Raw genomic sequence first — 55026 nt, 5'->3', positions numbered from 1 at the left:
ACGCCGTAGAGACGCACTTTCCGCAGTCGTCCTCGGTCCTGGCCGGCCATCGTCACAGCTCCTCACCCCCGCTGGTGTAGACCCGGAGATAGACGACGGCGAACGCCATCAGGAGGAGAAAGCCGATGACGCTGTAGGCGGCACCCATCCCGAGATTGCCGTTTTCGAGCCCGGTCTGGTAGATCCACGTCACGAGGGTGTGGGTCGTGTCGATCGGCCCACCGCCGGTCATCGTCCAGATCACGTCGAACGAGACGAACGTCCAGATCGTCGAGAGCAACGTGGCGATCAGGATCACGCCTTTGAGCTGGGGCAGCGTGATGTGGCGGAACTGGTGCCACCGCTCGGCCCCGTCGACCGCGGCGGCCTCGTAGAGGTCCTCCGGGATCGACTGGAGGCCGGCGAGCAGGATGATCGCCATGAACGGCGTCCCGATCCAGACGTCCGCGGCGACCGTCCCGATCCACGCGATTTCCGGGCTTCCGAGGATGCCGATCCCTTCCTCGATCACGCCCAGTTTGATCAGGATGGCGTTGAAGTAGCCGTACTGTGGATGTTCGATCCACGTGAACACCACCGCCGAAATCGCGTAGGGGATCCCCCACGGGACGAGGAAGGCAGTCCGGAAGAACTTCCGGCCGGCGATATCGCCGTTGAGATGGACGGCAATGAGGAGGCCGAGCAGCGTCTTGGCCGCGACTCCGACGACCACCCACCGGCCGGTCTGCCAGAGTAGCTGATAGAAGACATCGCTGTTGAGAATCTCGACGTAGTTCTGGAGACCGACGAACGTCTCGATGCTGGTCTCGGAGGGAGCGCGGAACAGCGACAGCCGGAACGTCTCCAGGATCGGATAGCCGATGACCGCCAGCAAGAACACGATCGTCGGCGCGATCAGCAGATACGCGCGACTGTTCTGCTGGAGGTGATCGAGCCCCCGTTCGAGACGCGAATCCGACGTAGGTTCGGTGTAGTCTTCGGCGAATCCCATGTGATCGTCCTCACCCGGTCAGTTCTTCGAGATCGCTCTGGGCGTCGTCGAGCGCCTTCTGCGGCGATTTCTGGTCGCCCAGCGCCTCCTGAATCGCCTGGACCACCCGGCTGTTGAACTCGTTGAAGTTCGTGAGCTTCGGCCGGGCACGTGCGTACTGTCCCGCCTCGATGTACGGAGCCCAGTTCTTCGAGTCTTGGAAGTAATCGCGCTCGCCGACCGCCTCGATCGTGGGCATGAACCCCTTGTTTTTCGCGTACTGGAAATGACGATCCTCGTCGAAGTAAAACCGGAGGAGGTCCTTCGCAGCGTCCTCGACCTCCGTCTGGGCGAACACCGATACGGCGTCGATGGTGTTCAGGCTGAAGCGGCCTGTTGGCCCCTTCGGCACCTGAACGATGCCGTAGCCGAAGTCCGTATCGCTATCGTCGATGTTGATCCCCGTGTAGACGTGAGCGATCACCATCCCGAGATCGCCACCCTCGAACAGCTGACGGATGTCCTGACGGGTCGAGGACAGCGGCGAGGACTGGGTCACGCCGTGCTCGAGATGCAGATCCGAGAAGAACGTCAGCGCCTCGACGCCCGCGTCGGAGTTGACCACGGGTTTCCCATCATCGTCGACGAGGTCGGCACCGTGCGACCAGTGGTAGTGGTAGTACTGGGAGCCGGTCTCGATCGCGTCGGCACCCGCGAGGCCGAGCGCCGGCGTGTCGGTCTTCTCGGTGACCGTCTGGGCCGCCGCAAGCATGTCGTCCCACGTGTCGAGCGAGGGGTTCTCTGGATCGAGACCTGCCGACTCGAAGACGTCCTTGTTGTAGTAGAAACACTTGTTCGAGGCGGCCCACGGGGCCCCGTAGTACGATCCCTCGTACTTACAGCCCTCCGCCATTCCCTCGTAGAACTTCCCGCCGAAGTCGCCACCCATCATGTCGTCGAGCGGGACCAACGCCTCCTTGCCTACGAGCTGTGGGATCCACCGAGCCGGCCAGCGACCGACGTCCGGTGCCTTGTCGCCGTCGACGCGGTTGTTGACCGTCTGCTGGGCGTTATCCCACGTCACGCTCGTGAACTCGAGCGAGACGTCGTTTTCCTCCTCGAATTTCTTGTTGTTCTCCGTGAAGAACTGCTTGATGTTCTCGCCGACACCCATCGTGAGGAACTGGAGCGAGTTGCTGCCATCGCCTCCACCACTACCGTTCCCGTCACTACCGTTGCCACCGCCACCGATGTCACCGAGGCAGCCAGTGATGACCACCGCACCGCCGGCGCCGAGAGCGCCAAGCATCTCCCGCCGGTCGATGCTACGTTCGGCTCTACCCGCTGTTCTATCAGACATCACGGCTGTGAAACTCACCCACGCATATAAAACTTGGTTATACTGTAGCCCGCGTAACGTTTGTCGGCGGGAGAACGGACCATCTGTCCGGCCGATCGTCAGTAGCGTGCACTACCGAGTCGTTTCGTTTCGACTCGATGATAGTGCCGGGCCGTCGACGAACAGTACTATCGCGACCCGTCGGCGGTACAGTTAAGATTCTGCCGGGTGGCGCTCTCGGTATCGACCAATGACCGACATCGAAGGCGTGCTTTCGAACGAGACGGCCGTCGTCACCGGCGCATCGTCGGGGATCGGCCGAGCGATCGCCGAGCGGTTGGCCGAGGCCGGCGCAAACCTCGTCCTCTGTTCGCGCTCGAACACGGAAATTCAGGCGGTCGCCAACGCGATCACCGACGCCGACACGCCCGGCCGCGCACACGGCGTCGTCTGTGATGTCACCGATTCCGGGGACGTGGACTCGCTCATCGAGGCGGCCGTGGAACGGTTCGGCGGCATCGATGTCCTCGTGCCGAACGCCGGCGGGATGATCGACGACGATGCTCTCCATCGCATCGACGAGGACGTCTTCGAGGCGAACCTGGATGTGAATCTCACAGGTCAGTTCCGGACGGTCAAGGCGGCGCTGCCGGTCATGGTCGACGGCGGCGGTGGCTCGATCGTGTTCATGGGCACCGCGAACGCGCTCACCGGTATCGGCTTGACTGGCTACACGGCGGCCAAGGGCGGGATCCTCTCGCTCTGTCGGCTGATCGCCGCCCAGTACGGTCGACACGGCATCCGGGCGAACGTCGTTTCTCCCGGTACGATCGAGACCGAGGCTCGTGCTGACGAGATGGACGTGGGCGATCGGGACGACGAGCGGAGTGCGCGCGAGGAGTGGCTCGACCAGTACCCGCTCGGCCGGTTCGGACGGCCCGACGAAGTTGCTGACGCGACCCTGTTTCTCGCATCGGAACGATCGTCGTTCGTCACCGGGTCGAACCTCGTGGTCGACGGCGGTCTCACCGCCGGTCTCGATCAATCGTTCCACGAGCGCGTCTACGATGCGGACGAGGCACCGACACGGGAGTAGCCCGGCTCCGGTGTAGTGGACGATCGATCTCCGGCGACACCACACCGAGCATCTATGTACGCCCCGGTGGTCGGTCGAGTATGGAGTTCGCGATCTGGGCGTACCCGTGGAGCCTCGTGGACGAGGGTGTCGAACGGGCTGCGAGGCGATTGGAACGCATCGGGATCGACGAGATCACGCTCGCGACGAACTACCACGCAGTCCAGACGTACCACCCCCGCCAGCCGGGCCGCAGCACGTTCTTCGCGCAGGCGAGTGCGTACTTCCAGCCGGACGGGGAGTACGGCCGGCTCGAACCCGTACCGAACGAGCAGATGAGTGAGGACGATTGGCTGGCCGAGATCGTCGACGGGATCGCCGACACCTCGCTCGCACTCAACTCGTGGACCGTCGGCTGTCACAACTCACGGCTCGGGATGGCAAACCGCGACCTTGCGATCGAAAACCCGTACGGGGATCGACTCGTCTTCGGGCTCTGTCCGTCGAAGCTGGCGGTGCAGCGGTATCTCACGACGCTCGTTGCGGACCTCGACACACGAGCCCCGTTCGAACGGATCGAGCTCGAACAGTTCGATTACTTCTATGGAACCGGGTTCGGCTGGCACCACCAGAAGATCCACGTCGACCTCGGAGATCTCGGCGAGTTCCTGTTCGGACTCTGTTTCTGTGATGCGTGTCGAGCGAACGCGGCCGACGCCGGTGTCGACGTCGAGCGAGCGCGGGAGCAGTGTGTCGAGACCCTCGACGCCATTGCAGCAGGGAAGCGCTCATCGGACATCGACGTCGCCGCCTGGCTCATGCACCACCAGGCAGTCCGGTCGTACGTGGCGGTTCGCTGCGAAACCCTTGCAGACGTGTTCGCCGATCTTCGCCAGGAAGCCAACGCGGATCTCGGGTACTACCTCCCGAACCTCGCACCGGAGAACGCGTGGAAGTACGGGGCCGATCCCGACCGACTCGCGGCCGATCTCGATCACCACGTAGCCCTCGCATACGGATCGGATCGAGCAGAGATCACCGATTGCGTTCGTACAGCCCGATCACTCACTGACACGCCGGTTCACGCCGGCGTCCTCGCGGGCCATCCAGCGATCGAGAACCGAGCGGCGCTCGTCGACGTCGTGGACGGCCTCGCCGACGCCGGCGTCGAGCGTGTCTCCTTTTATAACGACGGGCTGCTCCCGGAACACAGCCTCGACTGGATCGACGCGGCGACCGAGTCGTATCGGTAGCCGCTACGGGATCGGCGAACGTCGAAGCGGTCCGCTACGGATAGACTCTCTTGAACAGAAAAGGTTGTATTTAGCCCAGCTCCTGCTCGTGCTTGGCTGTGTCGCGACTGAGCTCTGTCACTCGCGGACGGCGATGGGATCGACCGTGGAACGACGATAGATGGACTTTCGGGGAGGAGGTAGACAGAATAATTCGTATTCATCATCGAGACACAACAAGCCGGTCAAATCAACTGTGGTGTCTGAACGGGGTCAAGCGACGTAGGAAAACTCCGTCACAGTTTCTAGCAGATTTCGGGCAGAGTTTTGTACAACGACTTCTGAGTATCAGTCGTTTTGTACTACGACGAAGGATCCGGTGCCGGTTCCTCGCCCTGGCGGCCGTTGCTCAGCCGCTGGCGGTGGACGATTCCGACGTTGTTCGCGGTCCGTTCAGTGAACTGTCGGAACGCGTCGCCAGTCTCGCCGTCGTCGAGCACGATCGGTGCGCCATCGTCGCCACCTTCCCTGACGCGTGGATCGAGCGGGAGTTCGCCGAGGAACGGCATCTCGACCTCGTCGGCGAACGCCTCGCCGCCACCCTCCCCGAAGAGCGCGTGCTCGGAGCCGCAGTCGGGACACCGAAAGCCGCTCATGTTCTCGACGATCCCCAACACGGGCGTCTCGTGTTTGCCGAACATCTCCAGGCCCTTCTTGGCGTCGTCGACGGCGACCTCCTGGGGTGTGGTCACGATCACTGCGCCCGCGATCGGCACGGTCTGGAGGAGGGTGAGCTGGGTGTCGCCCGTTCCCGGCGGAAGGTCGATCACCATGTAATCGAGCGATCCCCACTCGACGTCCTCGAACAGTTGGGTGATGAGCTTGTGGACCATCGGACCGCGCCAGATCACGGGATCGTCCTCACCAGTCAGAAAGTCCATGCTCATCAGCTTCATGCCGTACTTCTCCGGCGGGATGATTTGCTCTTCGGCGGTGGCCTGGGGCCGCTCGTCGGCGTCGACCATCCGCGGGACGTTCGGGCCGTACACGTCGGCATCGAACAGTCCCACGCGCGCGCCCAGTTGCGAGAGGCCGGCGGCGAGATTCACGGCGACAGTGGATTTCCCAACTCCGCCCTTGCCCGAGGCGACCGCGATGACGTTCTTGACGTCGGGAAGGACATCTCCCTCGGCCGGCCGGTCGACGTTCGCGGTGAGTTCACACTCGATCCCCTCCTCGCTCAGCACCTCGCGCACCTCGGCCGCGATCGCGGTCTCGTTCGGGGAGTAGGGCGCGCCGAGCGCGAGCGAGACGTGGGCGACTCCTTCCCGCATTTCGATGTCGTTGACCAGGCCGAGCGAAACGATATTGTCACCGAGATCGGGGTCCTCGACGCCGCGAAGCAGCGATCGCACGTCGTCCTCGTTCATGGCCAGGGTAGCTCCGCCCGAGCGATAAGGGTTGGGAACCCGCCGATCGATCGAAGACGGCGGCTCGACGGTGCGTGGTGGATGGCTGGCCGCTGGTGGAGCGTCGGTGGATGGTTGGGCACCCGCCGCAGCGCCGGTTCCCGATCCCGACCCGGGTTTCGTTGGGGTTAAATACCCGCGTCGAATTAGTCCGAAACACGTACTGCAGGGGGTCGGCCCCGAGTTCGAGAGAGCGAGACTAACAGCGTGGGTCGTGGTAGCCAAGCCTGGCCCAAGGCGCAGGGTTGCTAACTCTGTGGCGCACAGCCTCCTGGGTTCGAATCCCAGCCACGACGCTCCGAACCACAGCATATGAGCGCAGAAGACCCAGACACACCGGCCGAGGACGAAGAGGAGGAGGACATCCGCTACTTCGTCCGAATCGGCCAGACCGACCTCGACGGGACGAAAAGCGTCGAGCGGGCGCTGACCGGCATGAACGGTGTCGGACGGCGGGCCGCTCGCATCATCGCGGCGGAGGCGGAGGTCGACCGATCGGCGACGCTCGGTCGACTCGACGACGACGCAGTCGATTCGATCATCGAGCACGTCGAAGGGTTCGCCGAGGACGTGCCGGCGTGGCTCACCAACCGCCCGGCCGATTACTTCACCGGCGAGACCACCCACGAGGTCGGCAACGACCTCTCGCTGACTCGTCAGCAGGACATCAACCGCATGCAGATGATCAGTTCGTACAAGGGCGTCCGCCACGAGCGCGGCCAGAAGGTCCGTGGCCAGCGCACCAAGTCCACCGGCCGCTCGGAAGGGACGATCGGCGTGAACGTCGAAGCCATCCAGGAAGAGATGGAAGAGGAAGCGGAGGGCGAATAGATGGCACTCGGATCCAACACCAAGGCCTACGAGACGCCGAATCATCCGTACCAGGGCGAGCGCATTTCTGAGGAGTCGAACCTCGTCGGGCGCTACGGCCTGAAGAACAAAGAGGAGCTGTGGAGAGCGCAGTCCGAACTTCGCGGGTTCCGCCGCGAGGCGCGACGACTACTCGGCGACGCTCAGGGCGATGTCGACGCTGCCGAACGCGAGGGCGAACCGTTCCTCGCGCGGCTCCGACGGCTCGGCATTCTCGACGAAACCGACGGGCTCGACGACGTGTTGAGCCTCGAAGTCACGGACGTGCTCGAACGCCGGCTCCAGACCATCGTCTACCGCACAGGCCTCGCGAACACGGTCCAGCAGGCCCGTCAGTTCGTTTCTCATGGACACATCGTCGTCGACGGCGCGCGGGTAACGACGCCCTCGCGGAAAGTCGACGTGAGCGAGGAGGATCTCGTGGGATTCGACGAGACGAGTCCGATCGCGGACGAACTGCATCCCGAACGAGCGGAGGAACAAGAATGAGCGCCGAAGACGAGGAACGGTGGGCGGTCGCACACGTCCACGCCTCCTTCAACAACACGATCATCACGATCACCGACCAGACCGGGGCGGAGACCCTCGCCAAATCGAGCGGCGGGACCGCCGTGAAGCAGAACCGCGACGAGGCGTCGCCGTATGCTGCGATGCAGATGGCCGAAGGCGTCGCCGAAGAGGTGCTCGCCCAGGGGATCGAGGGCGTCCACGTCAAGGTCCGCGGCCCCGGCGGGAACCTCCAGCAGAGTCCGGGACCGGGCGCACAGGCGACCATCCGGGCGCTCGCGCGCGCCGGACTGGAGATCGGCCGGATCGAGGACGTGACGCCGATCCCGCACGACGGCACGCGTGCCCCCAAATCGAGCGGGTTCTAACCAGTGAGCGCCGCGTACGACGTCGCGTTCATCGACCGCGACGACCGCGACGCTCGCTTCCTCGTCAGAGGGATCACGCCAGCGTTCGCCAACGGCATCCGGCGGGCGATGGTGGCCGACGTTCCCACCCTGTCGATCGACACCGTGCGCGTGGTCGAGAACTCGTCGGTGATGTTCGACGAGCAGATCGGCCATCGGCTCGGAATGATACCCTTGAACGCGCCGCCGAACGAGTTCGAGTCGGGCGAGGGCGTCACGCTGGGGATCGACGTTTCGGGCCCCGACACAGCGTACTCGGGCGATCTCGTCAGTAGCGATTCGGTCGTCGAGCCCGCCGAGGACAACGTCCCGATCATCGATCTCAAAGAGGACCAGCGCCTCGAAGCCGAGGCCGAGGCCGTGCTCGACACCGGGAAGACCCACGCCAAACATCAGGGCGGCGTGGCGGTCGGCTACCGCCACCTTCAGAAGGTGGAGGTCGTCGGTGACCGCGAGGAGTTCGCCGACGAGGAGCCGAACATCCTGCGAGGCGTCATCGAGGAGGACGACGAGCTCGTCCTCACCGAAGAGTTCGACAACGACCTCACGAACCGGTATCCCGGCAAGGAGGTCAGCGTCGAGGACGTGCCGAACGCGTTCGTCTTCCACGTCGAGACCGATGGCTCGCTGACCGTCGAGGAGCTGGTGACGGCGGCAGTCGACTCGCTGGAAACGCGCGCGAACGAACTCAAAGAAGCGGTCCAGTTGTAATGTATCGCCCCACAAACCACGGACGGTCGCGTGCCCGCCGCCGAGTCACGGCAGTAGGCATGCACCGGCACGACTCCATCGCGCGGACGCGTCGGCACGACGAGCGGACGCCACGCGTGCGACCCCTGAGTGACGTGCCGTCGATCGAAACTGGTTTGTGGGGACGGAAACGAGTGCAGTTCGCGTGCAGGGATAGCCAAGTCAGGTCAACGGCGCAGCGTTCAGGGCGCTGTCTCGTAGGAGTTCGCAGGTTCGAATCCTGCTCCCTGCATGCTCTTTTGGGAGACAAGTTATGAGCAAGACCAATCCGAGGCTCACGAGTCTCATCACTGAACTGAAGTCGACGGCCCGCGAGTCGGACAGTCCCGTCTGGCGGGCGGTCGCCGACCGTCTGGAGAAGCCCCGGCGCACCCACGCCGAGGTCAACCTCGGTCGGATCGAACGCTACGCCAAGGAGGAGGAAACCGTCGTCGTGCCAGGCAAGGTCCTGGGCAGCGGCGTGCTCGAAAAGCCCGTCACCGTGGCGGCAGTCGACTTCTCCGGTACGGCCGAAACGAAGATCGACCAGGTCGGGGAGTCGCTCGCACTCGGAGAGTGCATCGAGCAGAACCCCGAGGGGTCGGACGTCCGGGTGATCCGATGAACGCCGCGGAGTTCGACCCCGATATCGTGGTCGACGCCCGGGACTGCATCCTGGGGCGGGTCGCGAGCCAGGTCGCCGAACGCGCCCTCGATGGCGAGCGCGTCGCCGTGGTCAACGCCGAAGAAGCAGTCATCACGGGCGGGACCGACGACGTGATGGGCGTCTTCGAGGACCGCGCCGAGCTCGGCTCGGACAGCGGGCCGTACTACCCGAAGCGCCCCGACCGGATCATGAAGCGCTCGATCCGCGGGATGATCCCGTACAAGCGCCCGCGCGGGCGCGAGGCGTTCGAGCGCCTTCGTGTCTACGTCGGTGATCCCTTCGAGGACGATGCGGACGTTCTGGAGGGAACATCACTGAATCGGCTGTCGAACACCAAGTTCGTCCAACTGGGCGACGTGAGCGAGAACCTCGGAGCCAACGTCACATGGTAACGAACACCTCAGGCAAGAAGAAGACCGCGATCGCGCGGGCCACCGTCTCGGAAGGCGAGGGCCGCGTCCGCGTGAACGCGAAACCAGTCGAACTGATCGAACCGGAACTAGCGCGGCTGAAGATGGTCGAGCCGTTCCGTATCGCCGAAGAGCGCCGCGAGAGCGTCGATATTTCGGTCGACGTGAGCGGCGGCGGCACGGTCGGTCAGGCCGACGCGGTGCGGACCGCGATCGCGCGCGGACTCGTCGAGCACGCGAACGACGCCGAACTCCGCGACGCGTACATGGAGTTCGATCGGTCGCTGCTCGTGAACGACGTCCGCCAGTCCGAATCGAAGAAATGGGGCGGCCCGGGTGCACGGGCGCGCTACCAGAAGTCCTACCGTTAACATGATCGGGACACCAGTTTCGGGAGGACGACGGCCATGATGGTTCCCGTGCGGTGTTTCACCTGCGGGAAGGTCGTCGGTGAGCACTGGGAGCCGTTCGAGGCTCGGGTCGAGGACGGCGAGGACCCGGCCGAGGTGCTCGACGACCTCGGCGTGGACCGGCACTGCTGTCGCCGAATGCTGGTGTCACACTCCGACCTCGTCGACATCGTGGCCCCCTATCAGTGATGGCGCAGCGCTACAATCGGTACGAGAAGGCACGGATCATCGGCGCACGGGCGCTCCAGATCGCGTACGGCGCGCCCGTGTTGGTCGGGACCGATAGTACAGAGCCGATCCTGATCGCGGCCGAAGAGTACGACGCCGGCGTGCTGCCCTTCACCGTCAATCGGGGGAAACAGTGACGCTGATCACCGAGGTCCGGCTCCGACGAGTGCTCGACTCGCGCGGGAATCCGACCGTGGAGGCCGAAGTCACCACCGAATCGGGCGGGTTCGGTCGGGCGGCCGCACCGAGCGGCGCGAGCACCGGCGCGCACGAGGCGACATCGCTGCCCGCGAGCGAGGCGATCGCGAGCGCTCGCGAACACGCCGTCCCGCGGATCGAGGGCCAGGTGTACGCCGGCGATCAGCGCTCGGTCGACGCCGCGCTGCGTGCAGCCGACGGCACCGACGACTTCGGTGAGATCGGCGCAAACAGTGCAGTCGCGATCTCGATGGCTACTGCAACCGCCGCGGCCGACGCACTCGGTGCGCCGCTGTACCAGCATTTGGGTGGGGCGTTCCGCGGGAACGAGTTCCCGACGCCGCTCGGCAACGTGATCGGCGGCGGCGAGCACGCGAATGAGGCGACCCACATCCAGGAGTTCCTCGCCGCACCGGTGGGCGCACCCAGCGTCGCGGACGCGGTGTTCGCGAACGCACAGGTCCACGCCGCAGTCGGCGAGATCCTCGCCGAGCGTGACGTCCCCGCAGCGAAAGGGGACGAGGGCGCGTGGGCACCCGCGATCGACGACAGCGAGGCGTTCGAAATCGTCGCGGAGGCCACAAAGCAGGTCGCCGACGAGGTCGGCTTCGACATCGGGTTCGGCCTCGACGTGGCGGCGACCGAACTCTACGACGCCGACGAGGGGGTCTACCGCTACGGCGACACCGAGCGGACGCCCGACGAACAGATCGAGTACGTCGCGGGTCTCGTCGACGAGTACGACCTCGTCTACGTCGAGGACCCGCTCGACGAGGAGGATTTCGAGGGATTCGCCGAACTGACTGACCAAGTCGGAACGGAGACGCTGATCTGTGGCGACGATCTGTTCGTGACGAACGTCGAGCGGCTCGATCGTGGGATCGAGGCGGGCGCGGCGAACGCGCTGCTCGTGAAGCCGAATCAGATCGGGACGCTCTCGGACGCGTTCGACGCGACCGAGCGCGCCGTCGAGAACGGGCTCGCACCCGTGATCTCGCACCGATCGGGCGAGACCGAGGACACCACGATCGCACACCTCGCCGTCGCGACCGCCGCACCGTTCGTCAAGACGGGCGCGGTCGGCGGCGAGCGCACAGCCAAGCTGAACGAACTCATCAGAACCGAGGAAACCGCATGAGCAACAACGAAGAGGGTCTCGACGCGGCCGAACGCGACATCGAGGAGGAGCCGACCGGCGAAGCCGGCGCGGAACCCGCAGAAGACCCCGCAACCGACGTCAGAGACGAATCGATCGAGGGCACGACCGACGCCGACGAGGCGGCCGCGGACGAGGCCGAAGAGGATGACGGCCCGGCGTTCGACGAGGACGTCATGTCCGGCGACGAGGCCGACCTCCTCATCCCCGTCGAGGACTACCTCGGCGCGGGCGTCCACATCGGCACCCAGCAGAAGACCGACGAGATGGAGCGGTTCATCCACCGCGTCCGGACCGACGGGCTGTACGTGCTCGACGTGGGCCAGACCGACCAGCGAATCCGAACCGCTGCCGACTTCCTCGCGAACTACGACCCCGAGGGAATCCTCGTGGCCTCCTCGCGCCAGTACGGCCGATTCCCGGCAGAGAAGCTCGCCGACGCCATCGGGGCGCGCGCCCGGACGGGCCGATTCATCCCCGGGACGCTCACCAACCCCGACTACGACGGGTACATCGAACCCGACGTGCTCGTGGTGACTGACCCGATCGGCGACGCCCAGGCCGTCACGGAGGCCATCACAGTGGGCATTCCAGTGGTCGCGATGTGTGACTCGAACAACTCCACGAGCAACGTGGATCTCGCGATCCCGACGAACAACAAGGGCCGCCGGGCGCTGTCGGTGGTCTACTGGCTGCTCGCGAACGAGACGCTCGACCGCCGCGGTGCTGACACGATGTACGAGCTCGACGACTTCGAAGAGGGCATCTGAGCCTACGTTCGTTTTTCAGCGCTCCACTCCACCAGCGACGGCGTTCGAGACGGATTCGTGTCGCCAGACATCGTCTCTGACCGTAGCGCCGATCGGCGAGCGTCGAGGCCCGATTCTCACTCGACGGCCGGGTACGGAACGACATCGACCGGCTCGTCGGGTTCGAGTGCGGTTTCGGTGAGAACGAACCCGTCGGCGAGCGTCGCTCGCGTGCTCGCCGCGACGAGCCCTGGCGCGAATCGATCCTCGTAGAGCGGGAGCGACGAGTCGACGTGACCGAGCGCCGTTGCGCGCCCGTCCTCCATGACAACCGGTACCGCGTACTCGCGGTCGGCGTCGGGCATTGCGACGTGGTGTTCGGGGGTAGTCGTGACTGTCGAAAGATCGGTTTTCCCGGTGAACAGCGGTCGCGCGACCAGCACGGCAGCGGTGTGAGCCGCGATCGGTTTTCCGGGGAGTGCGACGACGGGAGTACCATCGACCACGGCGGCCATCACAGGGCGACCAGGTCGGAGACGAACGCCCTCGAATAACGGGTCATGATCCGCGAGGGTGCTCGAAACGTGGTCTGCTGTCCCGACGCTCGTCCCGCCAGACGTGAGGACGACATCGTGGTCCGCGGCCGCGCTCTCGATCGTTTCTCGAACGGCAGCGGGATCGTCGGGCACGGTTCGTGGCTCTGCAGGAACGTGCCCCCACGATCGGACGAGGTTGGCGAGGAACTCGGAGTCGCGGTCGGGCTGTCGACCCTCGTGGATCTCGGTCCCGGTCGCGACGATCCCCACCGCAAACCGCTCGCGGACCGGAACGGTGTCGATACCGACGTCGCGGCAAAGCGCCGCGTGTCGCGGCGCGAGTCGATCGCCCGCGGCGAACAGCCGCTCGTCGGCCGTGGCGGTGGTTCCCCGACGATGAACGTTCGTTCCGGCGGCGAGTTCCCAGTCCGCGAGTCGTCCCTCCGCGACGGTCGCGTTCTCGCGTTTCAGCACTGCGTCGGTCCGTGGCGGCAGCGGTGCGCCGGTGGCGATCCGTACCGCAGTTCCAGGGCCGATGTCGGGTGGCTCGTCCTCGGGAGCGATCTCGTCGACGACATCGAGCGGTGGCTCGTCGGCGGCCGCAGCGGCGTAGCCGTCCATCGTGGCGTAGTCGTGCGGCGGGACGTCGCGGGGCGCGTGGACGTCCTCAGCGAGCACTCGCCCGGCGATCGCATCCAGTTCGACGTGCGCCGTAGCGATGTCGGCGAGCGCTGTCGATCGCGCCTCGACGACCCGTTCGACCGCCACCGAGCGGGAGACCAGCTCGCGGTTCGGCATACCGTCCCGTGGCCCGATCACGTCATATCCCTTCCGCCGGTGTCGGACGATCGGGTGATGGTATCCGGACGATCGTGCGCGCGCGACGCGAAACCATGGTAATCTTTTTCATTACATAGCGACACGCTAGGGTGAAGGTGTCTCGCACGCCTTTCGGGAGCAACTCGACACATGGAATTCAGTGGAACGTTCGAACTCGAGGACACGACCACCGAGGAGGTGTGGCTCGCGCTCTCGGATCCGGTGATGATCGAGAGCGCGCTTCCCGGATGTGAGTTTCTCGTCCGGGTCGACGAGGACGACGTCGGTTTCGACGCGCTCCGCGAGGAGCACGCCGACCGAGACGTCGAACCGACCTCGGACCCGGAGGTGATCGCCGAACGGGCGTTCGAGGAGGGAGGACGCTACGCCGCCGTCATGCAGATCAGCATCGGGCCGGTGAATCCGACGTTCGAGACGACCGTGACGATCGATCACCGCGAGCAGCCCGAGATGGAAGCGTCCGGCGAGGGCTCGGCCGGTGATAGCTCGTTCGAGATGACCTCGGGAATGGAGCTCTCGGAGACCGACGACGGCGTCGGCGTCGACTGGAAGACCGAGGCCGACGTGTTCGGCCGGATCGCTTCGATGGGCCAACGGGTCATCAATCCCGCGGCGAACCAGGTCGTGAAGCGGTTCTTTTCGTCGATCCAGGACGAGATCCGTGAGCGCGAAATCGCCGAAGGCGGCGAGGTCGAAGCCGCAGAGTCGGCCGAGGAGTCTGGTGACGATCGCGGCATCGTCGACCGAATTCTCGGTCGGTCGGAGGGCAGGTAACACACATGACAGAACACGACATCGAGGTGACGGTCAACGGCACAGCACACGAACTCACGGTCGACTCCCGGACGCTGCTGGTCCACGCCCTGCGCGACGAGTTGGGGTATACCGGGACGAACGTCGGGTGTGAAAGCTCGACCTGCGGGGCCTGTACCGTGCATCTGGACGGCGATGCGGTGAAGTCCTGTACGCTGCTCGCCGTGCAGGCCGACGGGGCCGAAATCGGGACCGTCGAGGGACTCGCCGAAGACGGCACGTACGCCCCGATTCAGGAGGGGTTCCAGAAAGAACACGGTCTCCAATGTGGGTACTGCACACCAGGGATGATGCTCTCGGCGAACGATCTCTTGGAGCGCAACCCCGATCCCGACGAGGAGGAGATCAGGGAAGCGATCGAGGGCAATCTCTGTCGGTGTACCGGCTATCAGAACATCGTGAACGCGGTCGAGTTCGCCGCCGACGAGATGAGTGCGGCGGCAGCGACCGACGGCGGCGAGGACGTGACCGAGACGACCGCCGCGGACGGTGGAGGTGACGACTGACCATGGGAATCGAAACCATCGAATCCGACGAACTCGACGTGGAATCGGTGCTCGGCTCGGCGGTCGAGCGCCGCGAGGACCCCTCGCTCATCACGGGCGAGGCCGAGTACACCGACGACATCCAGCGGCCGAACATGGCCCACATGAGTGTTCTCCGGAGCCAGTACGGCCATGCGACGATCGGCGATGTCGATACCAGCGACGCCGAAGAAATGGACGGCGTGATCGGCGTTTACACCGCCGACGACCTCGACGTCCCCGGCGAGATCCCCGTCGGCTGGCTGCTCGACAGTCTGGAGACGCCGGTCCATCCACTTCTCGCGGGCGAAACGGCGCGGTATCAGGGTGACGGGATCGCCGTGGTCGTCGCCGAGGAGCGCTACATCGCGAGCGACGCAGTCGACGCAATCGACGTCGACTACGACCGCAAGGATGCAGTCATCGACCCGAAAGAGGCTGTCGAGGACGGCGCACCAGTAGTCCACGACGATCTCGACGACAACACCGCGTTCGACTGGGAGATCGGCGACGCCGACGAGACGGATGCAGCGTTCGACGAGGCGGCCCACACCGCCGAGGTCGATCTGACGAATCAGCGGCTGATCCCGAACGCGATGGAGCCGCGAGCGACGGTCGCGGAGTACAAGCCGGGCACCGAGGAGCTGGAGGTTCACATGACCTCCCAGAACCCCCACCTCCACCGCCAGCTCATGTCGGGGGTGCTCGACGTGCCCGAACACAAGATCCACATCGTCGCGCCCGACGTGGGCGGCGGGTTCGGCTCGAAGATCCACCACTACCCTGACGAGGCGCTCGCGTCGTGGTGTGCGATGGAAACTGGAAGACCGGTGAAGTGGACCGCCACCCGTACTGAAACGTACCTCACCGACGCTCACGGCCGCGATCACATCACCCACGGCGAGCTCGCGATGGACGAGGAGGGGACGATCACTGGGATGCGCGTGAAGACCCACGCGGGAATGGGCGCGTACCTCTCGACGTTCGCGCCCGCCGTGCCGACCTATCTCTACGGCACCCTGCTCTCGGGGCAGTACGACATCCCGGCGATCCACTGCAACGTGGTCGGCGCGTTCACCAACGGCGCACCCGTCGACGCCTATCGCGGGGCCGGTCGTCCCGAAGCGCTGTACGTCGTCGAGCGGCTGATCACCCTCGGTGCGCGCGAGATGGGGATGGACCCCGCGGCGTTCAGACGACAGAACTTCGTTCCCGACGACGACTTCCCCCACCAGACGCCGGTGGCGGTGGAGTACGACAGCGGAAACTACGAGCCCGCACTCGACAAGGCGCTGGAGGCGGTCGGCTACGACGACCTCCGAGAGCGTCAGGAAGAGCTCCGCGAGGAGGGGCGGTATCTCGGGATCGGACTTTCGAGCTACATCGAGGCATGTGGTCTCGCACCCTCGGAACTCGCCGGCCAGCTCGGTGCGCAGGCCGGCCTCTGGGAGTCCGGACTCGTTCGGGTTCACCCCACCGGGAAGGTCACGGCGTTCTGTGGCACCTCGGGCCACGGTCAGGGCCACGAAACGACCTACGCCCAGATCGTCTCGGACGAGCTCGGGATCCCCTACGACGACATCGAGATCGTGGAGGGCGACACCGACGAAATCCCACAGGGGATGGGGACCTACGGCTCGCGCTCGGCAGCCGTCGGCGGCAGCGCGCTCGCGACGAGCTCGCAGAAGGTGGTCGAGAAGGCGAAGAAGATCGCCGCCCACCAACTGGAGGCGAGCGAGGAGGACGTCGAGTTCGACAACGGTGATTTCTCGGTCGCTGGCGCGCCCGAGCGCTCGATGCACATCCAGGACGTGGCCGCCCAGTCCTACCTCGCCCACGACATGCCCGACGGGATCGAGCCGGGGCTGGAGGAGACCTCCTTCTACGATCCCGACAACTTCGTGTTCCCGTTCGGGACCCACATCGCAGTCGTGGAGGTCGATCCCGACTCGGGCGAGATCGAGTTCGAGAACTACGTGGCCGTCGACGACGTCGGCCCACAGATCAACCCGAAGATCGTCGAGGGGCAGGTCCACGGCGGCGTCGCCCAGGGGATCGGCCAGGCGCTCTACGAAGGGGCCGAGTACGACGACAACGCACAGTTGGTGACGGGATCGATGCAGGACTACACGGTGCCGAAGGCCGAGCACATCCCGACAATGGAAACCGATTCGACGGTGACGCCAAGCCCGCACAACCCACTCGGCGTGAAAGGCGTCGGCGAGGCGGGGACCATCGCGGCCCCCCAGGCCGTCGTCAACGCGGTGACGGACGCGCTCCAACCGTTCGGCATCGACCACATCGACATGCCGCTCACGAGCGAGACGGTCTGGCAGGCAGTGAACGACGGCGCTGCGGCCGACGAGGGCGGGGCTGGTGGCGAGGCGGTTGCAGACGGTGGCGAGCAGAGCGAGTCATCCGGGGGTGAGGACTGATGTACCCCGACGAGTTCGACTACTACGAGGCCGGAAGCGTCGGAGAGGCGCTCGACCTGCTCGACGAGCATTCGGGGGCGGAGACGGAGCTGCTCGCCGGCGGTCACAGCCTGCTCCCGGCGATGAAAACCGGTCTGTCGAGCCCCGACGTCCTGATCGACATCAGCGGCATCGACGCGATGAACGGCATCGAAGTCGACGGGGACACGCTCTCGATCGGCGCGATGACCCGATACAGCGATCTCGTCGAGTCCGACGCAGTCGCCGAGCACGCGCCGGCGCTGGCGGAGGCAGTCCGCCAAGTCGGCGATGTGCAGGTTCGCAATCGGGGAACGATCGGCGGCAACCTCGCCCACGCCGACCCGGCGGCGGACCTGCCGGGCGCGGCGCTCGCCTCGGATGCGACCCTCGTGATCGAGGGCTCGGATGGGGAGCGCTCGATCTCGGCCGATGACTTCTTCTTCGGAATGTACGCCACCGATGTCGGCCCCGACGAACTCCTCACACGAGTGGAGATCCCGTCGGCCGACGGCAGAGTCGGCGCGTACGCGAAGAAGCCGAGTCCCTCGTCGGGCTACGCGATGGTCGGCGTCGCCGCGTTGATAGAGGCCGACGGCGGGACCGTCGAATCCGTCAGGGTCGGCGCGAACGGCGTGATGGACCACGGGGTTCGACTCGGCCCCGTCGAGGACGCCCTTGCAGGCGGGTCGCTCGACGCCGATACGATCGCGACCGCCGCAAGCCACGCTGGCGACGATCTCGACGAAGACATGATGATGTCGGATCTCCAGGCGTCGAACGAGTTCCGCGCCCAACTGCTGGAGGTGTACACCGAGCGGGCGCTGACCGCAGCGATGGATCGCACCGGCGGATCCGCGGCGGCCGACTGACGCCCGCGTTCAGTTCAGTCCGTCGCTTCTCGTCGCCTGCTGGCGACGAACCGATTATACGTCTCGATCCCTTGTGATAGGTGAGAACGCGTGTCACTACCGACAACCGACACGAGTCGACGTGGAGCCGCCCCCTCCCACCCGAGTCGGTTTCGGGAGTCGAAGCTGCGAACGGACCGTCGTCAGCGATCCACGATGCCGAACCGGGTGATCGGATGACCGACGATCGCACCGCCGCGTTCGCCGACGCGACCGAGGCGGATGTCCGGGCAGCGTTCGACGCGGAGAGCTACGTCGCGGGCGACGAGATCAGTACGACCGTTTCGCTCGCGCTCCGGCTCGGCAAGCCACTGCTCGTCGAGGGCGAGCCGGGCGCGGGGAAGACCGAACTCGCGAAGGTGCTGGCCGGCGGGTTCGACGCCGACCTGATTCGCCTCCAGTGTTACGAAGGGCTGACGGCCGAGAGCGCGCTCTACGAGTGGAACTACACCAAACAGCTGCTCGCGGTGCAGGCCGCCGGCGGTCCCGGAGCGGGAGCGCCGGGTACTGGCGACGGGACCGAGAACGACCCGGAACGGGCGGACGACTCGGTGTTCGCCGAGGAATACCTCCTCGAACGGCCGCTGTTGCGCGCGCTTCGCGGCGACGAGCCACGAGTGCTCCTGATCGACGAGGTCGATCGGGCCGACGAGGCGTTCGAGGCACTCTTGCTCGAAGTGCTCTCGGACTTCCAGGTGAGCGTTCCCGAACTCGGCACCGTGCGGGCGGAAACGCCGCCGATCGTGGTTATCACCTCGAACCGGACCCGTGGCCTCTCGGACGCGCTCAAGCGTCGGTGTCTGTACCTCCACGTCGCGCCGCCATCCATGGAGAAAGAGCGGGCGATCCTCGAACGCAAAGTGCCGGAACTCGACGGGAGAGTGGCCGTCGAACTGTGCGGGATGGCGGGTCGGCTCCGCGAGGAACCGCTGCTCAAGCCGCCCGGTGCGGCAGAAACCATCGACTGGGCCAGAGCGGTCGCTGCGCTCCGTCACGATGGTGCCGATGGATCGATCGACCGCGACGAGATCAGAAACACGCTCGGCTGTCTCCTGAAGGAAGTGGAGGACATCAAGCGCGTCGACGACGACCTGCTCGCAACGCTGCTCGACGCCGCCGAGACGGCCCGTGCGGAGGCCGACTGATGGCCGACGAACCGCGGGCCGACGAGTTCGACATCCCGGATGACGGTCCCACGATCGACGGGGTCGGCCTCTTCGAAACGAACGGTGCCGACGTTCCGGATTTCGTCGCCGCGCGCGATCACGTTCGCGACGAACTCGTCCGGTTCGTGCGCGCACTCCGACGAGCAGGTGCGGACGTGCCCGCGAACGCCGCGACGACCGCCGCCCGGGCGCTGGTCGTCGTCGGATTCGACGACCGCGAGCGTGCGCAGACGGCGCTCCGGGCGTGCCTCGTCACCGATCACGCCGATCGGACGACGTTCGACGACCTGTTCGGCGAGTTCTGGCGACGGCTGACCGCGGGCCTCGATTCGAGCGGGCCGGCAGAGCGAGCCGACGACGGCCCCGACGGTGGGTTCACCCCGCCCGACGCCGAACCTGCCTCGGAAGATCCCGAACGCGCTGGCGAGGAGAGCGACGACGAGACCGAGGAAGGTGACCGTGATCGAGAACGGTGGGACCACGGTGCGGTCGTGGGGCGCGGCGAGAACGCGGCCGACAAGGAAGAGACGACGACCGCGCACTACAGCCCGACCGGCCGGCGAACTGTGGTTTCCGTTCCCGGTGTCGCGGATGGGGGACTCGGCGGTGCGTTCCAGGGGTTGACGGACGCGCTCGCCGAGCTGGCGGGCCGGCAGTGGGGGCGTGGCGACGACACGCCCGATGTCCGGCGCGCGCTCCGGGCCAGCGTCGGGACCGGCGGAACGGTCGTCGACATCCCCGAACGCGAGCGCCGCCGGACTGCGGTCCGGGCGTGTCTCCTCGTCGACGTGAGCCGATCGGTGCTCGACGTGCTCGATCGATCGTTTCTGATCGAGTTCCTCCGACGAGCCACGGCAGAGTGGCGCGACGTGCGCATTTTCTTCTTTGACGAGGGCATTCGCGAAGTCACCGAGTCGTTCGACGCTCGAAGTTCGAAAGCGGCGCTCGACGCGCTCGATCGCGCCGAGACCGAGTGGGGCGGTGGGACCAGGATCGGCGCGTCGCTCGTACAGCTCCGCACGGATTCCCCCGAGGCCGTCTCGCGCGAGTCGGCGGTGTTCGTGCTCAGCGACGGGCTCGAAATGGGTGACGTCCCGACCCTCGAACGCGAGGCGGCGCAGCTCTCGCGGCGCGCCGGTGCGGTGTTCTGGCTGAACCCGCTCGCGGCCTCCGTCGAGTACGAGCCGACCGCCCGTGGAATGGCCGCTGCACTACCGTACGTCGACGGGCTGTTCGCCTTCAGCGGTCCCGACGACCTCGGCGAGATCGCGCGCCAGCTCGATCGCCGGGGCCAGCATGGCCGGATCGGCTACGAGTACGACCCCCGGCGCACCGAATCGAACCACCACTCGACGACACACTACTCGACGACACATCCCACATCATGACCGACACGAACTGGAGCGTTCCCGAGACCGAAGTCCTCTCCGCCGTCGGCGACGCGCTCGCCGCCGGCCGCGAGGCCGTCCTCGCGACGGTCATCGACGTCGAGGGCAGCGCCTACCGACGGCCCGGTGCGAAGATGGTGATCGAGGACGGCGAGAGCGCGGGCTCGGTCACCGCCGGCTGCCTCGAAGACGAGGTTCGCTCGATCGCCGCCGAGGTCCGCGCTGCGGGCGAGCCACGTGTCGAGACGTTCGATCTCACCGGCGACGACGGGACGTGGGGCCTCGGCATGGGCTGTAACGGAATCATCACGATCCTCCTCGAATCGATCGACGAGAGCCACCGGCCGGTCGTCGAGCGGGCCGCTGACGGCGGCGACGTCGGCGTCGTCACGGTCGTCGATGGCGACCGCCCGCGCGGCGAGCGCGGGTACTACACCCCCGAGGACGGATTTGCGGGCGACCTTCCCGAGTGGCTCCGTGCGGAACTCTCCGAACCGACCGCAGCGCTGCTCGATCGGGGCGAGGCCGACACGCTGCAGATCGATTGCGACGAAGGATCGGCCGAGGTGTTCGTCGACGGGATCGAGGCTCCGCCACACCTCGTGGTGTTCGGATCCGGCCCCGACGTCGGCCCGGTGGTCGATCTCGCGAAACGGGCGGAGTTTCGGGTGACGGTGGTGGGGTTCCGCGGTGCGCAGGCGACTGCCGATCAGTTCCCCGCCGCCGACGCCGTGCTCGCGAGTTCGCCGGCGAGCGTCGAGAGCGTGGTCGCGTTCGATCCCGACACCTACACGGTCGTGATGACGCACAACTTCGTCGACGACCGGATCGTGCTCGAAGCACTGCTCGACACGCCGGTTCCCTACATCGGGCTCATGGGTCCCGAAGAGCGCTTCGAAGAGCTACTCGACGCGTTCGCCGAGGATGGTGCTACGCTTCCGGAGGACGCTTTCGATCGGATCTACACCCCGATTGGCCTCGATCTCGGCGGCGACTCACCGTACCGGATCGCCTACAGCATCGTTGGCGAACTCCTCGCGGTCGCGAACGACCGGACGCCCCAGCATCTCTCCGAGCACGAGGGGCCGATCCACGACCGCATCACGGCCGATCCGGAGACGGCGGACCGAACCGCTCCCGAGTGACCGGTCGGACGATCGTTCGACCAACCCATAGACGATCACGCTTCGGTGGAGTCGCAAATACTGTTAGGCCCCCCACCAGAGGGAGTGCATGGCTGTCTCCAGCGCCCCCGGGAAGGTCTATCTCTTCGGCGAGCACGCGGTGGTCTACGGCGAACCCGCGGTGCCGTGCGCGGTCGAGCGCCGAGCCACGGTCGACGTCACCGCGCGCTCGGACGGGCGACTCCGGGTCGATGCCGCCGACCTCACGCTCGACGGGTTCACTGTCGAGTACGGCGGCGACGGCGCACCCGATGTCGACGTTCCCGAATCGCTCGTCGAAGCGGCGACGGGCTACGTCGACGGCGCGGTCGAACAGGCCCGTGAAGCGGCCGACGCACCCGAGATCGGCTTCGACGTCGCCATCGAGAGTGCGATCCCGCTCGGAGCGGGATTGGGCTCGTCCGCGGCGGTGGCCGTCGCCGGGATCGACGCCGCGACCCGTGAGCTCGGCGTCGAACTCCCTCCCAAGGAGCTCGCCGAGCGGGCCTATCGGGTCGAACACGCGGTCCAGGACGGCGAGGCCTCGCGCGCGGACACGTTCTGCTCGGCGATGGGCGGCGCGGTACGAGTGGAGGGCGAGGACTGTCGGCGGCTCGACGCGCCCGCGCTCCCGTTCGTGATCGGGTACGACGGCGGCGCGGGGGACACCGGCGCACTCGTCGCGGGCGTGCGCGAACTCCGCGAGGAGTACGACTTCGCTGCCGACACCGTGAGCGCGATCGGCGACCTCGTCCGCCAGGGCGAGCGCGCGCTCGATGCAAACGATCTCGACGAGGTCGGCCGACTGATGGACATGAACCACGGTCTGCTGAACGCGCTCGGGGTTTCGGCGCGCTCGCTCGACGCAATGGTGTGGGCCGCCCGCGAGGCGGGTGCGCGCGGCGCGAAGCTCACCGGCGCTGGCGGGGGTGGCTGTGTGGTCGCACTCGACGAGACCGAGGCCACCCGGACCGCGCTCCACTACACCCCAGGCTGTGAGGAGGCGTTCCGAGCGGAGCTCGATACTGAGGGCGTGCGCCGGGAGGACGGATGACCGATTCGACGCGACGGCCGCCCCAGCCGATGCGGGCGGTCCGAACGGTCCCGGCCCGCGTTTCATCGCGAGTCGAGGGAGAGGATGGGAGCTTCGAGCGCGTATCGGCCCGGAGGGCCGACCGCGCGCATGCGGGCCTGGGGCCCCCACGAGCAAAGCGAGCGGGGGCTCGTCGGACGAGCGTAGCGAGTCCGACGGTGGAATCGCAAAGGGCGAGCGGGCTCCGGGAAGCACGACGACACAAGCACCGGAGCGAGGGAGCGAAGCGACCGAGTGAGGAGCGCAGCGAGAGCGAGGCGCGACCGCAGGGAGCGCCTCGGAAAAGCGAGCGGCGTAGCCGCGAGCAGCCGCGCAACTGGAGCGCGCGAGGGATTTGCCACACCGTCGTCACGTCGAACATCAGAGCAATCACAGCCGGAGTTCACACGCCATGACGACCGTCCTCAAACTCGGCGGAAGCGTCATCACCGACAAGGCACAGCCCGAAACACTCGACGAGGCAAACCTCGCTCGTGCCGTCGATGCAGTGGCAGATCACGACGAGCCCCTCGTTCTCGTCCACGGCGGCGGGAGCTTCGGTCATCACCACGCGAGCCAGCACGGCCTCAGCGACACGACCGGCAGCCACGACCCGGAAGCGGCGCTCGCGGTCCACGGCGCAATGGGGGAGTTGAACGACGCCGTCGTGAGCGCGCTCAACGAGTGCGACGTTCCCGCGCTGCCGATTCATCCGCTTTCGGCCGGCGCGCGCGACGACGCGGGGGAGTTCGCGTTCGCAACTGACAGCGTCAAGACGCTGCTCGCCGAGGGGTTCGTGCCCGTGGTCCAGGCCGACGTGATCGCCCATGCGGGCCGCGGCGTGACGATCATGAGCGGCGACGAGCTCGTGGCCGTGCTCGCGGAGCACGTCGAGGCCGACCGAGTCGGGCTGTGCTCGGGGGTTCCCGGCGTGCTCGATAGCGACGGCGACGTGATCGACCGGATCGCGTCGTTCGACGCGGTCGCCGAGGCGCTGGGTGGCAGCGATGCAACCGACGTGACGGGTGGCATGAGTGCGAAAGTCCGGACGCTGCTCGGTATGGAGACGCCGGCGTGGGTGTTCGGGATCGACGGCTTGAAAGGGTTCTTGGACGGCGAATCGCCAGGAACGAAGATCCGAACGGACGGATGATTCGTCGGTGAGCACCGTCGCTACGACTGCGACGAATCGGCGGTCGGATCCATCGTATCGAGGCCCGCAGCATCGGCCACCGAGACCAACTCGGCGTCGGCACAGACGAACGAGAGGCTCTCGATATCGTCGTACACGCTCAATGCAGCGGACAGTTGCAGACTGTCCAGCGTGCGGAGGTCGTCTTCGAGAACGAGGGCGAACGAATGGTCGAACAGCGCCTCGTCCATCGGGATGATCCGGAAGTCGGCGAGGGCCTCGTGGAAAAACGTCGAGAGGAGACCCTCGACAGCGTTCTCGGGGATCTCGTTCCTGTTTTGCTTCCGGCGGAACGCGGAGACCGTTTCGATCACCGATAGCGACGTGATGACGACGGTGATCTCCTCGTCCTCGATGAGTGTGTCGACGACCGGCGTTCCGGGTTCGTCGGCGTAGCGCTTGACGAGGCGGATGTATCGAAGAACGCGTGCTCCACGACAGTTATACCCGTTCGTCGCGGTTCCGACGGACGGTCTCCGCGAGCGACTCGTCGGTTGCCGTGCGGCGACGGAGTGTCTTCAGGTCTTCCGGCCGTTCGTGCTCCGCAACGAACGATTCCATCCGTTCTCTGAGGGCTGCGGTCCGTGACTTCTTCGACAGCTGTCGCCCCAGGAGCTCGAACTCGTCGACAGCATCGCTCATACGCTTCGTTCTCGCTCCGATCGCAAACCGCTTTCGCCACGATGTGTAGCGCACTCGGACGGTTTGGCTCTCGACCCCGCGCTGCGATCGAGTGTCGCCGGAGTGTGTCACGTGGCAACGATAGCATCAAGCGCCTGTAGTCGAGCCACGGGGTTTATACCATCACCGGCCCGTAGCTACCCGCATCCGAGAGACCGCCCCGGGTGCGGTCGGGGCGGCCGGGCGGGTCACGCGACCTCGCCAGCCGGCATTCGAGACTGTTCGCGGGGCGGCTCGGGAGTGATAACTATGGAAATCGATATTGCAACGATCGGCGGCTACGAGGAAGTCGGCCGACAGATGACGGCCGTGCGGGCGGGCGACGACATCGTGGTGTTCGACATGGGCCTCAACCTCTCGAAGGTCCTGATCCACGACAACGTCGAAACCGAACGGATGCATAGTTTGGATCTGATCGACATGGGCGCGATCCCCGACGACCGGGTGATGAGCGATCTGGATGGCGAAGTCCAGGCGATCGTCCCCACCCACGGCCACCTCGATCACATCGGGGCTATCTCGAAGCTCGCCCACCGCTACGACGCGCCGGTGGTCGCGACACCGTTCACGATCGAGCTCGTCAAACAGCAGATCGAGAGCGAGGAGAAGTTCGGGGTCGGCAACGACCTCGTGAAGATGGACCCCGGCGAGTCGATGGAGATCGGCAACGGGCTCGATCTGGAGTTCGTGAACGTCACGCACTCGATCATCGACGCGATCAACCCCGTGCTCCACACGCCCGAGGGTTCGATCATCTACGGCCTCGACAAGCGCATGGACCACACGCCGGTGATCGGCGATCCGATCGACATGGACCGCTTCGGCGAGATCGCTCGCGAGGGCGAGGGCGTGCTGTGTTACATCGAGGACTGCACGAACGCCGGTCGGAAAGGTCGGACGCCGAGCGAGCAGCACGCGCGCAATCACGTCAGGGACGTGATCTACAGCATGGAGGACTACGACGGCGGGATCGTCGCCACCACCTTCTCCAGCCAGATCGCGCGCGTGACGAGCCTCGTGGAGTTCGCGAAGGACATCGGCCGGCAACCCGTCCTACTCGGCCGGTCGATGGAGAAGTACTCTGGTACTGCGGAACGCCTCGACTTCGTCGACTTCCCCGACGACCTCGGGATGTTCGGTCACCGCCAGTCGGTCGATCGAACGTTCAAGCGGATCATGAACGAGGGCAAGGAGAACTTCCTGCCGATCGTGACGGGCCATCAGGGCGAGCCGCGCGCAATGTTGACCCGGATGGGCCGGGGCGAGACGCCCTACCAGCTCGACGAGGGCGACAAGGTCATCTTCAGCGCACGGGTCATCCCCGAGCCCACCAACGAGGGCCAGCGCTACCAGTCCGAGCAACTCCTCGGAATGCAGGGCGCACGGATCTACGACGACGTCCACGTGTCGGGCCACCTGTCCCAGGAGGGCCACTACGAGATGCTCCAGACGCTTCAGCCCCACCACGTGATCCCGGCGCACAACGATCTCGAACATCTCGCGCGCTACATCGACCTCGCCGAGGAGCAGGGCTACGAACTGGGGCGTGACATCCACGCCTCGCGCAACGGCAACGTCATCTCGCTGGTCGAATGAGCAACGAGGCGGCGGTGCTCGACGCGGTCGCAGCCCGGCGTGAGCTGATCGACGATGCGCTCGTCGAGCGCCTGCCGATCCAGGAGCCTGAACGCCTCTATCACGCCTCGCGTCACCTCATCGACGCCGGCGGCAAGCGCCTCCGTCCCGCCGTTACCCTGCTCGTCGCCGAGGCACTCACGGGTATCGAACCGTCGAACGCGAACTACCAGGCGGTTCCGACCTTGGATGAGGCCAACGCCGAGAGCGTTGGCGCTGAGACGGGCGTCGGCACCGGCGATGGCGCGGACAGCACGACCATCGACGTGATGGCTGCGGCGACCAGCATCGAGACGATCCAGTCGTTCACCCTGATCCACGACGACATCATGGATGCGGACGACCTCCGGCGGGGCGTTCCGTCGGTCCACCGGGCGTACGACGACGAAACAGCGATCCTCGCCGGTGACACGCTCTACGCCAAGGCGTTCGAGTTCATGCTCGAGGCGGGCGCTCCCCCCGAACGCACCGTCGAGGCGCTCTCGGAGCTCGCTCGCACCTGCACGCTGATCTGCGAGGGGCAGTCGCTCGATGTCGCCTTCGAGAGTCGGACGGACGTGACGACCGACGAGTACATCCACATGGTCGAGCAGAAGACGGCAGTGCTGTACGCGGCGGCCGCGCGGGCTCCCGCCGTCCTGCTCGGAGCCGACGACGCGACCGCCGACGCGCTCTATCAGTACGGCCTCGACGTCGGCCGTGCGTTCCAGATCCGCGACGACGTGCTGGATCTCACGGTGCCGAGCGAACAGTTGGGCAAACAGCGTGGCAGCGATCTCGTGGAGGGAAAGCGGACCGCAGTCACGCTCCACGCGCGCGAGCAGGGTGTCGACGTCGAGAGGTTGATCGACGCCGACGACCCCGAGGCGGTGGACGAGGCGGCGATCGACGCGGCCGTGGCACGCCTCGAAGACGCCGGCAGCATCGAGTACGCACGGACGCTCTCGCGCGATCTCGTCGACCGCGGGAAGGAACGGCTCGACGTCCTCCCCGACTCGGCTGCCCGCGATCACCTCCGCGGACTCGCCGAATACCTCATCGAACGCGGCTACTGACCGAAAACAAGCAGTGGCAGGGTGGAGTTGCTCGGATCGAATCGCCTGCGATTACCCTTCGACTGCACTGCCCGCTCGCACGATCTGCTCCTCGCCGAACGCCGGACCGATGAACTGAACCCCCACAGGAAGCCCGTCAGCGGTCCCGGCGGGCACCGAGATCGCGGGGAGGTCGGCGAGGTTCACCGGGACGGTGTTGGCATCCATCAGGTAGAGCTGGAGCGGATCGTCGAGGCTCTCGCCGAGTTTCGGCGGCAGAACGGGCATCGTCGGACTCGCGAGCACGTCCGCATCGGCGAGCGCGCCATCGAAGTCCCGCTTGATCCACGCGCGGGCGTCCTGGGCTTTCTTGTAGTATTTGTCGTGGTAGCCCGCCGAGAGGGCGTACGTGCCGAGCAGGATCCGGCGCTTGACCTCCGGCCCGAAGCCAGCCTCGCGTGAGCGCGCGAACGCGTCGTTCCAGTCGCCGTCGAACCCACCCGATCGCCCGTACCGAACGCCGTCGAACCGAGCGAGGTTCGAGGAGGCCTCCGACATCGCGATGACGTAGTACGCCTGCACGGCGTGAGCGAGCGATTCGAGTTCGATCTCGCGGATCTCGGCTCCCTGGGCGGCGAGATCGTCGATGGAGTCCTCGAAGACCGACCGCACCCGGTCGTCGGCTCCCTCGACGAGATCGGTGAGGACGCCGACGGTCATTCCTTCGACATCGTCGTCGGCAGCGGCCGCGTAGTCCGAGTCGTCGCCGCGATCACGGGTCGTCGCGTCGCGCTCGTCCGCTCCCGCGATGACGTCGAGGAGTTCGGCGGCCTCTTCTACTGTGGGCGCGAGTGGGCCGATCTGTTCGAGGCTATTGGCGTAGGCCACGAGCCCGTACCGCGAGACCAGGCCATATGTGGGCTTGATTCCGACGACGCCGCAGAACGCGGCGGGACACCGCACCGAGCCGCCGGTATCGGTGCCGAGCGCGAGATCGGCCTCGCCCGCGGCGACCGCCGCCGCGCTTCCGCCGGACGAACCGCCAGGTACCCGCTCGTCGTCGACGGGATTCGTCGTTGGCCCGAAGTGAGAGGTCTCGGTGGTAGTGCCCATCCCGAACTCGTCCATGTTGGTCTTTCCCTCGATCGTCGCGCCTGCCTCTTTCACCCGTTCGACCACGGTGGCGTCGTACGGTGGGACGTACTCTTCGAGCATCGCCGAGCCACAGGTGGTTCGCACACCGTCGGTCGAGATGTTGTCCTTCACCGCTATCGTCCGGCCGGCGAGCGGTCCCGACGATTTACTCTCGATTTCCTCGCGGGTGATGAACGCGTCGTGGCTCATCCGACGGGTGGCCCCTCGAAGTAGCCGTCCTCGGTGTCTGGTGCGTTCCGCAGCGCCTCGTCCTGGGTGAGTCCGGTGCGCACCTCGTCCGTCCGGAGAACGTTCGTGAGATCCGGTTCGGATTCGACCTCGGGGACCTCGTCGAGCGTCTCGAAGTAATCGAGGACTGCGGCGAACTGCGTGGCGAACGCCTCGACCTCGTCCTCGGCGAGATCGACCCGCGCGAGGCCGGCGACGTGGCGGACCGCGGCCGGGTCGACACTCCCGTTGCTCATATCCTCACGGGAACTGCGCCGGCACTAAGGGTTTCGATAGCGCCGGCCGGTAGTGTTCAGATAAGCGATGCTGATCGAGGAGACCACGGCGGGTGGGACTGAGCGGAGCCGAAGGCTCCGCGAGGGTCGGAAGACGCTTCGCGTCTTCCGGGACTGAAAGGGGCGGCCGGCTCAGGGAACCCAGATGAAGCAAGAACCGCAAGGAGCGAAGCGACTGAGGATCGTGGTTCGAGAGAGCTTCGCTCTCTCGTCATCACGAAAGACGCTACGCGTCTTTCGAACGACAGCGAGTCCTTGGACTGAGCCGATCGGGGCTTTCGAACCGGTTGCGGTTGCTGTCGCTGTCTCAAGCTCCACTGCTTATCTGAACACGACCACCTCGTGTTGGGAAAGGTATTTACGACAGGGGTATCACTGGTTACTCAGAAGCTGAGTAACTATGGGATCGCAAGCAACTACCGAGGACGATGCGTCGGAGGAAACGCCCGACGACCGGCATCTCGACGGCGTCGCGGACGGCTGTGGGTGTACCGAGATCTGGGAACACCTGAGCGAACAGCGTGCGGCCGACGACTGACTGGTTTCGGATAATGGCATGACCGAGCGTGAGGTGGACAGCAATCGGGAGACGACAAACGTCCTTCCACTGCTCGACGAGCTCCGGATCATCGCGCGGAACGGGTTGACCTATGACGGCGACCCGCACGATTCCTACGACAAAGAGCGCTACGAGCGGATACTCCACCTCGTGAGCGAGTGGTACGGCAAAACGCTGAAACTGCCGCCCGACGACGTCCACGAACGACTCACCATCGAGGAGTTCGGGGCGATTACGCCGAAAGTGGGAGCCACGGCCGCCGTTTTCGACGACGATAGTCGAATCCTACTGATCGAACGGGTGGACAACGGTAAGTGGGCGGTCCCCGGTGGACACGCGATGTCCGGTGAATCGCCGACGGAGACGGCGATCCGTGAGCTGCGTGAGGAGACGGGTTTCGACGCTCGGATCGTCGAACTAGTCGATGCCTATTGGATCGACGCACCCGACGCCTACGGTCCACACGGCGCTGTCACGCTCCTCTATCGGTGTGAGATCACCGGGGGAGAACGACGAACATCGCGAGAAAGCGACACCGTCCGCTATCGCGATATCGAGAACGTCTCGGTCTGGCACGGCAAGGCTCGTCGGTACGCGCTTGACGCACGCGAAACGTGGCTCGATGGCTGAAGCGACCACCGATCGGGAGCGGTAACAAAGGCTTTTGCGCGCGCGCCGCCGAACCCCGGAAAATGGTCGATCGCGGCGAGGTCTGTGTGTTGCTCCCGACATACGAGGAAGCCGCGACCATCGGCGACGTCATCGCAGCGTTCCGTGATCGCGGTTTCTCGAACGTGCTCGTCGTCGACGGCCACTCGACCGACGGAACACAGGAGATCGCTCGCGAGCACGGCGCGCGCGTCCTCACTCAGTCAGGTCGTGGCCGCGGCGCTGGCAAAGGCCAAGCGGTCCGAGAAGGGGTCGCCCGCGCGGACGCACCGTACGTCCTTCTGCTCGACGGCGACGGCACCTATCGGCCGGAAGACGCCGACGCGCTGCTCGAACCCCTGCTGAGCGGGGAAGCCGAACACGTCATCGGCGATCGGTACGCCGACATGGCCGACGGCGCGATGACCCGGCTCAACGGCGTCGGCAACCGGCTGATCAACCGTGCGTTCCAGTACATCCACGGCCGCGATCTCGGCGACATCCTGAGCGGCTATCGTGCGTTCACGACCGCCTCCTTCGAGCGGTGTAACCCCGCCTCGGAGGGGTTCGGTATCGAGACCGAGCTCGCCGTCGAGTGTGTCAAGCGTGGAATCGCGACCACGGTGGTCCCGATCCGGTACCGGGCGCGCCCCGACGGCTCGGAAACCAACCTCAGACCCGTTCGCGACGGCGGGAAGATCCTCTTGACGCTCTACCGGCTCGCGAAGACCAACAACCCGCTCTTTTATTTCGGCAGTGCGGGCGGTCTCGCGGGGCTCGTCGGAGCCGTCGTGGCCGCGTACGTCGCCATCGAGTGGGTCACGCTCGGGATCTCCCACGAGGTGCTCGCGGTCGCGTCGGCCTTCGCGATCATCGTCGGCGTCCAGCTGGTGATGTTCGGTGTGCTCTCGGACATGATCCTCGCGATCAACCGCGAGCAGACTCGGCGGTTCGAGGAGCTCGTCGGTCGCCGTCGTGCCGACCGTCCACCGTCGCCAGCACCGCCCACACAGTCGAAGGCCGATGACGACGACAACGACAGCGGTCCCACCACCGAGTCGGGTTCCGGCCGTCCGCTAGTCACCGAACGTGGCGAATCGGGGGACGAACATCACCGGAAACGCCGAGCACGAAACGACGGTGGCGAGAGCGAGGCCGTCGAGCCGGAAACGGACGGTGAGCAGCCGACCGACTAAAACAGCGATCGGAGCCGTTCGAGGAGTCCCGAGGGGCCGGACTGACGGCGTTCCTCGAAGACGGGATGGAGCGCGTCGAGTAGTTCGTCCTCGGAGTCGAAGCGATCCTGAGTGACCTGCTCAAGCGCCGCGGAGAGCGCCATCGAGCGGCCGGATGGATCGTACGGCACGTCGGGATCGTCGAGCGCTCGGACGATCTCGCTCTCATCGGCGGGAAAGGCGAGATCGGCACGATCGAGCCGGTCGTCGAGCGCGGCGATCCCGAACGCGAGAGTGTCGGGCTCCTCGGCATCGTCCTGTGGCGGTCGTGCGGCCATACCCGGCCATACCGGTCGAGCGACGAAAGTCCTGCGTCCCAACCCAACGACTATCCCCCGCGGTCGCCTTTCCTCGCCGTGACCGACTACACCACCGTCTCGATCCCGAAGGATCTCGCCGATCGGGTCGAGGAGACCATCGAGGGGACGAGCTTCCAGTCGACCAGCGACCTCGTGCGATTCTTACTTCGGAGCATCGTGATCCAACACCAGAAACAGGGCGAGCTTACTGAAGCTCAGTTCGACGAGATCGCCAAACAGCTCCAGGATCTCGGCTACCTCCAGTAGTCACTCGGGGAACTCCGCGGGCGGCGCGCCGGCGAGGCGTTCGAGCGGCTTTCGCGTGCCGACGCGCGAAAACACCGCGAGCGAGTCGGCCTCCCACGGCGGCACCGCGACGAACACCACTCCGTGGAGGTCGTCGGTTCGGGTGAGTTCGAGGCTCCCCTGCGGATGCGAGACGAACCGCCCCTGGGTTTGGCCCGCGGGCGTGCCGAGATCCATCCCGAACACTGCTGATACCGACCCGCCCGCTTCCGGGAAGTAGAAATGCGTGAACACGGGCGTCTCGGGCGGGAGTTCCGGTTCGGTCGCGGACCGCTCCTCGCCTTCGAGATCGTCGGCTGGCGTGACCGCAAGCCCGATCGTTACCGATTCCGGCTCGGCCTCGCGCGCGAAGCTCAGCAGTGCCTCGACGAGCCCGTGAGTCGCGTACACCACGTCGTCGGGTCGATCGGCGTGCGACATGATCTTGATACCTTACCCCGAGAGGAACAGCCGCGCAGTCTTGGCGTACAGCGACGGTGCACGCCGCCGCGAACCGTCGAGTGCCGTCGAGAGCGCCCGGCTCGCGTCCTCGTGGACCCCAGCGCCGTGACCGACGAGAACACGATCGGGCGCGAACCCCCGAAACGACCGCCGCGGCGGGAGTAGTCGTAGCGCTGGGTGGACACCGAGCCGCTCGGTGTCAGTCCGGACGTACTCCGCAGTACCGAGCGCTTCCGAAACCACGAGCGTCCCCTCGTCGGCGTGATACAGCGCCGCCTCCTGCCACAGCGGCGTCGAAACTTTCCGGAGCCGATAGCCCGAGTCGCCGAGCTGGCTCGAAAACCGCTCGACGGGTGCATCGATATCCGATTCGACCCCGGTCATCCACGACGGGACGTGAACCGACACGTCGTGGCGTCGCGCGAGCTTCGCGGCGTCGCGTTTGTGGCGATCGAGCAGGATCACGACGCCCGCAACCGTCCCGAACTCCGCGAGGAGGTCGTCGAGACCGGCCGCATCGACCGGATCGACGAGCCAGACGCCATCGTCGGTCGCGAGCGCGTGGCTCGCACGCTGCATTCGTTCGTCGGGGTAGGCGATCCAGCCGACGCCGCCGTCGAAGCGGTCGATCTCTTCGTACTCCGCCCGGCCGGAGCCTTTCATCGACATGGACCCGCTTGGAACCCGTGGCGCATGAGAGCGTCGGTGGGTGGGACGTTTATGTCATCCCGGACCGTTCGCCCCGCATGATCACGACCATCGAGTGGCTCGCGCTCGAAGTCAAATACCTCGATCGCGCGAGCGCGTTCTATCGTGATCACCTCGATCTCGATACTGTCGTGGAGCGCGACGACGAGATCGCGCTCGCCGTCGGCGACACTGACTTCGTGCTCCGCCGGCCTGCGGCTCTACCGCGCGGCGGCCTCCACACCCACTACGCGCTCTCGATCCCTGCCGCCGAGTACGACGCGTGGTACGACCGACTCGCCGAAACGTTCGATCTCGACGAACACACGTTCGGGAGCGCGCGCTCGCTGTACTTCTATGACACCGAGGGGAACTGCGTCGAACTCGGCGAGACCGAGGCGGCGGGCACAGGGGTACTCGGGGTGTTCGAAGTCGTTCTCGAAGTCGCGGATCTCGACCGTGCCGAGGCGTTCTACACCGCGCTCGGGATGGAGCCAGTCGATCGTGGGGGCGAGCGCCGGCGGGTCCGACTCGATGCCGGCCCGTTCGCTCTCGAACTCTGGGAACCCCAGTTGGGCATCGCCGACGCGCGCGGTGGCGTCCACGTCGACTTGGGACTCGGCGTCGACGACCCCGAGACGACACTCGAACGGGTCGAGGATCGAGTTTCAGCCGTGGAGCCCACCGACGAGGGGATCCGGGTTCGGGATCCGAACGGACACGTACTGACCTTCGTGTGAACCGGTCGTCGCCAGGCGAGCTACCCGAATCGGTCCCGGAGATCCCCTCTATCGATCTTCCCGGTCGCAGTGAGTGGAAACTCGTCGACGAACTCCACCCGATCGGGAACCTCGTGGCTCTCCAGTTCCCGCTCGCAGGCGCGCTTGATCTCGGCCGCCGACACCGACCCCTCGCTGCGACGCTTGACGACCGTCGTCACCGACGCCCCGCGGACATCGTCCACCGTATCGATGATCGCGACCTTCTGGACGGGGTCGATCTCGTAGATCACTTCCTCGATCTCGCGCGGCGAAACGTCCCCACATCCCGTCGTGAACATGTCCTCGATCCGGTCGACGACGAACAGGAACCCGTCCTCGTCCATCCACCCGATATCACCGGATGCGAGCCACCGCTCTCCGTCGCGTTCGACGAAGTTGTTCTCGGTGACCTGACGCTTGTTGTACCGGGGAGTGACCGTATCGCCGCGCCAGAGCAACTCCCCGCGTGCGCCACGTTCGACCGCATCGCCGGTTCGTGGGTCCTCGATACGGAGGGCGACCGCTTCGGTTGCCGGCCGGCCGACGCTGCCTGGCTTGCGCCCCGCCGATCCGGGATGGTTGAACGCCGACAGTGGCGTCGTCTCGGTCATGCCGTACCCTTCGAGCAGCGTACAGTCCAGTGCTCGTTCGACTTCGTCGATTCGCTCTTTCGGCATCGGTGAACCACCGACGCCGAGCGCCTGTAGACTAGAGACGTCGTACCCGTCGAGTCCCTCGTAATCGAGGAGCTCGACGACCATCGTCGGAATCAGAAAGGTGTAGGTGACGCCGTAGCGCTCGATCGCGGCCAGCGCGGCCTCGATGTCCCATGCTTCGAGTAGGTGATTTTCGGCCTCTAGGGCGATGAACGGCGTCGTGGTGACGTTGAGCCCGGTCACGTGAAAACAGGGACACACCGTCAACGCCACGTCCTCACGGCTCCACTCGTTGTAGTTGATGAAGCCGTTGGCGTTCGCGTCGAGGTTGCCGTGGGTGTGATAGACGCCCTTCGGTGCGCCGGTCGTTCCGCTCGTGTACAGCAATTCGGCCAGTTCCTCGGAGCGCCGGGGCGTCACGTCGTACTCCGACGCCCCCCTGTCGAGGAGATCGGCGTAAGCGTGGGTCGTCGGTTCGCCTTCGCGATCCGCGGTCCGACGATCGGCGGTGACGACGCCGACCGCGTCGCTGTCGGACAGTACGTACCGGGTCTGCTGGTCGGTGAACCGCGTGTTGACCGGTACCGGGACGGTCCCGCATTTCATCGCGCCGAGATAGGCACAGACGAACGCCACGCCGTTCGGCATATCGACCGCCACCCGGTCGTCGGTTTCGACGCCGCGTCGCTCCAGCGCATCGGCGACGCGATCCGATCGCTCGGAGAGCTCCCGAAACGTGAGCGATCGGGTCCGGTCGCCGACCGCCAACGCCTCCGGCGCGTTCCGCGCCGCGGCGTCGGCGTAGTTGGCGAAGTTCACGTTCCTTCTGTTTGGTACGTGTTGGCAAATGTTTTTCGCGCATTCGTTGATACGTAACACAACCCACAACTATATCCTGTGTCAGCAAGACAGAACGGTGCTACCGATCGTCGATTTTTGTCCGGCAATACCGGACAGACGAGTCACGAGAACGTTCCGAGCCGACCCTCACTTCTGGGCGAAGATGAGGTTCGCCCGTATCTCGTCGGCAGACTCTCGCACCGTATCGACGAGTGCGGAGTCCCGTGGATCGGTCGCGAACTGGTCGGTGGTGCTGTAGACCGCGATGGAACCGTGGACCTCGGTGTCGGTGACGATCGGTGCGGCGATGCCCGTCATGCCCGCGATCAGCTCCCCGTCGTCGACGGCGTAGCCGTCCTCGCGGATCCGCGCCAGCTCGGTGGCGAGGTCGGTCTCGTCGGTGATCGTGGCGGGCGTTCGCGGCGGAAGCCCGTGTTCGGCGAGGACGTGTTCGACTTTCTCCTCGTCGAGATGTGCGAAGATCGCTTTTCCCGGTGCGTTCGTGTGGAGGTGGGCGTGACGCGGATACGTCGTCGCCTGCTGGGAAAGGGTCTCTCGCTGCCAGCGCGACGCCAGCAACAGCGCACAGCGGCCGTGTTCTACCGTGACCAGCTGGACGTGGTGTCGCTCGTCAGTGGTCTCGAACAGGCCGAGCGTCTCCTCGCGGCCCTGAACGAACAGATCGTGGTGGTTGCGGGCGATCTCACCCACGTGGAGGAACTGCATGCTCAGTCGGTACGTTCCACCCTCGTTGACCACGTCTCCGACTTGCTCTAGCGTCCGGAGGTGATCATGAGCCGTACTCTTGGGAACGTCGAGCGCCGTGGCGACCTCGGTCACCCCGGCCCTTCCTCGGTCGACGAGTAGCTCGATGACGTCGTGAGAGAGCTTGACCGCTGCGACGGGATGGGATGTCACGGAGAATGTCAGGCTCCGTTCCCGCTTAGTCTGTTCGGTAATACCGGACAGTTTATGGCGTGATGATTAGACAAATTTGACTAAAATACTCATATCTGATGTGACTGAATATTTTTGTTTCGGACGTTTAGCACGTCGTAGCTCGTGATAATTTCCTTCTATATTCTGACGACTTTTTCTGGCGAAAACGCACTACGTAGACGACTTTTATCGTCTTCAAATCGGTTCACCTCGGAACCAGATCGAACGTACTAGAATAATCAACAAAAATCTTATCTATGGGGCTACCATCACCGGAACTGGAGAAGAACACACGATCGATAATGAACGAAACAAACGACACAGCAGCTACACGACGTGGGGTGATGAAGGGCATCGGCGGGCTCGCCGCGTTGTCCATGTCCGGCGCGACGATCGCAGAGGCAGAGGACGTTTTGAACGACTCGGTTCCCAGCGACCCGCACACGCTCGACACGTACCGCTCCATCGTGGACGCCATCGTGCCTCGCACGCCACAGCTGGAGAGCGAACTCGGACCGGAACACGTTCCAGGCGGTCTCGACGTCGAACTGGAGAAGTTCCTCGTCTGGGACTTCAATCACTTCCAGGAGATCCGTGCCGAGATGGTCACCGAGAAAGGACTGCTCGACGGTCCATCGGACGCCGAGATGCCGCTGGAGATGTTCGAGTCGGTGCTCGACCTGACCAACCTCGGTGGCCTGTTCGGTCCCGACTCGCCGCTCGATGCCGTGTTGAACCTCGCCGATCTCGACCTCCTCGATCTGGATCTCGGGCTGGACGATGATGCGCTCGAAGAGGCACTCACGTTCGGGCCGGTCGAGCGCTACGACATTTCCTTTGCCGACGACGTTGCCTCCTCGTCCGGTCCTGCCGCGTTCGAACTGCTCGTCGAGACGGCAAACGAGACGACTCATCAGGTGGTGCAGAACTACCCCTACGCACCGGCGTTCACGCTCGTCTTCGACATCGTGGCCGCCGAGTTCATCGCCCGTGGCGAAAACGAGGACGCCATCAAGCGCGACAGAAGCAAGTTCCCCGCCGGCGGGACGTTCGTCCAGCTCTCCCCGGAGGACCGACTTCGGTGCCTGTGGACCATCGTCGATGGCGGTGCGATAGACCGTCTCGACGACCTGCTCTCGCCGCTCGTGCCCGACGTGGGCATCCTGAAGTACGTCGTGATGGCTGTGAATGGCCTGCACGGCTTCGGCTACTACACCGAGTGGTCGGGGCTGGGTGAGACGAAAACCAACAACCCGACCGAGCGCTCGCTGTCAACGCCGGCCGGCGAGGTCCAGAGCCGGCAACAGAGCGGCTATCCGGGCCCGGCCGACGGCTACGCCGCCAACTGGCGACACGCCGTCGATGGCGGGTTCGCCGACCCCGACGTGGAGGAGTTGAACCTGCCGAGCAACCTGGAAGGCGATGACGTCATCGAGGGCATCGGGGGTGGAACATGAACGACCCCGACGTGGTCATCGTCGGTGCGGGTGCGGACGGCCCGGCGACGGCGTGGAAACTCGCCCACGATCATGGTATCGACGTGCTTCTCCTCGAAGGCGGCCCGTGGCACGGCAACGAACAATGGCCCAAACCACACGCCGACTCCGGTGGGACGATAAGCACCGACCCCGATGACTTGGATGGCAAACTGCTCGACGAGCAGTTCACCCACCGCGAGGCCGACGCGAACGACCCGACCTACGGCTATCTACGCGTGGGCCCCGCGGACCACTCGCGTGCGCCGTGGTTCCGCAACCTCCACCAGAACGCGTTCATCTGGCAGGTCGGGGCCGTTGGCGGCACGTCGCTGCATTACTTCTCCAACCACCCGCGTGGGTATCCGACCGCCTTCAACGACCAACCCCACTGGCCAATCGACTACGAGGAACTCGTTCCCTACTACCAGCTGAACGAGGAGCTGACGAGCACCCAGCAGGCCCCGATGACCGCCAAGGAGGAGGTGTTCATCGAGGGCGCGGACGCTCTCTACCCGCTCATCGAGAGCAAAAACGTCACCGAGACGGGCTGGCGGCCGCAGGCCAACGCCGTCGAGGTTCCCGGTCGAGAGACCGCGACCGGCGAGCCGCTCGACGCCGACTACGAGGGCTCGTTCAGCTACGACGACGGGTTCCGCGGCGACACGCTCGTCGGCGATCACTTCCAGGGATCGTCGACACCCGTCGACGCCCCCGTTCGTGACAAGGCGCGCAAGTCGAGCAACGTCGGCTACGTGCCCCGCGCGCTCGACACCAACAAAAGTTCCGAGCAGGGCAACGTCGCGCTCCGGCCGAACGCCTACGTCACGGACATTCAGACCAAGGAGGGTGCGGGGACCCTCGAAGCCACAGGTGTCACGTTCCGCGACTCGTGGTCGGGCCAGTCCCAGACCGTCACTGCCGATACGGTCGTCCTCGCGGGTGGCTGTATCGAGACGCCTCGGCTCTGGCTCAACGCGGGCCTGCCGGACGACGGCTGGGTCGGCAAAGGTCTCACCACTCACTGGTTCGACTGGATCGTCGGCGTCTACGACGACGAGACGGTCGCCGACATCAACCCCGAGGTCGAGCACATGGACCCCTACGTCGGGCAGAACTCCGCCGTGCGCTTCGACAAACCCGGTGTCGGCGGGATGGAGGACATCGGAATGAGTCCCGGTCTGGTCTCGTACGCCGACTACCTGTTCAGCCAGGCGGGCTACAGCTTCGACACCGAGGTCGATCCGAGTGAACCGTGGGACACCCGTGGCTACGTCGTCGGCGAGGAACTCAAGCGTCGGATGTCGAACTACAAGCAGACGAAGGCGCTGCTCATCCTCACTGACGACCTCCCGCGCCAGAGTAATGGGGTGTCGCTCGACAACACCTTCAGCGACGAGCACGGCCCGGTCCCGAAGGTGAAGTGGGAGCCACACCCTGACGACGACGCGAAGCGCGACGAGCTGTCGAGGATCGCGGCGAACATCCACAAGGAGGCGGGGGCCGACCACGTCCACCGGTGTGACTGGCCGCCGCTGCTCCTCCACATGCAGTCGTCGATGCGGATGGGGGAAGTGCTCGACGAGAACGCCGAGGCGAAAAACGTCAACCGACTGTTCGTCGCCGACCACTCGGCGATGGCCAACGGCGTCGGCGGCCCGAACCCGACCAACAGCGGCCAGGCGCTCGCGCTGCGGACCGCCGACAAGATCGCCGAACGCTACTTCTGAGTTCGGCTCCGGCTCTTTTTATCGAGCTGAAGAACCAGCCCGTCTCGCAGTCAATCCAATCGATCGGTGTCGATCGTGACACCGGACGGCGTGACGAGCAGGAATCGGCGGAAGTGAATGAGTTCGCCACCCATCTCGCGGATATCGGGCGCGAAGCCGGCTGCGAGCCGCTTCATGTCGCCCTCGACGGCGAGAACGAGCACCGCGCCGCCGTCGACCTCCGCGACCCACTCTTCGTCGGGCGTCCGGCCGTCGAGCACCCCGAGGACCACCCGACCGGTGCCGTCGGCGTCCTCCACGTCCATCTCTGATTCGATCGTCTGGAGATCGAGGTCGAACTCGCTCATACCGGGTCTCACCGCGGTCGAAGAAAACGCTTCCGTCAGTCGTCGGCCGGCTCCGCCCGCGGCACGTCGGACGTTCGATCGGACTGCCGGGAGAAGTACGTCGCCAACGCGGGGCCGGTGACGTTGTGCCAGACGCTGAACAGCGCGGGCGGGAGCGCGGCGAGCGGGCTGAAGTACGCCGTCGCGAGCGCGACCGCGAGCCCGCTGTTCTGGAGGGCGACCTCGAAGGTACACGCCCGGACCCGCTCGGGGCTCATTCCGCTCGCGCGCCCGACGCCGTAGCCAGCCCCCAGCCCGATCGCGTTGTGGGCGACGACCGCGAGCAACACGACCGCGCCCGCAGTCAGGATGTTCTCGACGTTGAGCCCGACGACCGCCGCGACGATGGCGACGATGGCGGCGACGCTGATCGCGGGAAAGATCGAGAGGCCCGCCGTCGCGAGCCGCGGCGCGTAGCGATCGAGGGCGATGCGGAGCACGAACCCGGCGATCACGGGGAGCAGGACGACCTGAACGATGCTCGTGAACATCTCGGCGAACGTGACCTGGAGCTGTTCGCCGGCCAGCGCGACGACCCACGCCGGCATCACGACCGGTGCGGCGATCGTCGTCACGGTGGTGATCGCGACCGAGAGCGCGACGTCACCCTTTCCGAGATACGTCATCACGTTCGATGCCGTGCCGCCCGGCGCAGCACCCAGCAGGATCACGCCGATCGCGAGTGCGGGCGGGAGCGAGAGCGCGACCGTGATCGCCCACGCCGCGATCGGCATCACGATCCACTGGGTGACTGCGCCGATCGCGACGTCGCGCGGACGCTCCGCGATCCGCGCGAAATCCGCGGGCTGGAGCGTCAGCCCCATTCCGAGCATGATGACGCCCAGCAGCGGCGTGATGTACGGCTCGATCCAGGTGAACGTCGCGGGCGAGGCGAGCGCCGCACCCGAGAACAGCAACACCCAGACCACGAAGTACGTGCTCGCGAACCCCCCGATCCGTTCGAGTCGGTCGAGCAGGCTCACGCCCTCGGCTCCTCGCTCACGGAACGGGCGGGATGGCGGTCCCACCACGCGAGTGCGCGAGACGATCCGCCGGCGCGGTCGATGTCGTCGGACATACCACGGCCGTCACCACGCCCCAATAAAAGTCCTCGGCCGCGTCGACTACGCGTACTCCTTCCGGAACCCGCGGAACTCGGTGCGGTGGGCCTCCTCGTCGGTGAGGATCGTGACTGCGATGTCCTCGGTCACGGGATCGTCGGCGTCGCGCGCGGCGTGGATCAACGATCGATAGGTGTCGATGGCGTCGTTCTCGGCTTCGAGAACGCCGTCGATCACCGCGGGCACGTCCGTCGAGTCCTCCGGGGGCTGGAGGCTATCCTGGTGCATCTCGAAATCGGCCGACGCCGGCGGGCGCTCGTCGAGCTGTTTCAGTCGCTGGCCGAGCATCCTGGCGTGATTCAGTTCTTCGTCGATGTCGACCTCGAGGCTCTCTTTGATCTCCTCGGCCCGAACCCCGTCGAGCACGATGGAGTTCGTGAGGTAGTTCATCACGGTCTCGATCTCGTCGCCGTAGGCCACTTTGAGCAGGCGAGTGACTTCCTCGCTCGTCATGGGCCCCGCTACACGCTCCGGGAACTTCAGTGTAGCTGCCGTCCGTCGGATCGGCGGTCCTCGCGACGCCGCCGGATCGCGCGCGAGCCTCGTTCTGTTGTATTCCGGCTATTCAGGGCGGAAATATCACTCCGACGGCGGCCACGTTGCGACGGTTCGCTGTGATCTGTGCTGAGGAATATAAGGAATTGGCGACAAATGATATACGTTGATTGCTGTCGGTTTTGGGGTCGGTCGTCGTGTGGGTCGTCCCATGCCGTGTGGTGGAGCGACAGGTTTATGAGTGTCATGCGCATCGGAGTCGATTGCAATGTCCCACCACAACGTGGACACGGAGGACACATCGTCGGAGACCCCGGCGGGTCGAGTTCTTCCAGGGCACACTAGAATCCACAACTGAAGTCGACACGGTTCGAATTTTCGACACGACGCTACGTGACGGCGAGCAGTCGCCACGCACCTCGTTCAGCTACGACGACAAGCGCGAGATCGCTGCAACGCTGGACGAGATGGGAACCCATGTAATCGAGGCTGGGTTCCCCGTGAACTCCGATGCGGAGTTCGAGGCCGTGAGCGACATCGCCGCGAGCACGAGTGTGACAACCTGCGGCCTGGCACGCGTCGTCGAGGGCGACGTCGACGCCGCGCTGGACGCCGGCGTGGAGATGGTCCACGTCTTCGCGTCGACCAGCGACGTCCAACTGGAGGACGCGATGCACGCCAGCCGCGAGGACATGAAAGAGCGCTCGGTCGAGGCGGTTGAGCGCGCGAAGGAAGCCGGCGTCGAGGTGATGTTCTCGCCGATGGACGCCACTCGTACTGATGGGGAGTACCTCGTCGACGTGGTCGAGGCGGTCTCGACGGCCGGCGCGGACTGGATCAACGTTCCCGACACCTGCGGGGTCGCGACCCCCAGCCGGTTCGGCGACCTGATCGAGACCGTCCGCGCGCACACCGACGCCCGGATAGACGTCCATACCCACGACGACTTCGGCCTGGCGAGCGCGAACGCGCTTGCAGGTTTCGAGGCCGGAGCCGAGCAGGCTCAAGTGAGTGTGAACGGCATCGGCGAGCGCGCCGGTAACGCCGCCTACGAGGAGGTCGTGATGAGCGCCGAGTCGCTGTACGACGTCGACACCGGGATCGACACGACCCGGATCACCGAACTCGCGCGAGTAGTCGAGCGAATGAGCGGGATCGAGACGCCCGCGAACAAGCCGATCGTCGGCGCGAACGCGTTCAGCCACGAGTCGGGGATCCACGCCGCGGGCGTGATCGAGAACTCCGACACCTTCGAGCCGGGCGTGATGACTCCCGAGATGGTCGGCGCGGAACGCGAGCTCGTCTTGGGGAAACACACCGGCCAGCATTCAGTCCGCGAGCGGCTCGTCGAGGCCGGATTCCAGCCGACCGACGACGAGGTGCGCGAGTGCACCCGCCGAGTGAAGGACTTCGGTGCCGAGAAGGAGCGGGTCACGATGGACGTGCTGACCCGGTTCGCGAGCGAGGTCGGCATCAGTCGATCGGAGCGGATCGTCCGGACGGAGGCCGACGACTGAATCATGCGCGCTTCGAACGCTCCATCCCATCACCGGCGGGTAGCGCCAGCCCGTGCGAGCGGAGACGGTAGTGCGATCGGCCCTCGCCAGAACCCCGGCCGGCGCAACGCTTGCAGCGCACGCAAGGGTTATTACCGTCGGAATGGAGGATGTGGATACGATGTTCCGATCGACTGTCGCACGAGGGCCGCAGCCTCGGAGCGGCGCGGTCGGCGTGCGTGTGTCGATTATTGTAGGGGCGTAGCCCCCTACACCACCTTCTCCCCCGACCCTGCTGCACCGACCACACAGCGACCAGCACGCGCGACACTCGACACGCGATCCATGCACGACCGACAGCGACCACGACAACAACGACCGACCCGACCACGCCAGACGTATCGCCCACGACGGATGCACGGCTCACCGCCCACACCGCGAACGGGGGGTGTTCCGTGAGCGAACAGCAACCGACTCACCGCCCCGACGCGGACGAGCCGGCCACCGAAGCCGCGACGGCCGAGGAGGTGGCTGCCGAAGGGACGCCCACGGAAGAAGCGTCCTCCGAGGACGCAGGTGCTCGGCCCGTGACGACCGGCTCGGAGTCGGTCGTGCGCGCGCTCGAAACCGCCGGCGTCGAGCATCTCTTCGGGGTTCAGGGCGGCGCGATCATGCCGGTGTACGACGCGCTGTACGACTCGGCGATGGACCACGTCACGATGGCCCATGAGCAGGGTGCAGCCCACGCCGCCGACGCCTACGGCATCGTCTCGGGCGATCCCGGCGTCTGTCTCGCGACCTCGGGACCGGGGGCGACGAACCTCGTGACCGGGCTCGCGGACGCCTCGCTCGACTCGGACCCGATGATCGCGCTCACGGGTCAGGTTCCGACTGCGATGGTTGGCTCGGACGCCTTCCAGGAGGCCGACACCACCGGGATCACGAGTCCCGTGACGAAGGAGAACTACTTCGCGAGCGACGCCGACACCGTGGGCGACGCGGTGGGTGAGGCGTTCGCGCTCGCTGACGAGGGCCGCCAGGGGCCGACGCTCGTCGACCTCCCGAAAGACGTGACGAACGGCGCGACCGACCGTGAGCCAGACGAGGGGAAAACGCCGGAAACCTACGATCCGCCCGAACGCGCCGACGAGGAGGCGGTCGAAACGGCCGCAGACGCGATCGCCAGCGCCGAGCGGCCCGTGATCCTCGCTGGCGGCGGCGTGATCAAGGCCGAGGCGTGCGACGACCTCCGGCAATTCGCCACCGAGTACGGCGTGCCCGTGGTGACGACGATGCCAGCAGTCGGCGCGTTCCCCGAAGACCGCGACCTCGCGATGGAGATGGCCGGAATGCACGGCACGGGCTACGCGAACATGGCGATCACCCACTGCGACGCGATGTTCGCGGTCGGCACCCGCTTCGACGATCGACTGACCGGTGGTGTCGAGACGTTCGCCCCGGAGGCCGAGATCGTCCACGCCGACATCGATCCCGCGGAGATCAGCAAGAACGTCCACGCCGACTACCCGCTGCTCGGCGACGCCGGCACGGTGATCGAGCAGGTCCACGCCGCGCTCGCCGAGGAGCGAGACACGGACATGGCCGCGACCGGCGAGCGCTGGCAGGAGTGGCGCGAGCAGTGCCTGATGTGGAAGGACGAGTACCCGATGGACTACGCTGCGCCGGCGGATGCACCACTAAAGCCACAGTTCGTGGTCGAGGCCGTGGACGCGGCGACGGCCGACGACACGATCGTGACGACGGGTGTCGGCCAGCACCAGATGTGGGCGGTCCAGTACTGGACGTACACCGAGCCCCGGACGTGGGTCTCCTCGCACGGTCTCGGGACGATGGGCTACGGGCTGCCCTCCGCTATCGGCGCGCGCTTCGCAGCCGACGACGACCAGTCGGTGGTCTGTTTCGACGGCGACGGCTCCTTTTTGATGACGCTTCAGGAGCTCGCGGTCGCCGTCAGGGAGAACCTCGACATCACGGTGTTCGTCCTGAACAACGAGGCGGTCGGGATGGTGCGGCAGTGGCAGGACGGGTTCTTCGAGGGCCGGCGGATGGCCTCGGAGTACCCGTGGGTGCCCGACTTCGAGACGCTCGCCGAGGCGTTCGGCGCGCGCGGGTACACCATCGACGACGAGGGCGAGGTCGAGGACGTCGTGAGCGAGGCGCTCGCGCACGACGGACCGTCGGTCGTCGACGCTCATATCGATCCGACCGAGAACGTCTACCCGATGGTGCCGAGCGGTGGCGCGAACGGCGAGTTCGTCCTCGCGGAGGATCAGCTATGACGGAAGGACTCCAGGGACCGGCTCCCGACGAGCGACCACAGCCGTCGGGCCGGCGCAACGCCCAGGGCATCCGGATCGATCCGGCGGTCGCGGCCGAGCCCGCGTCGCGACGCACGGTCATCTCGGCGCTGGTCGAGAACGAGCCGGGCGTGCTGGCGACGATCTCCGGGCTCGTCTCGCGCCGGCAGTTCAACATCGAGTCCCTGACCGTGGGCACGACCACGAACCCCGAGACCTCCCGGGTCACGCTGGTGATCGAGGAGCCAGAACCCGGCGTCCGCCAGGTCGAAAAACAGCTCGACAAGGTGATCAACGTGATCTCGGTGCGCGAGCTGGGCGACGACGCCGTGCGCCGGGAGCTCGTGGTCCTGAAAGTCCACGGCGAGGAGCCCGACAAGGTCCATGCCGTCACCGAGATGTACGACGGAACCACCCTCGACGCCGGCCCACGGACCGTTACTGTCCAGATCACCGGTGACGAACAGAAAATCGACGACGCGATCGACGCCTTCCGGCAGTTCGGGATTCGCGAGCTCGCTCGGACGGGACAGACCGCGCTCGCGCGCGGCGAGGAGTGGACGACTCACGCCGAAGAGGAGCGGTACGAACGAACCCAATCATGACAGAACACGCGACGATCTACTACGACGACGACGCCGACAGCACCGCCATCGACGGGAAGACAGTAGCCGTGATGGGCTACGGCTCCCAGGGCCACGCCCACGCGCAAAATCTCGCCGAGAGCGGGGTCGAGGTGGTTGTGGGGCTCCGCGAGGACTCGAATTCTCGCGACGCCGTCCGTGCCGACGGGCTCGACGTAGAAACTCCCGTCGAGGCCGCCGCGCGCGCGGACATCGTCTCGATGCTCGTCCCCGACACCGTCCAGCCGTCGGTCTACGACGACATCACCGAGGAACTCGACGCCGGCGACACCCTCCAGTTCGCCCACGGGTTCAACATCCACTTCGGGCAGATCGAACCGCCCGAGGACGTGGACGTGACGATGATCGCCCCGAAGAGCCCGGGCCACCTCGTCCGGCGCAACTACGAGAACGATCAGGGGACGCCAGGTCTGCTCGCGGTTTATCAGGATGCGACCGGCGAGGCAAAGGACGAAGCGCTCGCGTACGCCCAGGCCATCGGCTGCACCCGCGCGGGGGTCGTCGAGACAACGTTCCGCGAGGAGACCGAGACCGACCTGTTCGGCGAGCAAGCAGTGCTCTGTGGCGGCGTGACGAGCCTGATCAAGCAGGCCTACGAGACGCTCGTCGATGCTGGATACAGCCCCGAGATGGCGTACTTCGAGTGTCTCAACGAGATGAAGCTCATCGTCGATCTGATGTACGAAGGTGGGCTGGGCGAGATGTGGGATTCGGTCTCTGATACGGCCGAGTACGGCGGTCTCACCAAGGGCGACGTCGTGGTCGACGAGCACGCCCGCGCGAACATGGAGAACGTTCTCGAAGACGTCCAGAACGGTGCGTTCGCCCGCGAGTGGATCGCCGAAAACCAGGCCAACCGACCCGCCTACCGCCAGCTCCGGCAGGCCGAGAAGAACCACGAGATCGAGGACGTGGGCGAGCGCCTGCGCGACCTGTTCGCGTGGGCCGAGGACACCGAATCGAGCGAGGAAGAAGCCGACGCAGAGCGAGTCCAAGCAGATGACTGAGAACGCGACACGACCGATGACGAACGAAACGACACGGCAGACGACGGACGCGACGAACCGAACGATGAACGACGTGAGCCACACTAACCCGCAGACCGGCCGGCCGTTCGGCGAGCGCGTGGTCTTTGCACGCGGCCCGACGGTGGCGGCGGACGGCGGTGAGAGAAACGGTGATTCTCGAACGACGGCAGACGGGACGTCTGCCGGAAGTAAGCCGGACGCGGAGCGGGCCGCGGACGACGCGGCCGAAGACGCCGACGACGAGACGGATGATCGCATGGAGGACGTCGATCACGAGCCGCCGAGCGAGACCGAGGCGAACCCGGTCTTCGAGCGCGGCCGCGAGGGTCGCGACGACGATCGATGAGCGATCGCACCCTCTACGACAAGGTCTGGGATCGCCACGCGGTCACGGAACTCCCAACCGGCCAGACCCAGCTGTTCGTGGGGCTCCACCTCATCCACGAGGTGACGAGCCCCCAGGCGTTCGGGATGCTGCGCGAGCGCGATCTGGAAGTCGCCTATCCGGAGCACACCCACGCGACGGTCGACCACATCGTCCCGACGGCCGACCAGTCTCGGCCCTACGGCGACGACGCTGCCGAAGAGATGATGAGCGAGCTGGAGGAAAACGTCCGCGAGGCCGGGATCGACTTCTCAGATCCCACCACGGGCGACCAGGGCATCGTCCACGTCGTCGGCCCGGAGCAGGGGCTGACCCAACCGGGGATGACGGTGGTCTGTGGCGATTCCCACACCGCGACTCACGGCGCGTTCGGCGCGCTCGCGTTCGGTATCGGGACCTCCCAGATCAGGGACGTGCTCGCCACGGGCTCGATCGCAATGGAGAAACAGCAGGTCCGCAAGATCGAGATCACCGGCGAACTCGGTGCGGGTGTCGAGGCCAAGGACGTGATCCTCGCGATCATCCGTAAGCTGGGTACTGACGGCGGCGTCGGCTACGTCTACGAGTACGCTGGCGACGCGATCGAATCACTCGGGATGGAGGGGCGTATGTCGATCTGCAATATGTCGATCGAGGGTGGCGCGCGAGCGGGGTACGTCAACCCCGACGCGACGACATACGACTGGCTTAGTGAGACCGACGCCTTCGCCGACGACCCCGAGAAATTCGAGCGGCTGAAGCCCTACTGGGAGTCGATCCGCTCGGAGAGCGATGCCGAGTACGACGACGTCGTGACGATCGACGGCGGCGCGCTCGAACCGATGGTGACGTGGGGAACGACGCCCGGCCAGGGAATCGGAATTTCGGAACCGATCCCCGCGCCCGAGAACCTCCCCGAGAGCGAGCGCGACACCGCACGACGCGCCCAAGAGCACATGCGCGTCGAGCCAGGCGACCGGATGGACGGGTACGAGGTCGACGTGGCCTTCCTCGGATCGTGTACCAACGCCCGCCTGACCGATCTGCGCCGCGCGGCGCGGATCGTAACCGGTCGCGAGGTCCACCCCGACGTGCGTGCGATGGTGGTCCCCGGGAGCCAGCGCGTCCAAGCGACTGCCGAAGAAGAAGGGCTACAGGACGTGTTCACCGAGGCGGGCTTCGAGTGGCGCAACGCGGGCTGCTCGATGTGTCTCGGCATGAACGAGGATCAACTGGAGGGCGACGAGGCGTGTGCCTCGTCGTCGAACCGGAACTTCGTGGGTCGCCAGGGATCGAAGGACGGCCGCACAGTCCTGATGAACCCGCGGATGGTGGCCGCAGCAGCCCTGAAAGGGACGGTCACGGATGTTTGTGAGATCGAGGAACGGGAGGTGCCTACCGCATGAGCGCTGGCGATGCCGACGGTGGTGTTGCGGACGCCGACGCTGACGGCGGGGACGGCCCCGTCGAAACCGTCGAGCACGTCTCGGGAACGGGCGTCCCGATCCGGGGCAACGACATCGACACCGACCAGATCATCCCGGCGCGGTTCATGAAGGTCGTGACGTTCGACGGGCTGGGCCAGTTCGCGTTCTTCGATCAGCGCTTCGACGACGATGACGAACCGAAGGACCACCCGATGAACGAGGAGCGCTTTCAGGAGGCGTCGGTGATGGCGGTCAACGCCAACTTCGGCTGTGGCTCCTCGCGCGAGCACGCCCCACAGGCGCTCCAGCGTTGGGGGATCGACGCGCTGGTCGGCGAGTCGTTCGCCGAGATCTTCGCGGGCAACTGCCTCGCGCTCGGCATTCCGACCGTGACCACCGACGCGGAGGCGGTCGCCGATCTTCAAGAATTCATCGAGAACAACCCCGACACGGCGATCGACGTCGACGTGGCCGCCGAGACGGTGCGCTACGGCGATCGCGAGATCGACGTCGCGGTCGACGACGCCCAGCGCACGGCGCTCGTCGATGGCGAGTGGGACACGACCGCACTCATGCGATCGAACGCGGGTGTCGTGGACGAGACTGCACAGGCGCTCCCCTACGTCGATGACTGATCGGATCGCGGTGATCCCCGGCGATGGGATCGGCAAGGAGGTCGTCCCGGTCGCGGTGAAAGTGCTCGATGCGGTCGGCGACTTCGTGTTCGAGTACGCCGAAGCGGGTGACGAGACACGCGCCCAGACCGGCAGTGCGCTTCCCGAGGAGACTCGAGAGCTGGCCGCGGCGGCCGATGCGACGCTGTTCGGCGCAGCGGGCGAGACTGCCGCCGACGTGATCCTCCCGCTCCGTGAAGCGGTCGGGTCGTTCGCGAACGTCCGCCCCGCGCGTGCCTACCCGGGTGTCGACGCGCTCCACCCCGAGACCGACCTCGTGTTCGTTCGGGAGAACACCGAGGGCGTCTACGCGGGCATCGAGAGCGAGATCACCGAGAGCGTTCGGACGCTCACGCGCGTGACGACGGACGCGGCCTCGCAACGAATTGCGGAGTTCGGCTTCGACTACGCTGCCGAGAACGGGTACGACGTGACCATCGCACACAAGGCGAACGTCATGCGCCGTACCGATGGCCTGTTTCTCGACGGCGTCGCGGCGGTCGCCGACGAACGCGGGGCCGACTACGAGACGGCTCTGATGGACGCCCTCGCGATGCATCTCGTGATGGATCCCTCCGATTACGGGGTCGTGATCTGTCCGAACCTCGCGGGCGACGTGCTTTCCGATCTCGCGGCCGGGCTGGTCGGCGGGCTGGGACTGCTTCCGAGCGCGAACGTCGGCCCCGACCGCGCGCTGTTCGAACCCGTTCACGGTACTGCGCCCGACATCGCGGGCGAGGGAGTCGCCAACCCCGTCGCGACGGTGTTGAGCGCCGCAATGTGCTGTGAGTATCTCGGCTACGACGCTGCGGGCGAGCGCGTGCGCGGGGCCGTGCTGGAGGTGCTCGCGGACGGACCCCGGACGCCGGATCTCGGTGGCGACGCGACGACCGAGGACGTCGAACGGTCGATCGTCGACCGGCTCTGAGCACGGCCGCCGCAGTTAAGCGCCTCGCGTGCGTTGGGCCGTTTGCCATGCCTGATGTCCATCTCGACGAGGACACCGCCGACCGACTCGATCGGCTTCGAGTCGACGAGGAGTCCTACGACGAGATCGTGACCGAACTCATCAACATCTACGAGACCGAGGAGCGAACGCTGTTTCGCGGTGGCAGTCCCTAATTTCCCGCGCTCGCGCGGATGTCGTCCCACTTGCCTCGGTCTTCGAGGCGTTGCTGGAGTTCGTCGGCGTAGCGTTGGGTCAGTCGCTCGGCGTCGTCGATCCGCTTCTGATCGGTGCCGCCGTCGCCGCCCATCCCGAGCGCGTTCTTGATCGAGCCGAAGACCCCACCATCGTCATTTCCGCCCGATCCCTCGCCGCTCATTGCACCCATTCCGCCCATGCCACCGCCGACGTTGTCGAGCTCGGGCATGATGTGTGGGAGATTGTCAGTGTTCGCGACGAGACGATCTTCGCCCCCTGCCGACCCTTCGACCTCGAACTCGACGGCGGTCATGATGAGTCCCCACTGCTGGCGGGAGAACTGGGAGTTCTCGACGGTCGAGGCGAACTCCTGGTCGACAGCCATCCGATCGCCAGCGATCCTGTCGCTCCACTCGCGGTCGCTCATGAGCGGGGTTGTACGGGGGTGCGTATCAGGCTTCCGTGCGTAGCGGCGCGGTTGCGGAGCGGCTGCGGTAGCGGCGCGGTTGCGGTGCCTGGCGGATGAAGGGCGAGGTCACAAGCGCAGCGAGTGACCGAGGGCTTCGGCGGTGCGGCGGCGGTACGGTGCAGTAGCGGGCCTCGGTGGATCGAGGGCGAACGAGCGACGGGAGAGAGGGTTCGCGCGGTGCTGTGTGGTGGCAGAAAGTACCAGTAATTCTTCCGCGAGTGAACGGAGTGAACGAGCGGGTGTTTTTAGTCCAGGTTTTTGCAAGCCGAGCGGGACGGCGGAGCCGTCCCGCTGGCCGTGCGAACGGGCGCGAAGCGCCCGTGAGCAGACGGGGGTCGCCGCAGGCGACCCCTCGCAGTAAAAAAGTGGGTGTCTTAGAGTACCTGCTCGATGCTATCGTAGTTCTCGATCGTGACGCCCTCCTCGGTGACTTCCGAGAGGGTGATCCCGTTGCCGCTGGCGGTGTCACGCTCGACTGCACTTTTGACGGCGCGGGCGGCGACCGTCTCGGCCTCGTCCATGCTCAGGCCGTCGTCGTACTCTTGTTCGAGCACCCCGAGTGCGAACGGCGATCCAGAGCCACTCACGGCGTAGTCCTCCTCCATCACGCTGCCACCGATGTCGATCCGGTAGATGTGACTGCCCTCGTCGTCGACGCCGCCGAGCACCGGCTGGACGATGAAGAAGGCCCCGCTGCGGAGGAAGTTGCCCGTGAGTGTCGAGAGCGCCTGCATGCTCATCTCCTCGCCGCGGCGCGCCTCGTAGAGATCGACCTCCGCCTTCAGGTTGCTGATGAGTGCTTGGGCCGCGCTGACCGCGCCCGAGATCGTGAGCGCCCCGCGAGGGTGGATCTCCGCGATCTTCTCGGCCTGCTTGCTCGCGACCATGTTGCCGGCGCTCGCGCGGCGGTCGGTGGCGAGCACGACACCCTCGCTGGTCGTGAGGCCAACGGTGGTCGTGCCCGTCTTCGTCATCTCTCCTTTGTCCATCTCTGGCTCGGGGAGCGTGCCGAGCTCCGGGCCGTAGACGTCCTCCGATGGCTGCAAATCGGGCTGAGAGAGGTTCTGGCCGTCGGGAAGCTGAGGCATACGCCTCGTTCGGCCCGGATGCTGATAAAGCCAGTCTTTCACACTCGGATTGCCGATTCGAGTCGAAGAATCGAGTGGTGCTACCCGTCGATCGCGCGCTCGTGGGCCTCGCCGAGCCGTTCGACGAGGGTATCGACCGGGAGAGACATTCCAGCTCGCTCGGTGAGCAGCGCGAGCGGGAAGGTGACGATGCCGAGCGCGAGGGCGGCCTGGTAGGCGGCGAACAGGGTCGTGCGGCGCAGCCGTTCGATCATGGCGTCATCCGAGGGGCCGACAGAGACCTATATAACTATTTCGAGTCGCTGGACCGCTCGTATCGAGAGTACACCGCCGCTGTCGTGCGATTCAACTATTTTTGATCGTATCGCAAGTTCACTTGACCTCGATGGTGTACGATCCGAATCGCCGGGGTAGATCACTGCTGTCGTCGCGATAACTTATGGAACGCATCGCGTTCACGTGCGCGCCGGGACGATCACGTCGAATCGGATCGTCATGGCCGGCGACGGAACCGCAAGGCACGTCACGCCCCGGGGCAGATGGGAGGTATGAGCGATTATCTCGTGGCGCTGGAGGCGGCGTGGTTGGTCCGAGACGTCGATGACGTCGACGACGCGATCGGGGTCGCGGTCAGCGAGGCCGGCAAGCGACTCAACGAGCGCGACAAATCCTACGTCGAGGTCGATGTCGGTGCGACCGGCTGTCCGGCCTGCGGCGAGCCGTTCGATTCGGCGTTCGTCGCAGCCGGTACCGCGATCGTCGGTCTCGTCCTCGAAATCGAGATCTTCAACGCCGACGGCCGCGAGCACGCCCAGCGGATCGCGAAAAGCGAGGTCGGCGGCGCGCTCCGGGACGTCCCGCTCGACATCGTCGAGACCATCGAACACGATCCGGAAGACGAGTAGCGCGCTGTGCGGCGGCGGTGCGGACCTTGGTGGATCGAGGGCGAACGACCGAAGGGAGTGAGGGCTCGGGCGGTGCTGTGCGGTGGCGGCAAGCGCCAGCAGACCTACCGTGAACGAGCGCCGCAGGCGCGAGTGAACGGGTGTTTTTAGTCCACCGGAAGACTCGCTTCGCTCACGGCTCGTTCCTTGCCGTTCGCATCGAGGTGCTCACTACGCTCGCACCTCGCGCCGCTCGTCTTCCGAGCCTCCGTTCGCCTTCGTCTTCGCGCGGCTCCACCGCGCGAACGGTCCGCGGGACCTCCGGTCCCGCGCTACTCACGGAGACAGGTTTTTGGAGGGGTTCGAGGGAGCGCGCGACCGAGGATCCCGTGTAAAAAAGTGGGTCTTCAGGACAAGTGAGCAGCCACATCGGCTTCGGTGATGATCCCAGCCATTCGCCCGCTCTCGACCACGATAACCGCACCGTGGTGATCGAGGTGGGTGTCGACCGCATCGAGCGTCGCGTCGGGGGCCACGGTCGTGATCGACTCGCGCATCACGTCAGCCACGGGGAGTTCGGCGGCATCGTCGGTCCCGGCACGGCGGATGTCACTGTTCGAAATGATCCCGACGGGATACTCGTCGTGGACCACCGGCAGCTGGGAGTAGCCCGCCTCACCCATCCGTTCGATGGCCTCCCGAACGCTGTCGTCGGGAGCGACGTGAACGACCGACTCGCCCATCAGGTCGCTCGCACGGCGAATCTCGCCTTCGGCGGCGTCGAGCGCGGTCACGATCCGCCGGAGCGTCGAGAGTCGGGGATCGACGTCCCCGCTCTCGATCCGCGCGATCAGCGGCTGGGAGACCCCTGCCCGCTCGGCGAGCGCACTCTGGGTGATATCGACCTCGTGACGACGTTCACGGAGGTCGTCGGGCGTCGGCAGGTCCATGTTCGGAGATAACCACGGGTAATCAAAAGCTTTCCGGGGTCCTCTTTTGACTTTGCTACGAGACGGCGACAGCGAGGCGCTACGCGCCTCGGGCCGTTCGTGCGGCGCAGCCGCGCGAAGAAGCTGCCGCGGCATCTCGGAAGAACGGCATTCTTTCGGACCACATCGGATGTCTTCACGCGACTTCCGCAGCTCCTTCGCGATGGAGTTGCGACGCTTCCCGCGACCGCAACCGCACAGCACCGCCCGAGCCCTCAGCCGTTCACTCACTCCGTTCGTTCACGGTCTCGCCCTCGATCCACCGAGGCCCGCTTCCCCACCGCACCGCTACCGTACCGCCGAAGCCCTCGCCGCGCGCTCCCTTCGGTCGCTACTCACTCGGCCTACGGCCTCGTTCGTGCGCCTCGCCCTTCATCCGCTGTCAGAGAAACCTCCGACAAGCCTCGTGCTCGTTTCACTCACACGAGACGCCAGGAGAGC

Annotated in this window: 62 protein-coding genes and 2 tRNA genes (1 of these 64 only partly in view); 43 read left to right on the top strand and 21 right to left on the bottom strand. The window is 65.9% G+C overall.

The features are described from left to right. The 3 genes in view from PHA81_RS00320 to PHA81_RS00310 are tightly spaced (at most 10 nt apart) and all read right to left on the bottom strand, a layout consistent with a single transcriptional unit that may run on beyond the window. Positions 1-56, bottom strand: the 5' portion of a protein-coding gene (locus PHA81_RS00320; RefSeq protein ID WP_005043271.1) for a carbohydrate ABC transporter permease. 790 nt of this gene lie to the left of the window's left edge; the window shows 56 of its 846 coding nt (coding positions 1-56); its start codon is at positions 54-56; the stop codon falls past the left edge of the window. Further along, positions 53-991, bottom strand: coding sequence for a sugar ABC transporter permease (locus PHA81_RS00315; protein ID WP_005043270.1), 939 nt, complete (start codon positions 989-991; stop codon positions 53-55). Before PHA81_RS00315 ends, PHA81_RS00320 begins: the two co-directional genes overlap by 4 nt. A gap of 10 nt (positions 992-1001) precedes the next feature. Beyond that, entirely contained in the window at positions 1002-2330 is a 1329-nt protein-coding gene (locus PHA81_RS00310) for a sugar ABC transporter substrate-binding protein (protein ID WP_049910066.1), read from the bottom strand. 229 nt (positions 2331-2559) lie between these two features. On the opposite strand from PHA81_RS00310, the gene PHA81_RS00305 reads away from it, so the two are divergent. Continuing rightward, the gene (locus PHA81_RS00305; RefSeq protein ID WP_005043268.1) at positions 2560-3405 is read left to right on the top strand and encodes an SDR family NAD(P)-dependent oxidoreductase; all 846 of its coding nucleotides are present in this window, start codon (positions 2560-2562) and stop codon (positions 3403-3405) included. Between the two features lie 80 nt (positions 3406-3485). Beyond that, positions 3486-4637, top strand: a complete 1152-nt coding sequence (locus PHA81_RS00300) for a hypothetical protein (protein ID WP_005043267.1) — start codon at positions 3486-3488, stop codon at positions 4635-4637. 341 nt (positions 4638-4978) lie between these two features. Here PHA81_RS00300 and PHA81_RS00295 read toward each other — a convergent pair whose 3' ends face one another. Next, positions 4979-6046, bottom strand: a complete 1068-nt coding sequence (locus PHA81_RS00295) for an Mrp/NBP35 family ATP-binding protein (RefSeq protein WP_005043266.1) — start codon at positions 6044-6046, stop codon at positions 4979-4981. A gap of 250 nt (positions 6047-6296) precedes the next feature. Between PHA81_RS00295 and PHA81_RS00290 the strand changes: the two genes are divergently transcribed. From PHA81_RS00290 to rpsB, 13 genes are all read left to right on the top strand, one after another. After that, positions 6297-6381 (top strand) — tRNA-Ser (locus PHA81_RS00290). Between the two features lie 16 nt (positions 6382-6397). Continuing rightward, positions 6398-6916, top strand: a complete 519-nt coding sequence (locus tag PHA81_RS00285; RefSeq protein ID WP_005043264.1) for a 30S ribosomal protein S13 — start codon at positions 6398-6400, stop codon at positions 6914-6916. Then, a complete protein-coding gene (locus tag PHA81_RS00280; protein WP_005043263.1) occupies positions 6917-7444 on the top strand; it encodes a 30S ribosomal protein S4 in 528 nt (175 codons plus the stop codon). Next, entirely contained in the window at positions 7441-7830 is a 390-nt protein-coding gene (locus PHA81_RS00275; protein ID WP_005043261.1) for a 30S ribosomal protein S11, read from the top strand. Before PHA81_RS00280 ends, PHA81_RS00275 begins: the two co-directional genes overlap by 4 nt. A gap of 3 nt (positions 7831-7833) precedes the next feature. Further along, positions 7834-8580 (top strand): DNA-directed RNA polymerase subunit D, encoded by a 747-nt coding sequence (locus tag PHA81_RS00270; RefSeq protein ID WP_005043260.1) that lies wholly within the window; start codon positions 7834-7836, stop codon positions 8578-8580. Positions 8581-8766: 186 nt separating this feature from the next. Then, positions 8767-8851, top strand: a tRNA-Leu gene (locus PHA81_RS00265). A gap of 21 nt (positions 8852-8872) precedes the next feature. After that, complete coding sequence (locus PHA81_RS00260) at positions 8873-9223, top strand: 50S ribosomal protein L18e (protein ID WP_273834593.1); 351 nt, start codon at positions 8873-8875, stop codon at positions 9221-9223. Further along, positions 9220-9657 carry a 50S ribosomal protein L13 gene (locus PHA81_RS00255; protein ID WP_005043258.1) on the top strand — a complete coding sequence of 146 codons (438 nt, stop codon included), beginning with the start codon at positions 9220-9222 and terminating at the stop codon, positions 9655-9657. Before PHA81_RS00260 ends, PHA81_RS00255 begins: the two co-directional genes overlap by 4 nt. Continuing rightward, complete coding sequence (locus tag PHA81_RS00250) at positions 9651-10046, top strand: 30S ribosomal protein S9 (protein WP_005043257.1); 396 nt, start codon at positions 9651-9653, stop codon at positions 10044-10046. Before PHA81_RS00255 ends, PHA81_RS00250 begins: the two co-directional genes overlap by 7 nt. A gap of 36 nt (positions 10047-10082) precedes the next feature. After that, positions 10083-10274, top strand: coding sequence for a DNA-directed RNA polymerase subunit N (locus PHA81_RS00245; protein WP_005043256.1), 192 nt, complete (start codon positions 10083-10085; stop codon positions 10272-10274). Beyond that, positions 10274-10450 carry a DNA-directed RNA polymerase subunit K gene (locus PHA81_RS00240; protein WP_005043254.1) on the top strand — a complete coding sequence of 59 codons (177 nt, stop codon included), beginning with the start codon at positions 10274-10276 and terminating at the stop codon, positions 10448-10450. Before PHA81_RS00245 ends, PHA81_RS00240 begins: the two co-directional genes overlap by 1 nt. Further along, positions 10447-11649: a phosphopyruvate hydratase gene (gene eno / locus PHA81_RS00235; RefSeq protein ID WP_005043253.1), complete on the top strand. Its 1203-nt coding sequence runs from the start codon at positions 10447-10449 to the stop codon at positions 11647-11649. The genes PHA81_RS00240 and eno overlap by 4 nt, the downstream gene beginning before the upstream one ends. Next, positions 11646-12437 carry a 30S ribosomal protein S2 gene (gene rpsB / locus PHA81_RS00230; RefSeq protein WP_005043252.1) on the top strand — a complete coding sequence of 264 codons (792 nt, stop codon included), beginning with the start codon at positions 11646-11648 and terminating at the stop codon, positions 12435-12437. Before eno ends, rpsB begins: the two co-directional genes overlap by 4 nt. Positions 12438-12553: 116 nt before the next feature. Here the strand turns inward: rpsB and PHA81_RS00225 are convergent, their stop codons facing one another. Next, positions 12554-13750: a molybdopterin molybdotransferase MoeA gene (locus PHA81_RS00225; RefSeq protein WP_005043251.1), complete on the bottom strand. Its 1197-nt coding sequence runs from the start codon at positions 13748-13750 to the stop codon at positions 12554-12556. Positions 13751-13921: 171 nt separating this feature from the next. Here PHA81_RS00225 and PHA81_RS00220 point away from each other — a divergent pair, with 171 nt between their 5' ends. From PHA81_RS00220 to PHA81_RS00180, 9 genes are all read left to right on the top strand, one after another. Continuing rightward, a complete protein-coding gene (locus tag PHA81_RS00220) occupies positions 13922-14566 on the top strand; it encodes an SRPBCC domain-containing protein (protein ID WP_005043249.1) in 645 nt (214 codons plus the stop codon). A 5-nt stretch (positions 14567-14571) separates the two neighbouring features. Beyond that, a complete protein-coding gene (locus PHA81_RS00215; protein ID WP_005043247.1) occupies positions 14572-15111 on the top strand; it encodes a (2Fe-2S)-binding protein in 540 nt (179 codons plus the stop codon). 2 nt (positions 15112-15113) lie between these two features. Further along, complete coding sequence (locus PHA81_RS00210; RefSeq protein WP_273834578.1) at positions 15114-17564, top strand: molybdopterin cofactor-binding domain-containing protein; 2451 nt, start codon at positions 15114-15116, stop codon at positions 17562-17564. Next, entirely contained in the window at positions 17564-18454 is an 891-nt protein-coding gene (locus PHA81_RS00205; RefSeq protein ID WP_005043242.1) for a xanthine dehydrogenase family protein subunit M, read from the top strand. The genes PHA81_RS00210 and PHA81_RS00205 overlap by 1 nt, the downstream gene beginning before the upstream one ends. Before the next feature lie 215 nt (positions 18455-18669). Beyond that, positions 18670-19638 carry a MoxR family ATPase gene (locus PHA81_RS00200; protein ID WP_049910094.1) on the top strand — a complete coding sequence of 323 codons (969 nt, stop codon included), beginning with the start codon at positions 18670-18672 and terminating at the stop codon, positions 19636-19638. Continuing rightward, entirely contained in the window at positions 19638-21047 is a 1410-nt protein-coding gene (locus PHA81_RS00195) for a VWA domain-containing protein (protein WP_005043239.1), read from the top strand. Before PHA81_RS00200 ends, PHA81_RS00195 begins: the two co-directional genes overlap by 1 nt. Then, positions 21044-22192, top strand: a complete 1149-nt coding sequence (locus PHA81_RS00190) for an XdhC/CoxI family protein (RefSeq protein ID WP_273834573.1) — start codon at positions 21044-21046, stop codon at positions 22190-22192. The genes PHA81_RS00195 and PHA81_RS00190 overlap by 4 nt, the downstream gene beginning before the upstream one ends. 88 nt (positions 22193-22280) lie before the next feature. Further along, positions 22281-23264, top strand: a complete 984-nt coding sequence (gene mvk / locus PHA81_RS00185; RefSeq protein ID WP_005043237.1) for a mevalonate kinase — start codon at positions 22281-22283, stop codon at positions 23262-23264. 430 nt (positions 23265-23694) lie between these two features. Next, positions 23695-24435, top strand: coding sequence for an isopentenyl phosphate kinase (locus tag PHA81_RS00180; RefSeq protein WP_005043236.1), 741 nt, complete (start codon positions 23695-23697; stop codon positions 24433-24435). 20 nt (positions 24436-24455) lie between these two features. On the opposite strand, the gene PHA81_RS00175 is transcribed toward PHA81_RS00180, so the two are convergent. Together PHA81_RS00175 and PHA81_RS00170 are read right to left on the bottom strand one after the other, a co-directional pair. After that, positions 24456-24788, bottom strand: coding sequence for a type II toxin-antitoxin system VapC family toxin (locus PHA81_RS00175; RefSeq protein WP_005043235.1), 333 nt, complete (start codon positions 24786-24788; stop codon positions 24456-24458). A gap of 127 nt (positions 24789-24915) precedes the next feature. Further along, positions 24916-25116 carry a hypothetical protein gene (locus tag PHA81_RS00170; RefSeq protein WP_005043234.1) on the bottom strand — a complete coding sequence of 67 codons (201 nt, stop codon included), beginning with the start codon at positions 25114-25116 and terminating at the stop codon, positions 24916-24918. A gap of 288 nt (positions 25117-25404) precedes the next feature. Here PHA81_RS00170 and PHA81_RS00165 point away from each other — a divergent pair, with 288 nt between their 5' ends. After that, positions 25405-26751, top strand: a complete 1347-nt coding sequence (locus tag PHA81_RS00165; RefSeq protein ID WP_005043232.1) for an RNase J family beta-CASP ribonuclease — start codon at positions 25405-25407, stop codon at positions 26749-26751. Beyond that, positions 26748-27845, top strand: a complete 1098-nt coding sequence (locus tag PHA81_RS00160) for a polyprenyl synthetase family protein (protein ID WP_005043231.1) — start codon at positions 26748-26750, stop codon at positions 27843-27845. The genes PHA81_RS00165 and PHA81_RS00160 overlap by 4 nt, the downstream gene beginning before the upstream one ends. Before the next feature lie 51 nt (positions 27846-27896). Here the strand turns inward: PHA81_RS00160 and gatA are convergent, their stop codons facing one another. Continuing rightward, positions 27897-29168 (bottom strand): Asp-tRNA(Asn)/Glu-tRNA(Gln) amidotransferase subunit GatA, encoded by a 1272-nt coding sequence (gene gatA, locus PHA81_RS00155; RefSeq protein ID WP_005043230.1) that lies wholly within the window; start codon positions 29166-29168, stop codon positions 27897-27899. Then, positions 29165-29443, bottom strand: coding sequence for an Asp-tRNA(Asn)/Glu-tRNA(Gln) amidotransferase subunit GatC (gene gatC / locus PHA81_RS00150; protein ID WP_005043229.1), 279 nt, complete (start codon positions 29441-29443; stop codon positions 29165-29167). Before gatC ends, gatA begins: the two co-directional genes overlap by 4 nt. A gap of 439 nt (positions 29444-29882) precedes the next feature. On the opposite strand from gatC, the gene PHA81_RS00145 reads away from it, so the two are divergent. The 3 genes from PHA81_RS00145 to aglJ all read left to right on the top strand — a co-directional run bounded on the left by PHA81_RS00145 (position 29883) and on the right by aglJ (position 31885). Further along, positions 29883-30020 carry a hypothetical protein gene (locus PHA81_RS00145; RefSeq protein WP_005043228.1) on the top strand — a complete coding sequence of 46 codons (138 nt, stop codon included), beginning with the start codon at positions 29883-29885 and terminating at the stop codon, positions 30018-30020. 18 nt (positions 30021-30038) lie between these two features. Further along, positions 30039-30671: an NUDIX hydrolase N-terminal domain-containing protein gene (locus PHA81_RS00140; RefSeq protein WP_005043227.1), complete on the top strand. Its 633-nt coding sequence runs from the start codon at positions 30039-30041 to the stop codon at positions 30669-30671. Positions 30672-30733: 62 nt separating this feature from the next. After that, complete coding sequence (aglJ, locus tag PHA81_RS00135) at positions 30734-31885, top strand: S-layer glycoprotein N-glycosyltransferase AglJ (RefSeq protein WP_005043226.1); 1152 nt, start codon at positions 30734-30736, stop codon at positions 31883-31885. On the opposite strand, the gene PHA81_RS00130 is transcribed toward aglJ, so the two are convergent. Then, complete coding sequence (locus PHA81_RS00130) at positions 31882-32202, bottom strand: hypothetical protein (RefSeq protein WP_005043225.1); 321 nt, start codon at positions 32200-32202, stop codon at positions 31882-31884. The two genes, aglJ and PHA81_RS00130, sit on opposite strands and share 4 nt — an antisense overlap. A 78-nt stretch (positions 32203-32280) precedes the next feature. Here PHA81_RS00130 and PHA81_RS00125 point away from each other — a divergent pair, with 78 nt between their 5' ends. Next, the gene (locus PHA81_RS00125) at positions 32281-32490 is read left to right on the top strand and encodes a ribbon-helix-helix domain-containing protein (protein WP_005043224.1); all 210 of its coding nucleotides are present in this window, start codon (positions 32281-32283) and stop codon (positions 32488-32490) included. Here the strand turns inward: PHA81_RS00125 and PHA81_RS00120 are convergent, their stop codons facing one another. Then, entirely contained in the window at positions 32491-32949 is a 459-nt protein-coding gene (locus tag PHA81_RS00120; protein ID WP_005043223.1) for a hypothetical protein, read from the bottom strand. A 12-nt stretch (positions 32950-32961) separates the two neighbouring features. Continuing rightward, positions 32962-33639 (bottom strand): hypothetical protein, encoded by a 678-nt coding sequence (locus PHA81_RS00115; protein ID WP_005043221.1) that lies wholly within the window; start codon positions 33637-33639, stop codon positions 32962-32964. A 77-nt stretch (positions 33640-33716) separates the two neighbouring features. On the opposite strand from PHA81_RS00115, the gene PHA81_RS00110 reads away from it, so the two are divergent. Next, a complete protein-coding gene (locus tag PHA81_RS00110) occupies positions 33717-34397 on the top strand; it encodes a VOC family protein (RefSeq protein WP_005043220.1) in 681 nt (226 codons plus the stop codon). A 20-nt stretch (positions 34398-34417) separates the two neighbouring features. On the opposite strand, the gene PHA81_RS00105 is transcribed toward PHA81_RS00110, so the two are convergent. Together PHA81_RS00105 and PHA81_RS00100 are read right to left on the bottom strand one after the other, a co-directional pair. After that, complete coding sequence (locus tag PHA81_RS00105; protein WP_005043218.1) at positions 34418-35893, bottom strand: class I adenylate-forming enzyme family protein; 1476 nt, start codon at positions 35891-35893, stop codon at positions 34418-34420. Between the two features lie 168 nt (positions 35894-36061). Beyond that, positions 36062-36832 (bottom strand): IclR family transcriptional regulator C-terminal domain-containing protein, encoded by a 771-nt coding sequence (locus tag PHA81_RS00100; protein WP_005043217.1) that lies wholly within the window; start codon positions 36830-36832, stop codon positions 36062-36064. 365 nt (positions 36833-37197) lie between these two features. Between PHA81_RS00100 and PHA81_RS00095 the strand changes: the two genes are divergently transcribed. Continuing rightward, positions 37198-38310 (top strand): hypothetical protein, encoded by a 1113-nt coding sequence (locus PHA81_RS00095; RefSeq protein WP_241430335.1) that lies wholly within the window; start codon positions 37198-37200, stop codon positions 38308-38310. Beyond that, positions 38307-40058 (top strand): GMC oxidoreductase, encoded by a 1752-nt coding sequence (locus tag PHA81_RS00090; protein WP_005043215.1) that lies wholly within the window; start codon positions 38307-38309, stop codon positions 40056-40058. Before PHA81_RS00095 ends, PHA81_RS00090 begins: the two co-directional genes overlap by 4 nt. 50 nt (positions 40059-40108) lie before the next feature. Here the strand turns inward: PHA81_RS00090 and PHA81_RS00085 are convergent, their stop codons facing one another. From PHA81_RS00085 to PHA81_RS00075, 3 genes are all read right to left on the bottom strand, one after another. Next, positions 40109-40405, bottom strand: coding sequence for a DUF5779 family protein (locus tag PHA81_RS00085; RefSeq protein WP_005043214.1), 297 nt, complete (start codon positions 40403-40405; stop codon positions 40109-40111). Positions 40406-40440: 35 nt separating this feature from the next. Then, positions 40441-41427 carry a bile acid:sodium symporter family protein gene (locus PHA81_RS00080; RefSeq protein WP_005043213.1) on the bottom strand — a complete coding sequence of 329 codons (987 nt, stop codon included), beginning with the start codon at positions 41425-41427 and terminating at the stop codon, positions 40441-40443. Between the two features lie 141 nt (positions 41428-41568). Further along, a complete protein-coding gene (locus tag PHA81_RS00075) occupies positions 41569-42018 on the bottom strand; it encodes a ferritin-like domain-containing protein (RefSeq protein WP_005043212.1) in 450 nt (149 codons plus the stop codon). Between the two features lie 305 nt (positions 42019-42323). On the opposite strand from PHA81_RS00075, the gene PHA81_RS00070 reads away from it, so the two are divergent. The 9 genes from PHA81_RS00070 to PHA81_RS00030 all read left to right on the top strand — a co-directional run bounded on the left by PHA81_RS00070 (position 42324) and on the right by PHA81_RS00030 (position 51133). Beyond that, entirely contained in the window at positions 42324-43577 is a 1254-nt protein-coding gene (locus tag PHA81_RS00070; RefSeq protein ID WP_005043211.1) for a 2-isopropylmalate synthase, read from the top strand. Between the two features lie 506 nt (positions 43578-44083). Beyond that, the gene (gene ilvB / locus PHA81_RS00065; RefSeq protein ID WP_049910088.1) at positions 44084-45856 is read left to right on the top strand and encodes a biosynthetic-type acetolactate synthase large subunit; all 1773 of its coding nucleotides are present in this window, start codon (positions 44084-44086) and stop codon (positions 45854-45856) included. After that, on the top strand, positions 45853-46479 hold the full coding sequence (gene ilvN / locus PHA81_RS00060; protein ID WP_005043209.1) for an acetolactate synthase small subunit: 627 nt from the start codon (positions 45853-45855) through the stop codon (positions 46477-46479). The genes ilvB and ilvN overlap by 4 nt, the downstream gene beginning before the upstream one ends. After that, the gene (gene ilvC, locus PHA81_RS00055) at positions 46476-47525 is read left to right on the top strand and encodes a ketol-acid reductoisomerase (RefSeq protein ID WP_005043207.1); all 1050 of its coding nucleotides are present in this window, start codon (positions 46476-46478) and stop codon (positions 47523-47525) included. Before ilvN ends, ilvC begins: the two co-directional genes overlap by 4 nt. Positions 47526-47541: 16 nt before the next feature. Then, entirely contained in the window at positions 47542-47892 is a 351-nt protein-coding gene (locus PHA81_RS00050) for a hypothetical protein (protein WP_049910087.1), read from the top strand. Further along, positions 47889-49316, top strand: coding sequence for a 3-isopropylmalate dehydratase large subunit (gene leuC, locus PHA81_RS00045; RefSeq protein ID WP_273834554.1), 1428 nt, complete (start codon positions 47889-47891; stop codon positions 49314-49316). The genes PHA81_RS00050 and leuC overlap by 4 nt, the downstream gene beginning before the upstream one ends. After that, entirely contained in the window at positions 49313-49972 is a 660-nt protein-coding gene (gene leuD, locus PHA81_RS00040) for a 3-isopropylmalate dehydratase small subunit (protein WP_005043203.1), read from the top strand. The genes leuC and leuD overlap by 4 nt, the downstream gene beginning before the upstream one ends. Continuing rightward, positions 49965-50939 carry an isocitrate/isopropylmalate family dehydrogenase gene (locus PHA81_RS00035; protein ID WP_005043202.1) on the top strand — a complete coding sequence of 325 codons (975 nt, stop codon included), beginning with the start codon at positions 49965-49967 and terminating at the stop codon, positions 50937-50939. Before leuD ends, PHA81_RS00035 begins: the two co-directional genes overlap by 8 nt. A gap of 47 nt (positions 50940-50986) precedes the next feature. After that, positions 50987-51133: a hypothetical protein gene (locus PHA81_RS00030; protein WP_005043200.1), complete on the top strand. Its 147-nt coding sequence runs from the start codon at positions 50987-50989 to the stop codon at positions 51131-51133. Here the strand turns inward: PHA81_RS00030 and PHA81_RS00025 are convergent. The 3 genes from PHA81_RS00025 to PHA81_RS00015 form a co-directional block, all read right to left on the bottom strand. Further along, positions 51130-51582: a DUF5799 family protein gene (locus tag PHA81_RS00025; RefSeq protein ID WP_005043199.1), complete on the bottom strand. Its 453-nt coding sequence runs from the start codon at positions 51580-51582 to the stop codon at positions 51130-51132. The genes PHA81_RS00030 and PHA81_RS00025 overlap by 4 nt on opposite strands. Before the next feature lie 416 nt (positions 51583-51998). Then, positions 51999-52712 (bottom strand): archaeal proteasome endopeptidase complex subunit beta, encoded by a 714-nt coding sequence (gene psmB, locus PHA81_RS00020; RefSeq protein WP_005043198.1) that lies wholly within the window; start codon positions 52710-52712, stop codon positions 51999-52001. Positions 52713-52792: 80 nt separating this feature from the next. Then, entirely contained in the window at positions 52793-52966 is a 174-nt protein-coding gene (locus PHA81_RS00015) for a hypothetical protein (protein WP_005043197.1), read from the bottom strand. Positions 52967-53260: 294 nt separating this feature from the next. Here PHA81_RS00015 and PHA81_RS00010 point away from each other — a divergent pair, with 294 nt between their 5' ends. Continuing rightward, complete coding sequence (locus PHA81_RS00010; protein ID WP_005043196.1) at positions 53261-53617, top strand: DUF555 domain-containing protein; 357 nt, start codon at positions 53261-53263, stop codon at positions 53615-53617. 386 nt (positions 53618-54003) lie between these two features. On the opposite strand, the gene PHA81_RS00005 is transcribed toward PHA81_RS00010, so the two are convergent. Next, entirely contained in the window at positions 54004-54546 is a 543-nt protein-coding gene (locus PHA81_RS00005; RefSeq protein ID WP_005043195.1) for a CBS domain-containing protein, read from the bottom strand. Between the last annotated feature and the right edge of the window lie 480 nt (positions 54547-55026).

Source organism: Halococcus sp. PRR34 (genome assembly GCF_028617175.1).
GTDB lineage: Archaea > Halobacteriota > Halobacteria > Halobacteriales > Halococcaceae > Halococcus > Halococcus salifodinae.
Note: the sequence above shows the minus strand (reverse complement) of the source record. Positions and strands in the feature narration are given on the sequence as shown.

Coding starts and splice junctions, on each gene's coding strand:
- PHA81_RS00295 (WP_005043266.1), bottom strand. CDS start 6,046: ATGAACGAGGACGACGTGCGATCGCTGCTTCGCGGCGTCGAGGACCCC.
- PHA81_RS00015 (WP_005043197.1), bottom strand. CDS start 52,966: ATGATCGAACGGCTGCGCCGCACGACCCTGTTCGCCGCCTACCAGGCC.
- PHA81_RS00120 (WP_005043223.1), bottom strand. CDS start 32,949: ATGTCGCACGCCGATCGACCCGACGACGTGGTGTACGCGACTCACGGG.
- PHA81_RS00315 (WP_005043270.1), bottom strand. CDS start 991: ATGGGATTCGCCGAAGACTACACCGAACCTACGTCGGATTCGCGTCTC.
- leuC (WP_273834554.1), top strand. CDS start 47,889: ATGAGCGATCGCACCCTCTACGACAAGGTCTGGGATCGCCACGCGGTC.
- PHA81_RS00140 (WP_005043227.1), top strand. CDS start 30,039: ATGACCGAGCGTGAGGTGGACAGCAATCGGGAGACGACAAACGTCCTT.
- ilvN (WP_005043209.1), top strand. CDS start 45,853: ATGACGGAAGGACTCCAGGGACCGGCTCCCGACGAGCGACCACAGCCG.
- PHA81_RS00190 (WP_273834573.1), top strand. CDS start 21,044: ATGACCGACACGAACTGGAGCGTTCCCGAGACCGAAGTCCTCTCCGCC.
- PHA81_RS00205 (WP_005043242.1), top strand. CDS start 17,564: ATGTACCCCGACGAGTTCGACTACTACGAGGCCGGAAGCGTCGGAGAG.
- psmB (WP_005043198.1), bottom strand. CDS start 52,712: ATGCCTCAGCTTCCCGACGGCCAGAACCTCTCTCAGCCCGATTTGCAG.
- PHA81_RS00035 (WP_005043202.1), top strand. CDS start 49,965: ATGACTGATCGGATCGCGGTGATCCCCGGCGATGGGATCGGCAAGGAG.
- PHA81_RS00225 (WP_005043251.1), bottom strand. CDS start 13,750: ATGCCGAACCGCGAGCTGGTCTCCCGCTCGGTGGCGGTCGAACGGGTC.
- PHA81_RS00050 (WP_049910087.1), top strand. CDS start 47,542: ATGACGAACGAAACGACACGGCAGACGACGGACGCGACGAACCGAACG.
- PHA81_RS00025 (WP_005043199.1), bottom strand. CDS start 51,582: ATGAGCGACCGCGAGTGGAGCGACAGGATCGCTGGCGATCGGATGGCT.
- ilvC (WP_005043207.1), top strand. CDS start 46,476: ATGACAGAACACGCGACGATCTACTACGACGACGACGCCGACAGCACC.
- PHA81_RS00075 (WP_005043212.1), bottom strand. CDS start 42,018: ATGACGAGCGAGGAAGTCACTCGCCTGCTCAAAGTGGCCTACGGCGAC.
- gatC (WP_005043229.1), bottom strand. CDS start 29,443: ATGAGCAACGGGAGTGTCGACCCGGCCGCGGTCCGCCACGTCGCCGGC.
- PHA81_RS00300 (WP_005043267.1), top strand. CDS start 3,486: ATGGAGTTCGCGATCTGGGCGTACCCGTGGAGCCTCGTGGACGAGGGT.
- PHA81_RS00240 (WP_005043254.1), top strand. CDS start 10,274: ATGGCGCAGCGCTACAATCGGTACGAGAAGGCACGGATCATCGGCGCA.
- PHA81_RS00095 (WP_241430335.1), top strand. CDS start 37,198: ATGAAGGGCATCGGCGGGCTCGCCGCGTTGTCCATGTCCGGCGCGACG.
- PHA81_RS00285 (WP_005043264.1), top strand. CDS start 6,398: ATGAGCGCAGAAGACCCAGACACACCGGCCGAGGACGAAGAGGAGGAG.
- PHA81_RS00215 (WP_005043247.1), top strand. CDS start 14,572: ATGACAGAACACGACATCGAGGTGACGGTCAACGGCACAGCACACGAA.
- PHA81_RS00090 (WP_005043215.1), top strand. CDS start 38,307: ATGAACGACCCCGACGTGGTCATCGTCGGTGCGGGTGCGGACGGCCCG.
- PHA81_RS00160 (WP_005043231.1), top strand. CDS start 26,748: ATGAGCAACGAGGCGGCGGTGCTCGACGCGGTCGCAGCCCGGCGTGAG.
- mvk (WP_005043237.1), top strand. CDS start 22,281: ATGGCTGTCTCCAGCGCCCCCGGGAAGGTCTATCTCTTCGGCGAGCAC.
- PHA81_RS00010 (WP_005043196.1), top strand. CDS start 53,261: ATGAGCGATTATCTCGTGGCGCTGGAGGCGGCGTGGTTGGTCCGAGAC.
- PHA81_RS00220 (WP_005043249.1), top strand. CDS start 13,922: ATGGAATTCAGTGGAACGTTCGAACTCGAGGACACGACCACCGAGGAG.
- PHA81_RS00030 (WP_005043200.1), top strand. CDS start 50,987: ATGCCTGATGTCCATCTCGACGAGGACACCGCCGACCGACTCGATCGG.
- PHA81_RS00310 (WP_049910066.1), bottom strand. CDS start 2,330: ATGTCTGATAGAACAGCGGGTAGAGCCGAACGTAGCATCGACCGGCGG.
- PHA81_RS00245 (WP_005043256.1), top strand. CDS start 10,083: ATGATGGTTCCCGTGCGGTGTTTCACCTGCGGGAAGGTCGTCGGTGAG.
- PHA81_RS00210 (WP_273834578.1), top strand. CDS start 15,114: ATGGGAATCGAAACCATCGAATCCGACGAACTCGACGTGGAATCGGTG.
- PHA81_RS00005 (WP_005043195.1), bottom strand. CDS start 54,546: ATGGACCTGCCGACGCCCGACGACCTCCGTGAACGTCGTCACGAGGTC.
- PHA81_RS00250 (WP_005043257.1), top strand. CDS start 9,651: ATGGTAACGAACACCTCAGGCAAGAAGAAGACCGCGATCGCGCGGGCC.
- PHA81_RS00145 (WP_005043228.1), top strand. CDS start 29,883: ATGGGATCGCAAGCAACTACCGAGGACGATGCGTCGGAGGAAACGCCC.
- PHA81_RS00085 (WP_005043214.1), bottom strand. CDS start 40,405: ATGAGCGAGTTCGACCTCGATCTCCAGACGATCGAATCAGAGATGGAC.
- rpsB (WP_005043252.1), top strand. CDS start 11,646: ATGAGCAACAACGAAGAGGGTCTCGACGCGGCCGAACGCGACATCGAG.
- PHA81_RS00130 (WP_005043225.1), bottom strand. CDS start 32,202: ATGGCCGCACGACCGCCACAGGACGATGCCGAGGAGCCCGACACTCTC.
- PHA81_RS00255 (WP_005043258.1), top strand. CDS start 9,220: ATGAACGCCGCGGAGTTCGACCCCGATATCGTGGTCGACGCCCGGGAC.
- leuD (WP_005043203.1), top strand. CDS start 49,313: ATGAGCGCTGGCGATGCCGACGGTGGTGTTGCGGACGCCGACGCTGAC.
- PHA81_RS00195 (WP_005043239.1), top strand. CDS start 19,638: ATGGCCGACGAACCGCGGGCCGACGAGTTCGACATCCCGGATGACGGT.
- PHA81_RS00260 (WP_273834593.1), top strand. CDS start 8,873: ATGAGCAAGACCAATCCGAGGCTCACGAGTCTCATCACTGAACTGAAG.
- aglJ (WP_005043226.1), top strand. CDS start 30,734: ATGGTCGATCGCGGCGAGGTCTGTGTGTTGCTCCCGACATACGAGGAA.
- gatA (WP_005043230.1), bottom strand. CDS start 29,168: ATGAGCCACGACGCGTTCATCACCCGCGAGGAAATCGAGAGTAAATCG.
- PHA81_RS00110 (WP_005043220.1), top strand. CDS start 33,717: ATGATCACGACCATCGAGTGGCTCGCGCTCGAAGTCAAATACCTCGAT.
- PHA81_RS00280 (WP_005043263.1), top strand. CDS start 6,917: ATGGCACTCGGATCCAACACCAAGGCCTACGAGACGCCGAATCATCCG.
- PHA81_RS00305 (WP_005043268.1), top strand. CDS start 2,560: ATGACCGACATCGAAGGCGTGCTTTCGAACGAGACGGCCGTCGTCACC.
- PHA81_RS00115 (WP_005043221.1), bottom strand. CDS start 33,639: ATGTCGATGAAAGGCTCCGGCCGGGCGGAGTACGAAGAGATCGACCGC.
- PHA81_RS00275 (WP_005043261.1), top strand. CDS start 7,441: ATGAGCGCCGAAGACGAGGAACGGTGGGCGGTCGCACACGTCCACGCC.
- PHA81_RS00180 (WP_005043236.1), top strand. CDS start 23,695: ATGACGACCGTCCTCAAACTCGGCGGAAGCGTCATCACCGACAAGGCA.
- PHA81_RS00170 (WP_005043234.1), bottom strand. CDS start 25,116: ATGAGCGATGCTGTCGACGAGTTCGAGCTCCTGGGGCGACAGCTGTCG.
- PHA81_RS00165 (WP_005043232.1), top strand. CDS start 25,405: ATGGAAATCGATATTGCAACGATCGGCGGCTACGAGGAAGTCGGCCGA.
- PHA81_RS00200 (WP_049910094.1), top strand. CDS start 18,670: ATGACCGACGATCGCACCGCCGCGTTCGCCGACGCGACCGAGGCGGAT.